Here is a 57,671-nt window from a genome sequence, read left to right as displayed (position 1 = left end):
CTCGATCCGGTGATCACTTCCAGGCCAGTAATTACCCTTTCCAAAATGGGGGATAAAAAAGTCACGAAATTAAACAAACAGGAAAAGAAAGCCTTAAAGAGAAACATCCGACAGGAATTTAAAGAAACCCTCAAAGCACACAAAACACTCAAAAAGGAGGCTAAAAACAAGAAAACCGCTATGAACAGAAAAGTTTACAGCGGGCTCATCGTAGCCGGTGCCGGTCTTATAGTTGCCATTTTAGTGTCCGGAACCCTAGGCGGCCTTGCGATCATCATCGGCGTGGCTCTCATCGCTTGGGGGCTCATTGAAGAAGGAAGTATTTGAGAGTGAGTTTGGATGTGGGTGTGAGTGTGGGGGATTAAGAAAGATGAACGTAGTGTTAAGGCTCTGTTAAAGATTGCGGATTGTTAAAATTTAACATTTAAGCCGGAGCCGGTGACAATAAATTAGTGACCAAAATTCTGATATTTCTAACACTAAAATTTAAGCAGAAATGGTTACCAAAAGATATGTTGCCGGAATCTTATTGATGGGGATTTTTAGCATTTTCCTGTATTATAATACCTATGGCCAGGCTACCAATGCCGCTATAACCGGCAGGATTCTGGACGAAAGCGGGGAAGGGTTACCCGGGGCCTCGGTTATCATCAGAAATACGGCGACAGGATTTACCACGGGTACAATTTCTCATCCCAACGGAGATTTTCAATTCAGGCAATTGCCCTTAGGGGGCCCCTATACGGTGTCGGCCACATTCATAGGCTATGGCGAGAAAAAAAAGACCGGATACATGGTCAATCAGGGAGACAGAATCCGGATTGATCTGCAACTGGCACAAAATACTACGCAGTTGGAAGAAGTGGTGGTTTCAGCCCAGGGACTTTCCGCCAGGGTAGAAAAGATGGGGGGTGTTACTGCTATTTCCTCTCAACAGATTAAAAATCTACCTACAGAAGGCCGTAATTTTACCAGGCTCACCAGCTTATCCCCATTGCAGGGAGGAGGCAGCATTAACCTGGGTGGTCAGCGAAGGACCTCCACCAATGTTACTGTAGATGGTGTTAATGCCCGGAATCAATTAACGGCGGGAGAAATTGGCCGTGGACCGTATACCATTTCTCAGGAGGCTATCAGGGAATTTGAAGTATCCACCAATGATTATGACGTTACCCAGGGGCGCCAGGGGGGAGGTGCTATTAACGCGGTAACAAAATCCGGTTCCAACCATGTTGAAGGCAGCATCTTTTTTTATCACAGGGCAGACGCTTTGCAAAGTGATTTGAATATTCGTGGGGAAAGCAGAACGGCTGACTTTTATAACTCCCAATATGGGTTCAGCGTAGGCGGTCCCATTATAAAGGATAAACTTCACTTTTATGCCGTATATGAAAGGCAAGATGCCGGAGAGCCGGTTGGCATCGCCGATATTATCAATGAAGAAGACGAAAATCGCATAGGCATTACCCAGGAAAACCTGGACCGGTTTCTGCAAATTGCCAGAAGTAAATATGGCGTAAGTGATGATCGACAAGTAGGTGAGTTTGACAGGGAAACAACCGCCAACACTTTTTTTCTCCGGTTGGACTGGCAGATCAATGATAAGCATAGATTGACACTGCGGAATAATTGGAATAAATGGGATAATCCCTTTAGCGTTAGTGACAACTCTAATATCGAACTGGCAGAATCCTGGTCTGATTTTTCTTCAGAGGAGAACAGTACACTTGTTTCCCTGCGTTCCGCATTTACCCCGGCTTTTACCAACGAACTTAAATTACAGTATCAGCATGCGGAACGGGCCTTTGTACCGAGTGGTCAGTTGCCAGGCAGCAATATCCCAAGGGCCATAGTATTTGTCAGATCGGACTTGCCAAATGGCCGTAACCGAAATATTACCGTGCAACTTGGCGGGCAGCGGTTTACGCCGGAAACCAACAGGGAAAACCAGCTTCACTTCACCAATACCTCCTATTTGAGTACAGGTAAATTTAACTTTACTTTTGGAACCGATAATATGATTACCTTCCTGGAAACCCTGTTATCCAATGAGCAAAACGGACGGTTCTTTTTCAACACTTTGGATGATTTTGATATTATGACACCCAACCGTTATGCAAGGGAAGTTCCATTACGGGGATTGCCGGTTGTGAATCAAACGGTGGTAGATCTTTCGCTTTTCGGTCAAGTGGCGTTTAACCCGCATCCTGATTTAACCACAGTGTTTGGCTTGCGGTGGGATGCTACCATTTTCAATGATGCGGCTGATTTTAATCAAACCGTTTTTGATGAATTAGGCATCCGGACCGATGAAAAACCTTCGGACTGGGATAATATCCAACCGCGTTTTCAATTAACCTGGAATGTAAAAGGAAGGGATACCGATATTCTTAAATTAGGTGGTGGCTTCTTTTCCGCACAACCCCACTATTACGCTCAGGTTAACAATATTCAAAACAGTGGGGTACTGCTGGGTGCTATTGACGTTTCCGGCGACGCAGTGCCTTTTCCCGACTTTGTGGCTTACCGGCAGGATCCTTCCTCCGTACCTGGCATTCCCCCGGGCGAGCAACCCTTTTCCACTATCAATGCAGTAAGCCCTGATTTTGAGGTGCCGACTGTTATGAAAGCCAATATCAACTATACCCGTTTTTTTGGCGACAGGTTTACTTTGGGTGTCAATGCATTAATTAGCAGAACCATCAATAATTATGTCTATCAGGAAGCCAACCTCGTAGATGATCCGTACTTTGTAGTTCCGGGGGAAGGGCGGCCGGTATTTGTGCCGGCTGAAACGATCAGTGATAATGGGATTGTGGATTGGACTAATTCAAGGAAATCCGATCAGGTGGGAAGAACACTCGTACTGACTTCAGATGGAAAGCTCAACCAGATGGCCCTGATTCTCGAAGGCACGGCCAGACTGGGAGAGGACGGCTACCTCAGTGCCAGCTATACATTCAACAGGGCCAGGGATAACTCTTCCTACAACTGCTGTGTTGCCAATACTTCGACCTTTTTACCTGTGGAAGGCGATCCCAGGAGTCTTAATGACGGGTTTTCGGACAATCATTTTTCCAACAAGGTGGTACTCAACGGTGCCACTCCAGGCTGGAAAGGATTTGTACTTGGTCTGACTGTTGTGGGAACCGGCGGAACCAGGTTTTCCCTGCATGTGGATGACAACACAAGTGCCAACGGGGATTTCAATCTGAGAAATGACATTGCCTACATCTTTGACCCCAATGATCCTGAAACTCCCACAGAAATTAGCGCAGGTTATAATGAAATATTGTCCGATCCGGATACTCCTGATAACTTCAAAGACTATCTCAGGGAGAGCTTTGGAGGTTTTGCCGAAAGAAACGGAGGAAAAAATCCCTTTGCGGCAACGATTGACTTGAGATTAGTCAAAAGGTTTAATTTCCTGAACTCAAAACACGGGCTGGAGCTATCGGCCGATCTTTTCAATTTTGCGAATCTATTGAACCGGGATTGGGGCAATGACAACAATTTTGGCCGCAGAAGGGATTTCATGAGGATTACAGGCTTTGACCAGGTAACGCAAAGATACAGTTACAATGTACAAACCGGCGCCGGCGCCGAACCCATCGGAGGAATACCATGGAGACTACAATTGGGTGCCCGGTACACGTTCAACTGAAAAAGTAATCTCATAAAAACAAGCTACTTGTTTACAGGTTTAGTATTCATTTTTATTTTCATTATCATGAAATCCTTGCATAAAAGATTTTTGACACTGTAACCTTTTCGAATTTGCTTTATACCGGTAAAAAAAACTTAAAAATAAATTAATCTTCCTGTGCCATCTGCGAAATAAATATGATTTAATTTTAACAGAGCAGATTAACAGGGGAAATGGAAAGACTTGACTTTTATAAATACCTGTCACAAAATTATAAGGAGGAGGTCGATAAATATGTCACCGGAAGGGAGATAGGTGCTGGCAGTTATGTATATCTGCCGGTGGATGATTTTCATTATATCTTCGAAATTTTGGAGGGAGGGATTAAGCTCGGCAGTTATTCATCAGAAGGGGAGGAGGTAGTATATGATGTGCTTGGAAAACCGGATATATTCGGTAACTTTCATTACCTGAATGGTAAGTTCTTTGAATTTGCCAAGACATTGACACCAGTGATTTTGAGGATTTATGAATTAAAGTTTTTCAAAAAAATGATAGTTCATGACCCGGTCATGTCGGAGTGGTTTAACCAATATGTGGTTGATCGTTGGTGCCGTACCGAAACCAGGCTTTTCCATATCAGCTCCCGCAATATAAAATCCAGAATTTCCAAATTAAAGGAGCAGTTGAAGAAGAACCATCACTATGACATTTTCGAGCTGTTAACACAAAAAGACATAGCTGATCTTGTTGGCGCTTCCCGGCAGACAGTGGCCTCCAGTATGAAGCGATAAAACGCAATCGATTTTATACAGCTATTAAAATCTCTACCGAATTATGAACTGGCGCAAGTGGCTCGTGGTTGTTACACAACTTGAGCATTTGGCTGTATTTTCATTTTATTGGGCAAAACCTCTGTGTCTCTTCGTGCAACACCTACGAGACACTTGCGCCAGTTGGGTTATTCATTCATCTTTCAGCGTTTCTCCCGGATTGACTTTTACGGTTCTATAAGTTAGGTAACCCAAAGCCAACCAGGTTACAAACAAGAGACACAGGCCGGTCACCACAAATACCAAAGGGTTAATGGAGATACGATATTCGAAATTTTGCAGCCAGTTTTGCATCACCACCCAACAAATTGGAATTCCAATTAAAACTGCGGCAATCACCAGCCTTGAATAATCTTTTAGCAGAAGCATGATGAGCCCTGATGTTTCGGCACCCATTACTTTTCGAATTCCAATTGGTTTGATTTTTTTCGCAAAACTCAATTTTGCGATACCAAACAATCCAAGACAAGCCAGGATGACAGCCAGCACAGCAAAACTGTTCACTGCCTGACCCAGATTGCTTTCAGCCCGGTATTGCTCATTTAGTGTTTCGTCCAAAAATGTATATTCGAAAGCAAATTGCTGATCAAAACCCTCCCAAACCCTTTGGATTTCACTAATTACCCGATCTGTATGCTTACTGTCGATTTTTAAAATAGCATGATTGTAATCTTTTCGCATGACCACATTTACTCCTTTGATAGCCAGCAATTCGGTTTTTAAGGCTGAAAACCTGGCACGGACCCTTTCAGATTTAATGGGAATTACCAACAGATGCTCTTTTTCAAAACCCAGGTCTTTCTGCTGGAAAAAACGCAACTGGCTAAATATGATGATGCTCCCCGAAATCAGCATCAGGCCCAGCGAATTCCCGATGCTTAGATTCATAAAATTAACACATGCCATGATTAAAATAAAGATCGCTGCCATACTCATGACATAGATATAACCAATGTTCCCGTTGGCCTCGAGTTCCCACCGAATGTTGGATTTGAGATGAATATCCGTCAAAGGCTGCAGTTTAAAACTTTCCTGTGAATTTTTCAATCTCCTTAAACCCACTTCATTCAAGCCCAAAAACCGGGCAGCCCAATCCATCAATTTGCTTTCCAGCACTCGGGCATCGGCCATAGGGTCGAGTCTTATATAGTTGAAATGTCCAAAATCTTTCCAGGTATAATACTCGCTGTTCCCATCTTCAACAGCTTTTAAAGTGACATAGGAAATTAAAAAGTCAAAATGAAAATGTGAGTTTTCCGGTACTTTTTCAAAAACACCTTCCACCTGCGCAAGCCATTGGTTGTTATTGATCGATAACTGCTTACCGACGGGATCTTCATCCCTGAAATATTTCCTGGCCATTTCATCAGCGATTAAAATGCCTCCGACATTTCTTAATACTTTCGTGGGATTGCCCCCGGATCAGGTTAAATGAAAAGACATCGAAAAAAGTGCTGTCCACAGCCAGCATGTTCTGCTCGTCATAGGACAGATTGTTGGCAGGGTTAAGGATGGAAAAAACCCGCCGTCAACCCTGGCCCCCAAATCGGGGAGAGCGAAACGGCACTTTCCACTTCCGGAAAATCCTGAACTAACCCCTGTGCCATCGGATGAGGGGTTCTGGTCTGCGGGTTTTGAGAAAACCAGGCGATTCTGTATATATGATCCTTGTGTTGATGAAATTGATCATAACTTAACGCACTCCTGATAAACAGAATGATTATAAATACAGCAGTAAACCCCAGGATGTTGATGGCTGCGGTGACTGGGTTTTGACCACATATCTCGCAAATAGCAATGCCTCGTCCTTATCTATCGATCAAAAAGAGTTTAAACTGGGCGATCAGGTGTATAAGGTATTGTTATTGCAAAATATTCAAAATGAACTGGATACAAACGAAGTACAGGCATGGCAAAAATTGACCAGCGTATTGACCCATGAAATAATGAATTCAGTTACCCCCATAGCCTCATTAACGGCTGCCTTGAACCAGATGATGCACGATCATTCGGGGGAAAAGAAAGCTGTTCATCATCTTGATGCCGAGGCACTGGAAGATATTTATGGTAGTTTGGAAACTATTGAAAAACGGAGTAAAGGCTTGTTGAAATTTGTGGAGGCGTATAAGGATTTTTCCAGTGACCCGGCGCTGAAAATACAGAAGGTCAATTTAATTGATTTGCTTGACCGCCTGATTGATCTGCTTAAACCGGAGTTTAAAAAAGCACCAATAACCATAGTAAAGCGATATCAGGGAGCCGCTCTTTTTGTCAGGGCTGATCCCGTGCTGCTTGAAGGTGTTTTTATTAACTTGTTTAAAAATGCAGCCGAGGCATTGACCGGTCAAAATCAAGGTGAAATCTCCATAGGCATTGACAAAGACCATTATACCATTCATATCAGCGATAACGGACCCGGTGTTGATAAAGAAGCGCTGGATAAGATTTTTATTCCTTTTTACACCACCAAAAAAGGCGGCTCAGGCATTGGTTTGAGTATTTCAAAAAAAATCATGGCATTACACAAAGGATCAATCCATGTTGAATCGATATCCGGTGGAGGCGCTACTTTTCAACTCCGGTTAAAAGCGTACAATTAAAAGGCGTTAACAACATTCAATCGGGCATTATGAGCTAAGCTTACCCTACCGCAACTGTTGCACAACACTTTCGACAAAAATCTTTGTGTCTTTGTGCCTACGTGGTGAAAAATGATTAACCACAAAATTCCCCAAGATCAGACAATTGACCAAAGTTCGGATTGTACTATTGTTCGTTTTCAGTACCGCCACTATCTCCTTCGCCGGTTCCGCCGCTGTTCTCCTCACCGCCTGATTGACCGGTATCTTCGGTTTCACCTGCCGGCTCAATATTGAGGTCAGTTGGGGGCACTATCGTACGATCCTGGGCTTTTTCAATATTCGGACTAGTAGTTACATCGGCACTGTCTCCGTCGTTGTGTATTAAAAAATCCGTGGATAAAGTAAGTACCAGCAATGCTATGGCCAATCCCCAGGTAAATTTTTCCAGAAAATCCCCTGTTTTTTTTACACCGATCAACTGACTGGTGGAAGATCCTCCGAACTGACTGGATAGCCCACCGCCCTTGGAATTTTGTGCCAAAATCACCAAAATTAACAGAAAACAGATAATTGTTATGATTATTATGAGTGGTACCATGTTATGATCTTTCTAATTCTTCGATCCGTGATGCAAAGTAAGCTTTTTTTTGGGGAAACTTCCAAATTAATTTTTTATAAATGTCCTTGGCTTTTTGAATTTTGCCCTGTTTTTCCATGATGATGGCCAGGTTTTCTGAGATCAGGTCTTCTTTGATTTCAACACTTTTCAAAGATAAATCTTCCTGTGGTACATTGTCTTGCCCTTTTACAGGCTTAGGTTTGGAAATTGTCGGCTCTTTTTTAATAAACTCCTCTATGATTTCGGTTTGTTTATGCATGTTTTCGTTCCGGCCGGAGTTTTTATCCTTTTTTTTTGACGCTTTATCCTGATCCTTCTCTACGGTTTTTTGGAGTTTTTTTTTAGATGTTTCGGTCTTTTTTACCGAAGCTGGCTTTGCTTTTGCGGTGCTGGTCTTGCTTGCCGCTTTTTGGGTGGTAGCTTTTGTTGAAGCTGCCGTCTTTTTTGCAGTACCTGTCTGCGCTTTGGTTGCAGCCTTTTTGGTAGCGCCGGTCTTGGTAGCGGCAGTTTTCCGGGTACTGGCCGACGTAGTTTTGGCAGACGTGCTTGTTGTGGTACTTTTTGAAGTCGTGGTTTTTGTCGATGTACGGCTGCTTCTCCCCGTTGCTGTCTTTGCACTCGTTTTAGCAGGTGCAGACTTGGTGGAGGATGCCTTGGTGGTAGTGGACTTTTTGTCCGCAGTACTTGCTGAGGCGGTTGTGGTCTTTTTCTTGGGAGGTTCGGTTTTTTCAGCCTCGTGAGCGGTTTTGGACTTACTTTGTTGTAATGACCTCAGGTTTTCCTCCAGTTCTTTGTACAGGTTATCCTTGCTGTCATCCTCTTTTTTTGTATCGTCGGTTATACTGAGTTTGGTCTTATCGGTATCGGAGGACTTCTTAATGTCCAAATCGCCTAGTGGCAGTGCTTCTTCCTTATCTTCCGGGGTTTCCGCTTTTTCAAAGGTACCGGCCTCTTTTGTCTCAATCCCTGCCTCTGTTGCCTCCTTATTGATATTTTCATCGGCTGATTCTTGTTCGACCTTTAGCCCTGTCATCTCCCCCATGGTTGGCTCTGTTACCTTATCGGCTATTTCTTCTTTCCATTCGGGCTTTTCCGTCATGGTCTGGTCAGCCGCCACGGTTTCCGCTGCTGATGTATCTTCCAAAATTTCCGGTTCCGGGCTTATAGCCGCTGATTCTGAGGCCGCACTATCTGCGGATACCGAAGTATCAGCCTGATTAAATAGCTGATTTCTTATCAGGGTTTTCAACACATTTCTATCAGCCGTAGTGATCGCTGCCAGATGTATTTTATTCCGGTAGTCGAGGGTTCTGTTGTCTGTTTTGGTTTTAGCGATCAAGGCATGGCCAATTTGGAAGTATGGATACTGGTCAACCAATTGTTCCAGCTCACCCAAATCAAACTGGGATGTTGATTTCGGATTATTAATTAATGTTAGCAGCTTCTCTTTGTTCACGTGACTGAATATTAATTAGTTAACGAATATTAAAGATAATAAAATTTACCAATTGGCGACAGTGGCATTGAATATATCAAGAATAATCTGCTCGAAAATCTCTTCTAGCAGCGCATCTTCTACCGAGTTTAATGTCTGTGTGTTATCAAAGTCAGCGAAAAATGAAAATGATCTGTCAAAATCTTCGTCCTCGTTTGTTGTATTCACAAATGACACCTTCACCGTAATGGTCAATCTTGTCTGGCTGGCAATGTCGACACCATCGGTGTTGCCGGAGGCTTGCGGGGTAGAGGGGGCGGTTCTGTAACCGACAATCTCGCCTTCGAGTTGCAGATCCCCTTCCTGATCGCCGGATAGTACGGTCAGTCGTGTATTTTGCTGATAAATATCCCTTAAGCCTTCGGATAGTGTTTGCGTGATTGTAGGAGGACCTCCCGGGGAAAGATTCTCAAATCTCTTAATAGAAATCGTGCTTACTTTGTTGTAGTCAATGTTGGTGCCTGTGAATGAATACACACCACACCCCTGCATAAAAAGTATGGCCGCCAACAAGCCAACTGATAAAAATATGCCTATGCGATTACTCTTCGATTTCATACTGTTTTATTTTTCTGTATAAAGTTCTTTCCGATATCCCCAAATCCTGTGCCGCATATTTTCTTTTATTATTGTTTTTCTTTAACGCTTTGATAATCAGCTCTTTTTCTTTCTTTTCTATGGACAAGGACTCGTCTTCCTCTTCTGTAATATGGTAAACGTCCTCAATTTTTTCATCTTTATATATATTACCGTTATCGGCTTTGGGTTCGATAACCAGGGTATTGTTGTTGTCTGTTTTTTCAAAATCACTATCCATTCGTTCAAATAACTCGGAATGGTCTTTTAATATTTCATAATTTTCGTTCTTTATCACTTTATGAACCAGTTTTTTCAAATCATTCATATCCTGTTTCATTTCAAATAAAACTTTGTAAAGTATGTCTCTTTCGTTTAACCCTTTATCCCCCCCGGTTCCCTGTAATTTGTACAAAGCCGGCAAATTACTTTTTACCGGTGGAAGGTACTTTTTCAGCGTATCGATATCTATTTCCCGGTTCGTTTCCAGGACAGAAATCTGTTCTGCCAGATTTTTTAGTTGTCTGATGTTGCCGGGAAAAGGAAACCTTAGTAAAACTGATTTGGCCTCTTCCGTGAGATGAATGGGTTTGGCCCGGTATTGTTCGGAATAGTCAGTGGCAAATTTCCTGAACAACAAATAGATGTCTTCGCCCCGTTCCCTGAGTGGTGGAATTTTAATGGGCACAGTGTTTAACCGGTAATACAAATCTTCCCTGAATTTGCCCTGCTCTACTTTTTCATACAGGTCCACATTGGTGGCCGCTACCACCCTGACACTGGTTTTTAAAACTTTTGAAGACCCAACCCGGATAAACTCACCATTTTCCAGCACCCTCAGCAATCTCGCTTGCGTGCCCATGGGCATTTCCCCGATCTCATCCAGAAATATGGTTCCCTTGTTGGTCACTTCAAAATACCCTTTTCTTGAATCCGAAGCACCTGTAAAAGCGCCTTTCTCATGGCCAAACAATTCCGAGTCCATGGTTCCCTCCGGTATGGCACCACAGTTGATAGCAATGAATGGCCCATGTTTCCTGGCGCTCAGGCTATGTATGATTTTTGAAAATGATTCTTTACCACTTCCACTTTCACCGGTAATTAAAACCGTCATTTCCGTTCCGGCGACCTGTATCGCTTTTTTTATCGCAAGGTTGAGCAAAGGAGAATTTCCTATGATGCCAAACCTTTGTTTTACGCTTAATACTTCTGAATCTGTCACTTCTAACTTAGTTTAAAGAAACCCTCTGGTGTGAGTCGGTACCTTATCCTTCCACGACCCTTCCTTTTAAGGTAGCAGCCGTACATTCTTCTACCCATACATTTACATACTGGCCTTTCATATAGCTTTCCCTTGGAAACAACACCACTTTGTTGGCGCTGTTTCTGCCCTGTAAATAATCAGCAGACCTTTTGGATTTACCCTCTATCAATACTTTGTGTAATTTGTTTAAATCCAATTGATTTCTCATCAAAGAATGTTCCCGCTGTCGTGTAATAATCTCATTTAACCTTCTCTTTTTGACCTCCAGGGGAACATCATCTTTGAATTTCTTGGCAGCCAGTGTGCCTGGCCGCTCCGAGTAGAAAAACATGTAGGAAAAATCATACTTTACATATTCCATTAAGCTGAGCGTATCCTGGTGTTCTTCTTCTGTTTCTGAGCAAAACCCTGCTATCATATCGGAAGATATACCACAGGCATCCCCAAGAATGCTTTTTATGCTATCCACTTTTTGGAGGTACCACTCACGGCTGTAGGTTCTGTTCATTAAATTCAAGACCCTGCTATTGCCACTTTGCACCGGCAGGTGGATGTATTTGCAAATATTTTCATATTTCCGCATGGTGTAAAGCACATCATCGGTTATGTCTTTGGGATGTGATGTGGAAAACCGCACGCGAAGGTCGGGATGTACCCTGGCCACTATTTCCAGCAATTGGGAAAAACGGACGACATTCGATTCCCCGGCTTTCTCAATTCGGGCCTTTCCTTTCAAAGTAGTGTTGGGTGACCATTTGTAAGAATCTACATTCTGCCCCAACAACGTGACCTCCCGGTATCCCTGATCGAATAGCGTTTGCGCTTCGTTGACAATCGAATACGGATCCCTGCTTCTTTCCCGGCCTCTCGTAAAGGGTACTACACAGAATGAACACATATTGTCGCAACCCCGCATGATTGAAATAAATGCCGTGACACCATTGGAATTTAACCTGACCGGACTAATATCCGCATAAGTTTCTTCCCGGGATAAAAATGTATTAACGGCTTTCCGGCCGCTATCCACCTCGTCCACCAGATTAGGCAGGTCGCGGTAAGCGTCCGGACCGGCCACCAGGTCTACAATCTTCTCCTGGTCCAGCAATTTTTCCTTCAGGCGCTCGGCCATACATCCCAGCACACCTACCATGAGCGAAGGCTTCCTCCCTTTTAGTGTATTAAACTGGCTCAAACGGTTTCTTACTGTTTGTTCAGCTTTTTCCCTGATGGAGCAAGTGTTGAGAAAAATTACATCTGCCTTGTTAAAATCGGAAGTGGTGTCAAAACCATTTTTTTTCATAATGGAGCTGACTATCTCCGAGTCCGAAAAATTCATCTGGCAACCATAGCTTTCAATGTATAGTTTTCGTCGCTGGCCCGTATTGGTCTCCTGCGAAACTTTTATGGTTTCACATACCATGGATGCTTCCTGATGGCTTTCCTCTATTATATCAATATCCTTGATTATTTCCGTCATTTTTCTAAAAAATTCTTTTTCGCTTTCTATCTTTTCTGCGTCCAGTTATTTATATAAGAATATGGACAAAGATAACAATTAGAAAAAACAAAAATGACATTTTGTCAGTAAAAAACTTAGTGTTTTCCGGCTGTTATCTGCTGGTTCGAATCTTTGGACTGACGCTCAGAATGGTGATTTTTGGTTTTGTCGTATCGGGTACAGAATCTCTCTTATTTTGTGCTTTTGGCTTTGATATCGAAGCCAACATTCACAGTGTTGTAGATCAGCCCATCCTTGGCTTTGTCCACAAACTTACTTTCCTGATTGTAGGAGACACCCCATTTGGTACGGTCGATGTTAAATTTTGCCCTGGCGTGGATTAAATTGTCCGAGAATTCGATTTTTGCAGGGAAGGTAATACTCAGTTCAACATCTTTTATGGTAAGGTTGCCTGTTACAAGGTGACTCGGGGCTTCAATAAAAAATTCTCCTTCTTTTGCTTCTTTCAACCATCGATCATTTTTTTTGATGTCAGTCACATCGGTAATCTCAAACAGGGCCTTCGGATAAGTGGCTACATCGAAAAAATCAATAGATTTCAAATGATTGTTTAACTTGGCATAATCTTCTGATCCGGTGGGTAAATCAAGAATGTCGATTTGGTTGAGGTTTAAGGTGACGGCTCCCCCGATAATTTGCTTTTCTTCTGTTGAGATTTTGCCCTCGCTGATCGGAATAATCCCATTGTGCCTGCCAGTAGGCTTGGTGCCCACCCAGGTTACTTCACTGATTTCGGTTGCTACTGTATAGTTCAGGGCCTTGGAGGTTATCTCCTTAACCTGCTGTGCGTTGGCAACGATAGCCTCGTGACTTTTAGGGTCAGAAACACAATAGGTAAGGCCAATGGCCAGGCCAAAGACGATCCATCGGGTAACTCCGGGGCCTGTGATCATTGTTTCCAGATTCATCTGTCATGTATTGAATTTAATAATTTACTAAAATTAATGTTGAGTTGAAATCTTTAATGAAAAAATAATATTATGTAGAAATTGTTTCATTAGTACATATTTTTTTTATTATTTGTATTGTTCTAAGAAATTTTTGAATTAACCGGGTTATTGTTAAGTGTTTTAAATGGCTATCATCAAATCGGTAAGGGGCACAAGCCCTGTTTTTGGGGAAGGATGTTTTATAGCAGATAATGCGACCATAGTAGGCGAAGTGAAAATCGGTAAACAATGTAGCCTCTGGTTTAATTCCGTGGTGAGGGGAGATGTCAATTCAATTACGATCGGGGATTATACCAACATTCAGGATGGGGCCGTTATTCACTGTACTTATCAAAAGGCAAAAACTGTAATAGGTAGTCAGGTATCCATTGGTCACAATGCCATAGTCCATGGTTGCACCATAGAAGACAATGTCCTTGTTGGCATGGGGGCTATTGTGATGGACCACGCCCATGTCGGGGCTTACGCAGTTATTGCAGCAGGAGCAGTGGTTTTGGAAGGCACAAAAGTGGAACCTGAAACCATTTACGCCGGCATTCCGGCCAGAAAAGTGAAAGATGTGAACGAAGCCATGAAATTGAATATGTATACCACCGCACAAAACTATTTAAAGTATAGTCAGTGGTTTAAGGACTAAAGTTTCGATAGAAGCCCAAGCTTAAATACCATCATTAACTATGATTATAAAACCTTCAGATGCCGAGTATCCGGATTTCTATAAGGGCTATATTGCCCTGGTTCCTGACGGAGACGTGATCAAATTTCTTAAAAAGCAAAAACGTTTGTTTACCGGATTGATTGACTCCATTCCGGAAGATCAATTATTGTATCGTTATGCCGAGGGAAAATGGACGATCAAGCAGATAGTAGGTCATGTGATTGACACAGAAAGGGTTATGGCCTACCGGGCTTTGGTTTTCAGTCGTGGAGAGCGACAGCCCATTCCCGGGTTTAACGAAAATGAGTATGTGGAGAAAGCTTCATTTAACAAAAAGAATATACAGGATCTGATCCTGGAGTTTGCCAAGCTAAGGGAGTCTAATCTGGCGCTTATTCAAGGCTTTACAGATGATATGATCGACAGAAAAGGCAATGCCAATGATTTTTTCTTTTCAGTCCGGGCAATTATTTATATTATTGCCGGACACGTTGAACATCATGTTAACGTTATTAGAGACAGATATTTGAGTAAAGAAACACATACTTGAATTTTTTAATTAAAATACTTCTATCTTCTATCGCAGTACTGGCAACAGGATATCTGTTGCCAGGGGTATCTGTGGCCAGTTTCACTTCTGCCTTGATTCTTGCCCTGGTGTTAAGCCTGTTAAACGTCACCTTAAAGCCACTATTGATTATATTTACCATTCCTGTTACCATTCTTACTCTGGGATTGTTTCTTCTGGTGATCAACGCGGTTGTGATATTAGTGGCAGATTATTTTGTTACGGGTGTTAATGTTTCGGGGTTTATCTGGGCGTTACTTTTCAGCATAGTGCTATCGGTTATCAACGCTATTTTAAATGGTATTTTTACGAACGGATAAAGCCTGTTTCTATCATGTCGAGATTCAATATTTTTTTGTTGCATCAATATTTTTTATTTGCTATTTTAAATACGAATATTCATTATTCAAGGGTGGATCGAGCTCCCTGTCTATCTTGAAAGAGAAGATTATCTTGCCGATAACAAACATAAATAATAAAGATTACCAGTTATGTATTTAACAAACGAGGGGTTCAGTATTGATAAGATCAAGGCATTCAAAGAAGAAATGGCTAAGTCCAATCAGCCATACATTGTTGTGGATTCGGAGGAAAACAATGAAGAATATCTTAACTTTTATTTTGTCGGGTTTTATGAAGGCAGAGAGGTCATCTATGACGCAGTGATTTACACACTCCGGTTACAACATGAAAGCGAATTGTATGAAATTGCTGAGCATGAAGCCGCCAAAAGGTTTTCGGGTTTTAAAAAAATCAAATACGAGGAGGACGAAAACGGTGATATGAGGGTGCTGGATGGGGATGAAGAAGAAATTGGCTTGTTCATGGCAGAGATTATTATGGAGCTGGAAGAAGAAGGTGCGGTAAAAGTGAAGGAACACGCAGAACTTGACCCGAACATTGATTTTGGGGTGGGGCTGGATGCCGGGCTTCATGTAAGTAGCATTACCGGTGATGTGGTTATTAAGTTTATTTCGGATTTTAATGAAGATAACCTCACACTTGACGATACCTTGTATTCTTTTCAAATGGAGCAGGATATATGACGCCCACCAAACAATAGTATAACTATATCGTTCAACTCTTGATATCTCCCGATTATCTATGCTAAAAGTAGCCTGGTCTGAGGTTTACAATCATCCTTTGCCCGAAAATCACAGATTTCCTATGATTAAATACGACCTGATTCCCGAACAATTGGTCTACGAAGGCACCCTTTCCTCCGAAAACCTTTTTACACCGGGCAAAATTGGGGAACATGAGATTTTGACAACCCACCAACCAGATTACTGGCATAAATTAAAACACCGTTTATTGTCGGCAAAGGAGGAAAGAAAAACCGGTTTCCCGCTTTCTGAAAATCTGGTGAACCGCGAAATTATTATCATGAAAGGCACTTTGACAGCGGCATTGCATGGTTTGAAAAGTGGCATTGGCATGAACATAGCAGGTGGTACTCACCATGCATTTTCCAATAAGGGAGAAGGCTTTTGCCTCCTCAACGATATAGCAATTGCAGCTAACCACCTGTTAAACAACCATATTTGCCAACGGATTCTGATCGTGGATCTCGATGTGCATCAGGGTAATGGGACGGCCGAAATATTCAGGGGTAATCCGGATGTGTTTACCTTCAGCATGCATGGGGAAAAAAATTATCCACTCCATAAGGAAGATTCCGATCTGGATGTGGCATTGCCGGACGATACGGATGACCGAACCTATCTTAAGCTTTTGGAATCTAATTTATCGGAATTAATGGATGCTTTTCAACCGCAATTTGTATTTTTTCAATCCGGCGTGGATGTACTCAAAACTGACAAGCTGGGCCGGCTGAGTCTGTCGAGGGAAGGCTGTAAAAAAAGAGATGCGATCGTGTTGAATGCCTGCCAACGCAACAGGATTCCCCTGGCCATCAGTATGGGCGGAGGTTATTCGGAAAAATTATCCGATATTGTTGAAGCACACGCCAACACCTTCAGACTGGCCCAGGAAATATACTTTTAATATTCGTTTAAAATCCATAACCCCACCGTCTATTTATATTAATATACCTTCCAAAGCACCCCGGTTTTATACGCCTTTTCCTTAAAAGTTTAAGCATGGAAAACATAAATTGGTTTTTTTTTGTATATTAATGTACCGGATCTATTTGCTTACGGAAGTTGAACAAAACATGAAATCAGACTTAGTGAAATTCAAAGATAGCGTTTTTTATTCTTTGGCGTTTATTGCGTTACTCTGGATTGTTAAAGCCATAGAATTCAGTATATCAGGAGATTTTGGCGACTACGGCATTTTACCAAGGAAGATTTCGGGCGCTATTGGCATCATTACAGGTCCTTTGATCCATGGTGATATTAATCATCTGTTCTCCAATACCATACCGCTGTTGATCCTTGGCATCGGCGTTATCTATTTTTACAACAAAATTGCCTTTGAAGTCATAGCCCTGATATACCTGATGACCGGCGTGTGGGTATGGATTGCCGCAAGGGAAGCATACCATATCGGCGCCAGCGGAATCGTTTATGGAATGGTTTCATTTCTGTTCTTCAGTGGTGTTTTTCGCAAAGACCCAAAATCCATTGCCGTATCCCTGGTAGTGACTTTCCTGTTGGGAGGAATGATTTACGGCATCTTTCCTACTAATGATAACATTTCCTGGGAGTCACACCTGCTTGGTTCTTTGGCAGGGGTGTTCTGTGCTTTTTATTTTCGAGGTGTTCCTACTTTCGATGCTGCCGGAAAAGGGAAGTTACCCACTGAAAATAACGATGAGAAGGAGCTGGAGCATACACTCAACTCGGATTTGAGTGACAAAGCCATCTCTTTTCAATATGATTTTGTGCCATCCAAAATAGCCACCAATAATCAGGATGAAAAATCGGCTGCCAATACCAAAAACGACCCGGACAAAAAATACATTAACACATACAAACTTTAGCCCCTTCCTTTTCCGCCCAATTGATCCGCCATTTCATTTTTTTTAGCGCGCTCATTTTTATTTTTGATATACGGCAATAAATATTAAATTATTTAATAGTTTAAAAGGAAAATAAGTGAACCGAAATTATTGCGTTATGAAGAGTGCCTTATTACTATTTTTGTTAGTTGGGGTTTTCTGTCCGGAGTTGCCAGCACAGGAGACTTTTCCAAGAAACGATGTTAAAGACCAGCGAAGACGTGCCTTTGCGTTTTTAAACGCTACGATTGTAACAGATGATCAGCAAACAATCGAAAATGGCGTAATGATCATTAAGGACGGAAAGATTATGGATGTAGGAACATCACTGAATGTTCCGGATGGATATTCGGTGGTGGATCTGGAAGGAAAATTTATTTATCCGGGACTAGTGGACATCTATTCCAGCTATGGTTTGCCGGAGGTGAAAACCCCCAAAAGACAGTGGGGAGGCCCGGAGCAAATTCAGTCAAAAACCAAAGGGGCCTACAATGCAAATCAGGCCATTAAGTCTGAATATGCCGCCTCAGAAGAATTTACCGCCCATGACAAAGCTGCCAAAAAACTGAGGAATCTCGGGTTTGGCTCCGTGTTGAGTTTTCGTCCCGATGGCGTCGCCCGGGGTACATCTGTTTTTGTTACCCTGGGGCAGGATTCTGAAAATAAGTTAATGCTCAATCCCGTGGTGGCAGCTCACTATTCCTTTAATAAAGGCAGCTCAACACAGGATTATCCGGTTTCTGCGATGGGGTATATTGCCCTGATGAGGCAGACATATTTGGATGCCGATTGGTATAAAAGTCTTACGGTAAAGCCTTTTATTGACCAATCCCTGATCGCCTGGAACCAAAACCAGCAACTTCCCCAGATATTTGAAACCACCAGTTGGTTGGGGCTTTTGCGTGCTGACAAGGTAGGGGACGAGTTTGGGCACCAATACATAATTAAAGGAAACGGTGATGAGTACAGGCGGATGAAGGAAATAACAGCTACCGGGGCACCATTGATTATTCCGCTAAATTTTCCTGAAGCATTTGATGTGGATGATCCCCTGGATGCCAGGAAGCTTTCGCTGGAACAAATGTTGCATTGGGAACTGGCCCCGACTAACCCCGGGGTATTAGAAAAAAACGGGATAACTTTTGCCATCACTACCTACAAAACCGAAGGAGGCAGGTTTTGGAAAAACCTGAGAAAAGCTATAAAGCATGGATTGTCCGAAGAAAGCGCTTTAAGAGCATTGACAACCACACCTGCGAGATTAGTTAGGATGGAAAACAAAGTTGGAAGCCTGAAAAAGGGCATGGTAGCCAACTTCCTGATTACTTCCGACAATATTTTTTCAGAAGAGGCGATCATTTATGAAAACTGGATACAGGGTAAAAAGTACATAATCAACCCTATAGATCAACCGGAAATTGCCGGTAAATATGCCCTGAGCTTTGCCGGCAATGATTATAACCTTGAAATAAGCGGTAAACCCGGAAAACCTGAAGCAAAGATCGTGTTGAACGATACCACGAGTATTAAAGTGAATGCCAAAGTCCGTGGGGAACTGGTAACACTTAATTTCAATGTCGAAGATGAAGAGGTTTCAGCCGGTGATATCAGGTTTTCAGGATGGATTGCGGACAATAACATAAAGGGAAGTGGTCAATTGGGAGATGGGGAATGGGTGAGCTGGAGTGCCATATATCAGGGCAAACTCCCTCCAAAAGAGAAAAAAGGCGAGGATCGGGAGGAAGATAATTTACAAACTGGCAAAGTCTTATTTCCGTTTTTGGGTTATGGTAATGCGGAGTTACCGCGGCAAAAGTCAGTTTTATTCAAAAATGCCACAGTTTGGACCAATGAAGCGGAAGGCATCATGCAAAATACCGATGTACTGGTAAAAAATGGAAAAATAGCCAAAATTGGGTCCAACCTGACTGACCGGGAGGCCGAAACGATCGATGCCAGCGGCAAGCACCTTACTTCCGGAATTATTGATGAACATAGCCACATAGCGGCCTCCAGCATTAATGACGTGGCCACCAATTCAGGTATGGTAAGAATTGGTGATGTCATCAATCCCGATGATATCAATATATACAGGCAATTGGCAGGAGGGGTCACGGCAGCACAGATTTTACATGGTTCAGCCAACCCCATTGGCGGACAATCGGCCCTGATTAAATTCCGGTGGGGGGCAGGGCCCGAGGGAATGAAAATCGAAGGGGCCGATGGATACATCAAGTTTGCATTGGGAGAAAATGTCAAAAGGTCGAGGAGCAGATCTTCGACCCGTTTCCCGCAAACGCGTATGGGGGTGGAACAGGTTTATATGGATGCCTTTTCCAATGCCCTGGAATACGAAAAAGAATGGCAGGCTTACAACAAGTTGAATGCCAGGCAAAAAGCCACCGCTATAAAACCCAGAAGGGACCTGGTACACGAAGCCATGCTGGAAATCATCCGTAGCGAGCGGTTTATCTCCTGCCATTCTTATGTACAATCGGAAATAAACATGCTGATGCACGTAGCGGAGCACTTCGGGTTTAAAGTCAATACCTTTACCCATATACTGGAAGGTTACAAAGTCGCCGATAAAATGGCGGCCCACGGTGCCGGTGGATCCACCTTCGCTGATTGGTGGGCCTATAAATGGGAGGTAAGATATGCCATTCCATATAACCCTCAATTGATGCAAATGGCCGGGGTAACGGTGGCCGTCAATTCAGATGATCCTGAGATGGCCAGAAGGTTAAATCAGGAGGCCGCTAAATCGGTAAAATATGGCGGTATGAGCGAAGAAGATGCCTGGAAAATGGTGTCACTCAACCCTGCCAAACTGCTGCGTTTAGATGATCGTACGGGTAGTGTCAAAGCAGGCAAAGATGCCGATCTGGTATTGTGGAATGACAACCCGCTTTCTATTTATGCAAAAGCGGAAAAAACAATGGTAGATGGTGTGATTTATTATGACATGGATGAAGACCGGAAAAAAAGGAAAGCAATCCGGGAAGAAAGGGCAAGATTGACTGCCAGGATGAAAGCGGCGAAAAAAGGCGGCGATCCCACCAGAAAACCTTTTGAAACCTCTACCATCGGTTTTCATTGCGATGTTATTGTCGGAGATAACTTTTTGTACCTGGGCGAAAATTGATGAGATAAATGTTGAAAACTATGAAAATACATATTCTATTATTTTGCTTGCTGACCGGCTTCGTCAACCGGGTCAATGCACAAACGATGGTGACTCCAGCCGGACCCCAGGAAACGCCTCTGCTTCTTACAGGCGCAACTGCCCACTTGGGTAACGGACAGATTATTGAGAATGCCGTCATAGGATTTGATAAAGGCAAATTAACCATCGTGGCCAAATCCGGAGAAGCGGTAAACAAATCCGGATATGAGATTGTCGATGTGACCGGAAAACACATTTATCCCGGCTTTATCCTTCCCGCCACGGATTTGGGGTTAGCGGAAGTATCTTCGGTCAGGGCAACCCTTGACAATGATGAAACCGGGTTGGTAAATCCCAACGTGAGATCCATTATAGCTTACAATACAGACTCGGAATTAATACCTACGCTACGATTTAACGGCATTCTAATCGCTCAGATCAGGGCTTTCGGAGGATTGATTTCCGGTACTTCTTCCATTGTGCAATTAGATGCCTGGAATTGGGAAGATGCCATTTTCCAGGCCGACGAGGGTATCTACATGAACTGGCCAAACCGGGAAACAAGACAATTTGATTTTAGCACTTTCACCTTCAAGACTTCACCCAATGAAAGGTATGATCAGTATATCGCCGAATTGACTGAGATATTTGCTGAAAGCCGCAATTATCGTAAAGGTGATTACGGTAATAAGGTGAATTTAAAGTTGGAAGCGATGAAGGGGCTTTTGGAAGGGGGCAAAAAGCTATACATCAATGCTAATGATGCCAAAAGTATCATCGAAAGTATAAAATTTGCCAAAAATATGGGTGTCGAAAAAGTTGTGCTGGTGGGTGCGGGCGAAGCCTATATGATTAAGGAATTTTTGAAAGCAGAGGACATACCTGTTATCCTGGGCAACGTTCACAGTCTGCCCCGGAAACCTGACGATGACGTGGATTTACCTTATCGCATGGCTTACCTGCTGCACCGGGAAGGTATTTTAACCGGATTAGCCTACAGAGGTACCCAAAATTCACGCAACTTGCCATTTTTTGCCGGAACTGCCGCTTCGTATGGCCTCGGAAGGGAAGAGGCATTGAAGCTGATAACTTCCAACACCGCTAAAATTCTGGGTATTGACGACCGTGTAGGATCCCTAGAAGTCGGCAAGGACGCAACATTGTTTGTTTCAGAGGGAGATGCCCTCGATATGCGATCAAATCAACTGATCCATGCATTTATCAATGGCCGGAAAATTCAGCTCGACGCCACCCAGCAGGCACTTTATCAAAAGTATAAAAGCAAGTATCAGGGAGATTAACCCGGCTATTAAAGCATGTGCCCGTATTTTTATCTACAGGCAAAAACCTCCGTGTCTCTTTGTGTCTTGGCGCCTTTGTGGTTAACCATTTTTCACCACAAAGGCGCCAAGACACAAAGAATTTTGGTGTAAACGTTGTGCAACAACCCTATCCCGCTCATATATTCGCGTCGATTGGCAAGGGCCATAAATACGTCTGTAGTCTAAACCCGATGCCCGAACAGTGCTTCAACCGTTTCCCTGAGAAGTGTTATACTCCTATGAATTTCCTCCTCGTTAAGGGAAGCAAAACCCAAACGTACTGCATTATGCTGCGACAAAAAATCCTTTTGGATGTTGATCACAAGTCTCTTTCTTTTTAGTTCCGCCGCCAGTTGTTCCGGATCGATATGCGGGCCGAAACAGGCCCAAACCACCATACCTCCTTCCGGTATTTTGAAGCTCACATGCTTTCCAAGATTATCTTTTAGCAATCTGCAAAACAAATCCCTTCTTTTTTTATAAATTTTAACGGTTTTCTTCAAATGCCTTTGAATTTCCCCGTCTTTGATCATTTCGGCTATGGCCATTTCCATAATGGGGTCTCCCTGCCTGTCTACAATTCGTCTTAATGGCTTTAATGCGGTAATTAATTCCGTTGGTGCCACGAGGTAACCGATCCGGATCGATGGTGCCAGTAATTTGCTGAAGGCCCCCACATAGATTACTAACCCTTGTTGATCTAAACTGGCGAGGGGAAGAATGGGACTGCTGGAATAATGATAATCGTAGTCATAGTCATCTTCCAAAACAGCAAACCTGTATTGCTCAGCCAGTTTTAAAAGTTCGATCCTTCGTTGAGCACTCAAAGTGACAGTGGTAGGAAAATGGTGATGTGGTGTGATATAAACCGCACTTACCCTCGCCTTGTTGCAGATTTTTTCAATTTCCGACACAACAATTCCGTGCTCATCTACCGGCACCGTTAAAAGATGAGCACCCATATTGCGGATCACAGCATTGGCGGCGCCATAGTTGGTCGATCCGACTACCACATGGGCACCGTGCTGAATTAACACATTAAATAATAAATAAATGGCCATTTGACTGCCACGGGTGATAAAAATGTTCTCTGCCGGGTAGTTTAACCCCCGGGTATCGGCCAAATACCTTGAAAGGGCCCTGCGCAGGGATAGTTCACCCTGAACATCATGATACTTTAGAAGTTTTCGACCTGCCTTGCTCTTGGCGATACCTTTACAATACCTGTATAAATATGCTACCGGTGCCAGCCGTTCATCAGGCGAGCCTTCATCGATTTCCAATAAATTATGGTCTGTGTACAGAGGAGTGACCAGTTTTGGGTTGGGCGTAATGGTAAAACCACACTTATCGAGTGCAGGCTTCCCCTTCCAACCGGATTGCGGTGTAATCTCCTGATGCTTCACTTTTGGCAATTCACCGCTGATGAAGCTACCCCTGGAGGCATGAATCTCAATCCAACCCTGTGCCATGAGTTCTTCATATGCCATAATCACCGTTTTTCTGTTTAATTCCAGCAACCTTGCCATTTCTCGGGAGCCCGGTAATCGCTGCCCCGGAACAAGGCGGCCCAGGTTGATTTCCCGGATGAAGCTATTGACTATTTGAAGGTATACAGCGGATTTGTGTGATTTGTCAATAGCAACAATACTTTTGAAAGGAAACATAACCGGACCATCTGAAAGTTTAAAATCGGATTACTATGATAGTCCGCTAAGTTACTACCTTTGACCAAAACTAAAAACCACCACCATGAATACTTACAGAATTACTGAAAGAAATCAAGTGAAAAGGCTGCCTAAAAGAGCCAGCTATGACCGGGAGACTGTTTACAAGATACTGGATGCAGCATTTGTGTGTCATGTGGGTTTTGTTGTTGAAGGTCAGCCATTTGTTATTCCAACCGCTTATGGCCGGGATGGAGATAAGATTTACATTCATGGGGCCACTAAAAGCAGGATGCTGGCCCATATGGAACAAGGCTTACCCGTATGCCTGACTGTAACGCATCTGGATGGCATAGTTGTTGCCAGATCGACTTTTCACTCTTCGGTCAACTACCGGTCTGTGATGGTTTTCGGCCAGGCAAAACCGGTCGGTAATGATCGGAAAAGCTACGCATTGGAGGTAATTACCAACCAAATTATCAATGGCAGGTGGGAAGAGGCGAGACCTCCCCACGAAAAGGAATTAAAGGGAACAACTGTATTGGCCATTGAGATTGAATCAGCCTCTGCCAAGATCAGAACCGGTGGCCCTAACGATGAGAAAGAAGATTACGACCTGGACATCTGGGCCGGTATCATTCCCCTGCGAATGATCGCAGGCACACCGGTGGCCGATGAGTGGCTCCGGGAAGGGCTTCCTATTCCCCCCTCAGCAAAAAACTACCAGTACGTTAAAGGGAAATAAACACCTCTCCAATATCCATAGTACGGCGCAAAGATATGGCACTTTTTCCGGTACTTACTACCTTAATGAACCGGAATATAAGTTTTGCCAGCCATAAGATTATTACAGCTCCATACACGGTAAACACCAGGTACCGGACCTTTAGCCAGTATCGACCACCGGCTGTACAGGTAACAGCCAGACAGAAGCTAACCGCCGTCAACCGGTAGCACCTTGTAACTGACTAAACAGTTTTATCTTTCGAAAATTGGTTTTATGGCATTTCGGAGCCTGTTTTTTGAAATATGTTTTTTATTTTTACCTGCAAAGGCTCTACAATAACGTGCGTGATAAAATAAAAAGATTCGAGGAAATCGCTGTCCGGCCCAATGTGATAGGCCCTGAAAAAAAGATTTATGAGCGCATAAAGGGCCGCTGGGGAAAGGATCACTTCGGGAATGAGCATGAGCTTGTACTGGAATTAGGTTGTGGCAGAGGCGAGTATACCGTAGGTTTAGCCCGATTATTCCCTGGCAAAAACTTTATAGGTGTAGACATAAAAGGTGACAGAATTTGGGTAGGCAGCTCCAAGGCACTGCAATTAAGTTTGGATAACGCGGCTTTTTTAAGGACACAGATACAATTCCTGCCTCGCTTTTTTACTAATGGAGAAGTGAGCGAAATATGGATAACTTTCCCCGACCCAAGACCTAAATTACGGGATGAAAAACACAGGCTGACTAACAACCATTATCTCGATGTATACAAGGACATCCTGATGTCAGGCGGCTATATCCACCTTAAAACAGACAATACTACTTTATTTGATTATACTTTGCAAATTTTGAACGAAAGACAAGACATTGAAAACCTGATCTTCACAAGAGATCTCTACAAATCACCCCATAACAATCGACATTTTGGGATAAAAACCAAATATGAACAGAAATTTCACGAACTCGGTGAGCGTATCAAATATCTGAAATTTCAATTTAAACAAACCTGATTTCGCCTGTTTTTGACAATATTCAAACAAGCCCATCTTAATTTTGAATTTTTCGTATAACAAATAACAGTTATATTTACCCTTCAAACCACAGACTGCTTAATGAGAAAACTAACATTACCATTCCATCATTTATTCTTTTTGCTCTTTCTTTCTCAGTTAATTTTTTATCACGCTTTTGCCCAAAAGCCCAAACAACCCAATGTCGCTGAAATCAAGCTGGCGCTTAAAAAGTTAAACGTGCTCGGCAACGTATTGTATTTCGCCGCGCACCCGGATGACGAAAACACAAGATTGATAGCCTATTTGGCCAATGAAAAACTGGTAAATACCGGTTATCTGTCGCTAACACGGGGAGATGGCGGGCAAAATCTTGTAGGCCCGGAGATCAGGGAGCAGTTGGGGATTATCAGAACACAGGAATTGCTTCAGGCCCGAAGCGTGGATGGCGGACAACAGTTTTTTACCAGAGCCAATGATTTTGGGTATTCAAAGTCCCATGAAGAAACAATAGCCATCTGGGGCAAAGATGAAGTAATGGCTGATGTCGTCTGGGTAATCAGAAATTTTAAACCCGATGTAATCATCACAAGGTTCCCTCCGGATAAAAGAGCGGGTCATGGCCACCATACCTCCTCAGCCGTGATTGCTATCGAGGCTTTTGATCTGGCTGCCGACCCCAAGGCGTTTCCCGAACAATTGCAGTATACTGATACATGGCAACCTGAAAGACTGTTCATCAACACAGGGAGATGGTGGAATAAATATATTTCAAAAGATTCCAAAGGTGTCACAACAGTGGATGTTGGGAAGTACAACCCTTTGTTAGGTAAATCATATACGGAAATAGCGGCATCAAGCAGGAGTATGCATAAAAGTCAGGGATTTGGCGCTACAGGATCGCGCGGGGAAAGTCTGGAATTTCTGGAATTTGTCAAGGGAAGCAAGCCACGCGATGGCATTTTTGACAATATCGATTATTCCTGGAACAGGGTAAAAGACGGACAGGTGTATCAGCAGAAGGTCAATGCGCTAATTGAAAATTTCGACCCGGAAAACCCCTCTTTGTCGGTACTTGACCTGGTTAACCTTTACAATTCCCTGGATAATCTGGAAAATGATTTCTGGAGGGAAAAAAAACAAAAAGAGGTTAAAAAACTGATTAGGGATTGTCTGGGGCTTTACCTGGAAATCAGGGCTGATGACTATTATGCGACGCCCAGATCATCAGTAAAACTTGACATTGAAATGATTACCAGGGCCGGAAATAAGCTGGATGTGCAAAACTTTCAGTTCGAGCATACAGAGGAGCTGGTTATCATCAACAAACCACTGCAGGAAAATATCCGGTTAGCCCATAGCCTCGATATCACCATACCCGGGGATTTTCCCTTTACAATACCCTATTGGCTTAAGGAAGAAGGTTCTTACGGTTTGTTTAAGGTAAATGACCTTCAGCTTATTGGTAAACCTGAAAATGGGCCGGCACTTTTGGCTACCTTCAAGATCAAAATTGAAGGTAACGTTTTTGATTTTCAGGTTCCGGTTATCTATAAATGGAACGATCCGGTGGACGGAGAGTCTTACAGACCTTTTATTATTGTTCCTCCCATCGCGGTAAATGCCTCCGAAAATGTCATGATCTTCGCAGATGATGATCCAAAAGATATATATTTTACGGTCGCGGCCAGTGCAGATAGCATCAGTGGCCGGTTGAAACCCAGGTTACCTGCCGGGTGGACTACTACTCCTGAAAGTTACTCGGTGAAAATGCTTCAAAAGGGAACCGAGCAGGTTTTTCATTTCAAGGTTTTTCCTTCCCGGGAGCAAAGTGTCGGTAACCTTTCAGCCTATTTTGAATATGATGGCCGTAAATATGACCAAAGCGTGAAGTTTATTGATTATGACCATATTCCGGTACAGACCCATTTATTCAAGTCTTCGATAAAGCTGGTCAAATTGAACATAACCAGATACGGCACCAAAATCGGTTATGTGATGGGGGCGGGCGACGATATACCCTCCAGCCTTGAGCAGATTGGCTATCGGGTGGATATACTGAACGATGACGATATCTCAGTGCCTAACCTTCAACGATACGATGCCATCATTTTGGGTGTAAGGGCGCTTAATACCCACAAAAGACTGAAGTATTATCAGAACAAATTATTGTCATATGTGCGTGGTGGTGGAAACCTGATTGTGCAATATAACACCAGTTTCCGGTTGGTGACAGAAAAGTTTTCACCTTACCCTCTGAAGCTCTCCAGGGACAGGGTATCTGAGGAAGATGCCAGGGTGAAGTTTTTAAATCCGGAACATGAAGTCTTGAATATGCCCAACAAGATCACCCATGAAGACTTTGAAGGCTGGGTCCAGGAACGTGGGCTCTATTTTCCCAATGAATGGAGCAGTGAATATGCTCCGATATTATCGTGGCATGACAAAGGTGAGGATCCGAAAAAGGGTAGCCTTCTGATCGCCAAATATGGGGAGGGCTACTATACGTACTGCGCGATCTCTTTTTTCAGGCAGTTGCCGGCCGGCGTTCCGGGAGCCTACCGGCTTTTTACCAATATTATATCTATGGGTAACGGTCCGGTGAAAACAAAACAGATCAAACCATGAGTGAATTTGACAAAAATTCCCCCGACAAAGATGATTTACCCCCTTTTTTTAAGTCCTGGAATGGGGCCTACCTGTTTTTGATGGCGAACCTGACTTTTTTGATTATACTGTTCTATCTGTTTACCAGATTTTTTGAATGAGCAATATAGACTATCTGATACTTTTTGGTACGTTGATTCTCATAGTTTTCTATGGAGTCTATAAAACGAGAGGGGTCCAAAGCATGGATTCTTATTTGAGGGGAGGAGACGATACCAAATGGTGGGCAATAGGCCTGTCAATAATGGCTACACAGGCCAGCGCGATCACCTTTCTTTCCACACCCGGTCAGGCTTATACCGATGGTATGCGCTTTGTCCAGTTTTACTTTGGGCTGCCGCTGGCCATGATATTGATATCCATTTTTTTCCTGCCGCTTTATTACAAATTGAAGGTGTACACAGCCTATGAGTATTTGGAATCGAGGTTTGATCTTAAAACCAGGATGCTGGCCGCTTTGATTTTTTTGATCCAAAGGGGGCTTGCGGCAGGCATCACTATTTATGCACCATCGATTATTTTATCTACTTTGTTGAACTGGGACCTGAGAATAACTAACGTAATTATCGGCCTGGCAGTAATCATCTATACGGTTTCCGGCGGCACCAAAGCCGTTACACAGACGCAGAAACATCAAATGGCAATTATGATGGTGGGGATGGTGGTTGCGGGTATTCTGGTGATCACCTCCCTGCCTGAAGGAATTGGCTTCATAGATGCCCTGCATGTGGCCGGCAAAATGGACCGGTTGAATGTGGTGAATTTTTCCTTTGATTTAGGTGATCGCTACAATTTTTGGTCGGGTATGACGGGTGCGGTGTTTTTGTTTATGTCTTATTTCGGTACGGATCAAAGCCAGGTACAAAGATATCTTACCGGAAGGTCGTTAAAAGAAAGCAGGATGGGGTTAATGATGAACGGACTTTTGAAAGTACCCATGCAATTTGTGATATTGTTTATCGGTGCCATGGTGTTTGTATTTTATCAATTTAGTCCTCCTCCCATTTTTTTTAACAGCGCTGTCAGGGAACAAATCATGCAAACAGACAAAGGCCGTGACTTTCGGAAGCTGGAAGAAAATTATACGCAAAAATTCGAAACAAAGAGGCTGGCTGTCGAGGGATTAGTCAGTGCAGTAAACAGTGGAAACCAAAACGAAATCGATCAGGCCCGGTTGAAATTAAACGGTTTGCAAATGGAATCCGATCAGATCAGGGAAAGGGCAAGGCAGGTAATCCGTGAGGGAATACCAAATGCGGAAACCAATGACAAGGACTACATTTTTATGCATTTTGTGATGAATACACTGCCGGTAGGTATTATTGGGTTGTTGTTTGCCGTAATATTTTCAGCGGCGATGTCTTCCACCTCCTCTGAACTCAATGCACTCGGTTCAACCACTACCATCGATATCTATAAACGAAGGCTTAATTCAGGAAAAACGGATAAACATTATCTGGGTACCTCAAAATTATTTACGCTGATCTGGGGTATTATTGCGATTGTGTTTGCTTCCACGCTTTCACTTTTCGAAAACCTGATTCAGGCAGTTAACCTCATCGGTTCATTGTTTTATCCTATTGTATTGGGAATCTTTGTAGTGGCTTTTTTCTTTAAATCCATTAAAAGCAATGCAGTTTTTCTCGGGGCTATCATCGGCCAGGTGGCGATCGGGATCATTCATTATTTAAACATACAAGGGACAGCGGGAATTTTTACAATGGGCTTTCTTTGGTATAATGCCATGGGCTGCCTGCTGGTGATAATAATAAGTTATCTGATCCAGATAATCAGGGATTTAGGCGTTCGAAACAATCACTTCACCAAGTCATAGCATGACTCAAAGTCATACTATGACTATCCCACTTTAAGAACTACGCTACAGGTTAGCCATCACTGCAGCTTAGACCATTTTTCAATATACTTTTGGTTGGATTTGATATACCCAAAATCACTTTGAGCCGATTTGGCTAATTCCATGGATTGGTTGGCAGTCGCAATGGCGCCCTTGTAGTCTTTCATTTTAGCCTGTATCCTTGCTTTGGTTTGTACATGCCAAAATGCATTGGGATTGTATTCAACGGCTTTGGAGATCCACTCCAGGGCTTTATTCAAATCCATGTCATTGGCAAAATAGTAGTTAGCGGCAGAGGCGTATTGGTTGACAAGGGAAGCATTAGGGTTTTTGGCAAATCGCTTTATGCTGGCCATCACCTTAGTTTTGGTGTCGACAGTCATTTGTATGGGAACGATAATATCGCTCCATTTAAGTCGTATGGTAGCACTTTCATCCTTTAAATCCCCAATATCAAAGGTAAGGTTTTCCACATGATTTGGATTTTTAACCGAGTTAACCGTAAACCTGGTTAATTCCTCAGACTCGTCATAAGCACTGACATTACCGCCGATGCCAAGGTCTTTATAAATCATAATGGTCCACTGTTTTTTGCCGGGAATTGAGTAGATGGCATACTTCCCTGCCGGAACTTCTTTTCCTTCCAATTTAACATCATCGCTAAACGCTATGGTGGTCGCATTGTTGGCGCCGGTTCTCCACATTTTTCCATATTCTTCTACATCCACAAATACCTTCCTTCCTTTCACTCCGGGCCGTGAGTAGTTGATAGTAACATCTGTCAGCCCCACTTTCTGTTCAATTTTGCCAGCCGGACTGGGCGCGGGGGTTTGAATTTGGGCGCTGGAAAAATGAAAAACAAAACTGAATGCCAGGGCCGCGGTAAAAACGATAAGTATTTTTTTCATTATCTTATTAGTTTTGATTAAGGTTGTAAATATAAATTTGTTATTGTATTATACGAAATTTAAAAAAATCGTTGCGCGTCAAAACAAGGTAACCGATATTAAATACTATACTGTGAATCAGATTCTCCAGCCGGATTTTTTTTATCAACAGGATGTTGTCAATGTTGCCAGACAATTATTGGGCAAAGTGCTGGTCACTTATATTGACAACCAGTTAACTGCAGGAATCATTACAGAAACCGAAGCCTACAGTGGTTGCCGCGACAGGGCCTGTCACGCAAGTAATGGCAAGACCAACCGCACCAGTGTCATGTATGATCAGGGTGGAGTGGCCTATGTCTATCTTTGTTACGGAATTCACCATCTATTCAACATTGTGACCAATGTCAGAAATTATGCCGATGCTGTGTTGGTAAGGGCATTGGAACCCTTGGATGGCATAGACGCCATGCTGGCCAGGAGAAATAAAAGCCATCCGGACCACACGCTCACATCGGGTCCGGGTTCACTATCACGGGCAATGGGAATTAATCTGAGCCATTATGGTGCCAAACTATACACAAGAGAGAATATCTGGATTGAGGACAGGGGTTTAACTGTCAGCCTGGAAAACATCAAATCTACGCCAAGAATAGGTGTAGCCTATGCAGGCACCGACGCCCTGCTGCCATGGAGGTTGTATATTGACAATAATAAATATGTAAGTAAAGGGAAATTTATTCAAAAAGCAGATTAATTTTTTCCTGGTTAGATAATAACTCCGGGCTTTGTTTTCGAAAATAGCTCAATTCATCATCGATCGTTCTATTGATTCTTTCCAGTTTTTTCCTGGTCCCCTGATCAAACGGATAGGTAACATAACTGTTATTGATGAGGTCATTAAATTTCTGAATTTGGAATATATAATAGCCTTGCAGTTGAAAGATGATATAAGCGGTATCATCGATTACCTTTTTCAAATAATCCCGGTTTTCCTCATTATTTAACCTATCGAGGCATGAGAGGTTGATTTCACTTAGTTTTTGTATACCAGCCTTCAAAGCAAAAATTTCTGCTTTCATATAATTTCTGAAGAAATCCTCACTGGTCTGATTGTGTGGATAGGAGCCACTTTGTAACATGGAATAATCAATTTCTACGGTGGGCGCTAACGTGTTAAGCTGTCTTTTCATGGAAATGATGGCAATGACCGGAATACTTAATGAAATGATAGCGCCACCATAGCGAAGATTGTCATTGTCGTTGTCACTGCCTGCCAGCAACAAGGCGGAAGACAGTAAGCCAAGCCCCAGTGAAAAATAAGAACGCCTTTTAATGGATCGCTTAAGATTTTCGGCAGTTTCATTAAAAGCCTGCTGACTTTGAATGGCCTCATAAATCTCCTGTAGCCTGATACTTTCTTCCAACTCATTCAACAGACTTTCAATGCTAAGTGTTCGCTTGATTATCTCATTGTTTTTAATAAGAAGCTGTTTGATAATTCGATGAACCGAGTCTTTTTTTTGCTCATCGGCAACCAGAAAATTAACTTTCGGGCGTTTTTGTTGTATACTAAGAAAGGGCGTTCCCAATACTTCGTGAGCGATAAAGTGCAATGGGGCACAAAGAAAACTGCACAATATGTAAAGTCTCAAAAGAACGTTTTGGTTAAAAAACATGATTTGCCTTTATTTTAATTCATGGCAATATTATTGATATAAACTATGAAATCGCATAAATATATAATCAAAATTGAAATAAGTGAAAATTACCCTGGCCCCAATTTGGTTAACAGTACATTGTTTTTATAAATTTGATCAATAAAAGTTGTTTATGAAAAGTTTAGGATTTAGCGTAATTGCGGCATTTTTATGTATTTTCTTGACAGAAAATGTCCCAAGCCATCCTTTGCAATATGATTCCACCTGCCGGGCAGGATCCCTGGGAGGAAATATCAATACTAAGTATGATGAACAGAATCCAATATTAAGTCCGGACAGAAAAACATTGTATTTTACCAGAAAAAACCATCCGGAAAACATTGGTGGTAAAAAAGACGACGGTGACATATGGTTTTCTAAGTTAGGTGAAGATGGAAAGTGGACTACGGTAAAAAGGTTGAATAGCGTTGTTAACAACAAAGATTATAACGCGATCATTGGCTTTTCAAATGACAGTAAATTAATGTACTTGCAGAATCATTATACCAAGGATGGTAGCTCGACCAGGACCCAGGGTATTTCCATATCAAAGCTGGTCAATGGCCGCTGGACTTTTCCTGAAAAACTAACCATTTCCTATTACTACAATCGTTCGAAAGAGACAAGTATGCGAATTTCAGAAGATGGCCGCATCATGCTGCTTTCGATTGAATCTTATGATACAAAAGGAGCTGAAGATATTTACGTAAGTTTCAGAAATAAGGACAACTCCTGGTCGCAGCCCATGAACCTAGGTAATACTATTAACACAACGTTTCAGGAAATGACCCCCTACCTGGCCGAGGACAATATCACACTGTTTTTTGCCAGCAATGGACATGGCGGATACGGAAGCCGTGATATATTTATTTCACGAAGGCTTGACAATAGCTGGAAAAACTGGACGCAACCTACCAATCTCGGCAAATCAGTGAATACAAAAGGCATAGAGCTTTCTTACCACCTGCCGGGTGGGGATTATGCCTATTACGTTTCCACCCAGAATAGCGAAGGGTTCGGTGACATTCAGCGGCATAAGATCACTGAAGATATTGACAAGCCGGATAATCTTGTGGATCTGGAGTTACTTGAAACCGTGGATTCCGTCGGTGTTGCCGCCCAAGAGCCGGACTTACCTCAGATTGACATAGAGAAAACCGATCGATTTATCGAAATACAGGGAAAAGTGGTCAACGCCAATGATTTGAAACAGCCCGTTAAGGCCTTGCTTTCATACAGGCAAATCGATGATAATGGTGGTATTGCCAGTACTTATTCAAATGATTCATCCGGGGCTTACCAGATTAATCTCAAAGAAGGGTATGCTTATCACCTGACAGTTTCAGCCGAAGGTTACATGAGTACTGAAGAAAGGCTGGTGGTTTCTCAGACCAGCGCTCCTTCACTGCAAAAATACTATCTGCTGACCCCGCTGGAGGTTGGGACTACGGTCAATCTTAAGAACGTGCTTTTTGAAAGAGGTACTCCTAACCTTTTAGAGGATTCTTATGAGGAGTTGAACAGCGTCGTTAAAATGATGATGGAAAACCCTGGTGTCAACATTGAACTACAAGGGCACACAGACAATCAGGGTAGTGGCAAACTAAACCTGGAATTGTCTCAGAAGCGTGTAGATGTAGTTAAAGCTTATTTGGTTGAGCAAGGTATTGAAAGCTTAAGAATTTCTGGTAAAGGCTTTGGTGGTACCCGGCCCATTGCCAGCAATGCCAGTGAGGAGACCAGAAAACTGAACAGAAGAGTAGAGTTCACCATAGTAAAAAATTAAAATGGAATTAGAGGTAGTGTTATTTGGTATAGCCAGAGATATTGCAGGCAGCTCAAAGCTCAAGTTAACATTGGCTGATGGGGCTTCTGTAAAAGTTTTAAAAAAACAGTTGATCGCCGAATATCCTGAGATGAGCAAGCTGCGGTCAATTGCCTTTGCCGTAGATGCGGATTATGTGGATGACGATTACCAATTGCGTGACAAAGAAGAAATAGTAATTATTCCGCCTGTAAGTGGAGGTTAATAATATGATAAAGCTTACGAGTGAGCCTATAATAGTCAATGAAGTTATTGATTCGGTTTATGATGCAGGAGCCGGGGCTGTCGATGTATTTATCGGTTCGGTACGGAATAAGACCAGTGAAAAAAAAGTTGTAAGACTTGAATTTGAAGCTTACGAAAAAATGGCACTTTCGGAGATGGAGAAAATTGCAACAGCCGCAAAAAAAAAGTGGCCTGTGTGCCAATTATCCATTGTTCATCGCGTTGGAAAGTTAAACCTGGGCGATCTGCCGGTTGTCATAGCTGTGTCTACACCCCATCGCCCCGACGCTTTTGAAGCCTGTAGATATGTAATAGATACTTTAAAGCAAACTGTTCCGATCTGGAAAAAGGAAATCTTTGAAGATGGCGAAGTATGGGTCGCCGCCCATCCATAAAGGCGCATTTGATCAGGATTTAAAGTCTTTCTTCCCGCCACTTTTCTCTAAGAGCATTATCTCTTTTATGACAATACGGTGAGACATGGCTTTGCACATATCATAAATTGTCAAAGCTGCAACACTGGCTGCTGTTAATGCTTCCATTTCTACGCCGGTTTTAGCCGTAATACTCGCCGTCGCGATAATTTCAACATTATTTTGGTTATGTAACCTGATCGTAAGGTGGCAGTTTTCCAGTGGTAGCGGATGACAAAGCGGAATAAGCTCACCGGTTTTCTTTGCGGCCATAATACCCGCCAGAATAGCGGTTTGAAAAACGGGGCCTTTTTTTGTATGAATATCTTCTTTTTGCATGTGATCCAGAATCTCATCGGTAAGCTGGACCAATGCCCTCGCCTTGGCTGTTCTCCTCGTAACTATTTTGTGACTAACGTCGACCATATTAGGATTGCCCTCTTTGTCGAGATGGGTAAATCGTTTATCCTGTGCCTCCTTCATATTACTAAATTTATAATTTTTATAGGTAATCCCTTGAATAATACTATTTTAACTGTTGCAAGATAGTCATCATATATTACACATGTGCGCTGGTTAATGGAAAATTCAATTTAATGGTAACAAATTGCATGAAAATGAACTAAATCAGGTTATAAATCGTTGTCTGGTTGTTAAAGGCCTATAAATCAATAAATAATATAGTTAAATACAATTTTTTGTTCAAAAAGCACTGTTTTCTCCTCATTTGTTGTATTATTTTAAGATATTGGTACTAACATGCTTTTATTTTAGAAATGGGTAATTTCCAGCGAAAAAATCAATAAAAGCAATCAAATCTTACATCTAATCCAGCGCCCTTTTAAAATTCGCTTTTTAGCAGAATATCGAAATAATCTAATTTTGCTGATTTCTTGTACAATATTTTCGAACAACCGGTTATTCTGTTTTTTGTTTACTTTTCAGGTGAATGGGTGATAAGTTCACTTAATTTACAGTGATTTTGTTGTTTCTGAGGAAGATCCATCACTCAAAACGGACTACATCAATCGGATAGGCGATGATAGATGTGCTGATATTCACCGGCTTTATTATTTCTGCTTATCATGTGCAAGTATATATTGGAGATTTTAAGTTAAATAATTAAAAGCCTGATATGTTTGGGGTCATACCAGGCTTTCAATATTCAAAAACAGACTAAGATAGCTTTTATGGGACTATAAAGTCTTTAAGACAGTTTATCATGTATCTCAGACAGTTAGTTCTACTATTAATACTTTTGAGCATTTAGGGTAGTATAATTTAGTTTTGGCTCACATTTAACTACTATTGCAAATGTTTTTTTACTGTTCTGCTAACCCCTTTTAGGATAGCAGAAGAAAGATGGCAATCGCAGTAGTTCAGGAGTTGTTTTATCTAATCTGTCAGGCCGTCGAAATCCTTAAAATTATCTTCAGCCCTGTAGCCGATAGCTGTCAACTCTTCTTCCACTTCGACGAAGTTAACCGTCTGGTTTTGTGTACTACTTTTTATGGTCTGAAATGACAGGAGTGTGATCAGAAATACTCCGGAAATGATATACAGTCTTTTTTTCATCCCAAATACTTTTTAGTAAAAAATGATTAAGAATGTGTTTTAGTCGGTAGTTTGATCGTAATCAGTATTTAATCTTAAAGACTCTGTATCGTTCACCTGAATCATATCATCCTGAGGCTGTAATAATTCTTCACCCGGATCTTCGCAAGCTGCAGTTATAAATAAGATTGAGGCGCTGAACAAGATAGTTAGTAGCTTTTTCATAATCATACAATGGTTTGGTATAAAGTTTAAACAATATTTTCTGCGTTGAAGCATTTGATATTTCAAAGCTAAGATGATTTCATGTAAGAAAAAGTTGTTTTTTTAACGAATCTTGACAATGTCGTCAAATTGTATTTTAAACTTAAAACAGGGGTAGGCTGACTGAATGAAACCTTGTGAATAAAAGTAGTAATTAATTGATTTTCAAGAAGATATTAATAACTGTTTTTCAAAAACCCCGAAAAGTGGTGTTACAACTAAAAATTGACAGAATCTATAATTATTCTAAGAAAAAATGCTTGTGCCGGTGTTGATGGAAACAGTACCGATAAATGGGTTGAATGTAAGGTTGCCAAAAGCGGTCGTAGGTTTGTCAGATGATATTCACCTTGACTTTTACTTCTTCAGGTTTCCCGTCTGGTTTACCTGTTTTGTCCTGGTAGGGTAATTCAATGTCGAAGGTAGTGAACTCTTCTTTTTTACTCGTCACCTTAATAGTTCCGTTGAGCTTTTCCACTGCTTTTTTAACCAGATATAGTCCCAGACCGTAACCTTGGGCGCGGTCATTGCCAACAGTAAACATATTAAAAATATGGGAGATGACTTTTTCAGAAATGCCAATTCCGTTGTCGTGGACTCTGATGTGAATCCCGGGATCTTTTTCAATTACACTCACACCGATCTCTGCCTGCCGTCCAAGACCGTCATTGTGATATAGCATGGCATTTTCTATAAGGTTTTGAAAAACTACAGAAACCAGTCTTTTATCAGCAGCGTATTGAAGGGATGGTGAGACTTCATAGTTAAATGACAACTTATCGATTTTTAACTTTTCGACAAGCTGGCTTTTAATTTTATTAATCATCTCCTTAAAGTCAATGTTTTCCCGTTCAACATCGATGAAGTTGATTTCACTGGCCATAACCAGTTTTTTGAGCATAAGGTCCATCCTTACCAAAGTATCCTCGATTTTATCATACAAATGCACGACGCCTGTTTTGGTACGTTCCATTCTGGCCAATTGCGTTAATCCCATAACACTCACTACGGGTCTTCTCAGGGCGTGGGAGGATTGATAGAGGAAAGTGTCCAGTTCCTGATTAATTGTTTCCAGGGCCGCCGTACGATCTTTGACCGTACTTTCCAATCCGGTATTAAGCCTTTGCAGTTCCTCATTGGCTTTGTGTAGCTGTTTTTGAGATTTTGTCAAACTTTCATTGATGCTAATGATCTGCGCCTGTTTTTTGTTGATTTCTTCGTTCCGGGAATACAGCAGTTCGTTGGTTTTCTTTTTTTGTTGGTAGACCCTGTAATAATATACAGTGAACAGAAAAAATAAGATGATCGCAACAATTAAAACCTTCATTTGAAAATCCTTCTTTTCGATCATGGCTCTATGGGCCTTTTGATTTTCTCTTAACACGGCATTTTCCTTTTGTTGCTTTTCTATATTAAATTGTCTTTCCAACGAGGCAATCTGCTTGGTTTTTTCAATGTTGAAGATTTCATCTTTCAATTCTGAATACCTGACAAAGTATTCATGACTGTTTTTCAAATCATCTGAAACCTTGTAATATTTGTACAGGCCTTCATAACACCTCAACATGATCTGTTTGTCACCTATGTCAGCGGCAATGTTCAAACTTTTCTGCAGGTTTTGCCGTGCGTCAGCGAGGTTATTGCGTTCAATGTTGATCAACCCCAGATAACATAAGGCCAGGGCTTCCCCGTCCCGGTTGTTGATCTCCTGATAATAAACCAGGGCATTTTTTTGACTCGTATAGGCCGTATTCATTTCACCCGACTCAAAATACAACTTTCCTATGTTGTTTAAACCATTGGCGATTTCCAGCTTGTTGTCCACAGCTTTAAAATACTTCAGGGCTTGCTGATAACTGTCCAGGGCCTCTTCTTTTCTGTCCAGCGCCTGATATATGCTACCCAAACCATTATATATCTTGGCCAGCTCAAATGGCGCAGGAATACTTTCAAAAATGGTTTTTGCCTTGAGGAAGTATTCCAGGGACTTTTGATTGTCGTTTTGATCCCTGAAAAGATTACCTAAATTCCCATTGGCCAAACCGATTCCTTTCAGGTCACCGATTTCCTCTTTACTTTTTATGGCGCTGATGTAGTATTCAATGGCCTTTTCAAAGTTACTTGTCCGGTAATAAATGATGCCAATATTCATTTGTATCACACTCTCACCATACTTGTTTTCGGATTTGACATAATAATCCAACGATTGTTTATAATATTTTAGGGCCTCTTTAAAGTTTCCATTGATTTTGTGCATCAGTCCCAGATTATTATATAAACTTCCCAACCTGTCAAAAGTATCGGTTTGCAGAAACAATTCCTCAGCAGATTTGAAATAGAGGATGGCGGTTTGGGTTTTGTTTTTGGCGTGGAAGTAACGCGCTAGTAAAAAGTTACTTTCTGCGATGCCTGTTTTGTAATCCAATCCTTTGGATAAATGGAGTGATTTTTCCCCGAAAGCTGCTGCCGAATCCAGGTGGTGGTTGAAGACCTTCTTACCCAGTTTGATCAATAAATCGACCTTTTCCTTGCCCTTCAGTTTATTGTCTTGCAAAAGGGATTTTAAACTGTCGATTTCCTGGTTTTGTGCGATAGTTGTCACGCTTAATAACAGGAAGATAATGAAGATCCAAAAGATTCGATGTTTCTGATTTTTTTTCATTAAATGTAAATCCCCAGTGACGTAAATCAACAATGTAATCTTTTGTTCATTTTATGATTTAATACAATCTCTAAACTCAAGCCGACAACACAATTCATAAATTTATTGCGGAGAACTAAACCCCATAGAAAAACTTAATCCCATTGAAAACTCAAAACTACCTTAATCTAATATAAAAAATTAAAGGGTATTAAGTTAAACTACTCCTAAATATTACGTCTTTCTTACAAACCGACCGTCAAGACAGCATGATCCTGCATCCTATTAGCCCATCACTATTTATCAGATTGATAAGAGAAATGTCTAAAATTTTGGATCATGCGGTGATTGTTTCCACTTTTTCAACGCTACCTCCCGCTAATTTGCTAGAAATCATAATTTAATAAAAAAAAAATCAAAAAAAGTATTATAACAAGCATTAATTGTATAATGTAATGCTGGCGGGTTTTCGCCATGAATTGAGTCAGGTTGAAATACCCCGTTTTTCAGGTATTTTGCCAGGAAAAACGTAAGAAATATTGCCTTTTGAGACCATAAAAGTAATACCGGATGATACCACTTTCTCTAGTGCAAGATACTAAATATCTCAGATGGAAAGGTTCGAATATTTTGAATAGTTTATGCTAACCACCAATGACAGACATGGACTCATGAATGGCTGATATCTGTCTTTTTTTCTCTGCTTCAAAGCCGTCTTTTGCTCTCTGCCCAAAGGCTTTTTTGAACATGTTTTTTATCTCATCATCACCCACTCCGCTTCTTATATAATTCTTGATATTAAACACACCGCCATCATAAAGGCAGGTTTGCAATACCCCTTGTGAGGTGATCCTTATCCGGTTGCAAGTCCCGCAAAATGTCCTTGAATAAGCAGCGATAATGCCGATGTTTCCGCGGAAACCAGGTATCTCGTATTCAGTGGCAGTGGCATTGGGTTTGTCGGTGAGCTTTTTGATTTCAGGGTAGCGGACTTTCAGCGTGTCCAATATTTTACGATGGTTCCAGGTCAGGGATTGGTACTTGGCCCCATTGCCATTGAATGGCATTTCCTCAATAAATCTGACCGAAACCGGATGAACCCTGGCCAACTCTGCCATGGGAATGATATCCTGGTCATTTTTACCCTCGATCACAACCGCATTAACTTTAGTGGGGATGTTGTATTCGAGCAATGAATAAAAGGTCTCCATCACCCGGTCGAACTCATCCCTTCTGGTAAGCTCCTTGAATCGTTGCCGGTCTAATGTATCGAGACTTAGATTGACAGACGAAACACCCAGCTGATGCAAATTTTTTACATGAGAATTAGTAAGTACACCGTTAGTTGTGATGTGTAACTCTTTAGTTACCAGTATTTTCCGTAGATTTGTGAGGAATTTGATCAGATCTTTTCTGACAAATGGTTCCCCACCCGTAATTCTGACTTTGGTGATACCTAACTGTACAAGGATGTTTACCAACCTTTCCATCTCCTCGTAGGTAAGCAATTCCTTTTTATGCAAAAATTTCATGCCTTTTTCAGGCATACAGTAAAAACACCGCAAATTACAGCGATCCGTTACCGATAGCCGGACGTAAGTAATAGGCCGACCGTGATTGTCATATATTGTATTCGAAGTCTGGTCTTTCCTCATAATGTCTTATAAAAATAAAGTATCCTGCGATGAATTAATAGTTATTTAGCTATTAAATCAAGGTTCAGGGCAACTTTTCCGGATTTAGGTGGTCTTATCACAGACCTTACCCCACACGACCGGTGAAATCCACCTTTCTATGACGGCATGCTTCATCTGCATAGCCCCCTATCGCATCGGTATCTCCAAATACCGGCTTCATGACTCTTTGTGTCTTGGTGCCTTTGTGGTTGACCATTTTTCACCACAAAGGCACCAAGACACAAAGAAGGTCTCCATTTTAATCCAATCTTTCAACCTTTATGTTCACCCAGGGGCGGCTTATCAGTCCAAAAACCCCGGACCTGGAAAACTTAAAATACTGACTTTCGTTTTTATTGATATAAAACGACCTGTTTTATTAAAATAACTTAATTATACAGGGTTACTAAAGCTAACTTTTCTCATTAACATTAGTAGTTTGAAAAACTTTCACCAGGTGCAGGCATAGAATTTATTGGAGTTTGGGTGAATCTTTTTGTTTGTAACACTTTGAACCGTATCTAACTTACAATTTTTGATGGTCGAGATTCGTCATAGGAATTCAGGGCGTTTGGGAAAAATTATCTATCCCTTCAGAGTTATAGGTTACTATTTTGGACTGGCTATTTTGATTACCCATTATGGAGGCTTCCTCAACCTGACCCCACTGTTAATTGGATTTATATCGGTCGCATCGATTTATCCTCATTTGGGTTTCCTGCTATTTAAGGTTTCAGGTAATCAGCGGAATGTAGAATACTTTAATCTGACATTTGATGCCATGCTACTCGGTGGCTTTATCAATCTCATACAATTTGCTTTTATTCCCAGTCTGGTTTTCGGGGCTATGATCATTTCAAGTCATGCGGCCTTAGAGGGCTTTAAGCGGGTTTTGTTTAGTGTCATCTTTATCATCATCGGTGTACTCATAATTGGCATTTTCAACGGTTTTGCTGTTGAAATCGTTGCTTCCTCATCCATAGATATTATCAGTACGCTGGTCATAAGTCTGTTTTGCATTGTTTATTCTTATCTGGGTTATTTAAGATCGGCTTCTCTGAAGAAGGCCAAAATTGATATTAAAAAGCAAAGTGAAGAGCTGGCGCTGAAAAAGGGCCAACTCAATGAAATGAATAAAGAAAAAGATTATCTCATCGGTATCGCTGCTCACGATCTGAAAAGCCCCTTGAATCAGATCATTGCGCTTGTTCAGATTATTGAATTATCCAGTGAGAATTTGAATAAAAAGCAGTTACAAAATTTCTCGTACATCGCCAGGTCAGCTAAAAGAATGAGAGAGATGATTTCAAAAATTCTTGATATCAATGCCATAGAATCCGGAGAGTTTAACTTTAATTATCAGGTATTTGATTTATGGGATGCCGCCCTTGAAGTGATAGAAAACTTTAAAAATGATGCCGAATTTAAAAACATCGATCTTGTTACCAAAATTGTGGAACAACCCTGCCCGGTAAAGCTGGACCGGAGTTATCTTATCCAGATTATCGAAAACCTGCTTTCTAATGCCATAAAATTCACGGAGCCAGGTAAAAAGGTAACAGTTATTATAAAAATAATTGATGATAAAGTGTGTCTGGGAATCAAAGATGAGGGACCTGGAATCAGCAGGGAAGATCAAAAAATGCTTTTCAATAAATTCCAAAAACTAAGTGCCCGGCCAACAGGCAATGAACAATCTTCCGGACTAGGGTTGTCTATCGTTAAAAAATACACAGAAGCCATGAATGGCGCTGTGTGGTGTGAAAGTGAACTGGGGCAAGGGTCTTTATTTTGCCTGGAGTTTAAAATTTTTACAGAAAAAGAGGTTGTCTCTAGAAAAAAGTGAGGCTAAAACAATAATGGTTTACGTTGTGACTAAATTTTGGCACCAATTCCCCCCGGCTTCTTTATAGTGATTCGCTTGAATTACAATTTCTGAATCAGCACCTTTGTGTCGACTTTCCCTTATGGATCACTCCGAATAAATGTATATACGGTTTCATTTTAGCATGTATGGTGGAAATGGTCAGCGATAACAGCCAACTTTCCGATTCATGAAAGTGGTATCTGAAAAATTTGTTAAATTGACGCCAAAAACAATGTAACCATGAAAAAAATAACCGGTGTTTCCTTGTTCATTTTCTTAGTTGCTCTTTTTTCATGCCATGTTAATCAGGACCGCAGTCAAAAGGAAGAGGAGAGACTCACACCTGAGGAGACCCTTATGCAAAAGAATCTGGATAAATATGTCACTGTAAAACTCACCGCCGAGCTGAGTCACCTTTCGGAAGACCAAAAAAAAATGATCGGTCTGCTTATCAAAGTAGGAGAAATAATGGATGAAATATTCTGGAAGCAGGCTTACGGTGACAAGACTGATCTGATTATCAGGATCAACGACCCACGTACCAAAAAGTTTGCAAAAATCAATTACGGTCCCTGGGACCGGTTAGATAATAACCGGCCCTTTGTGGAAGGAATAGGCCCAAAACCTGCCGGAGCCGGTTTTTACCCGGTCGATATGACCAAAGAAGAGTTTGAGCAAAGTGACCTTCCCGGAAAAAAGTCTTTGTATACCCTGATTCGCAGAGACAATCAGGATAATCTGGTGGTTGTTCCATATCATCAGGCATTTTCTGAGGAAGTGAAAAAGGCGGCCAGGTTATTGCGTGAAGCGGCAGCTCTGGCAGAACATGAAGGTTTTCGAAAATATCTGAATTTAAGAGCTGAAGCTTTATTGACAGATGAATACTTTGAAAGTGACCTGGCGTGGATGGACATGAAATCCAATAAGATCGATGTAATTACCGGCCCCATTGAAACCTATGAAGATCGGCTTTTTGGCTATAAAGCTGCTTATGAGACCTATGTGTTGATCAAGGATATGGAATGGAGTGAACGTTTATCAAAGTATACGGAGTTTTTACCCGAACTTCAGGCAGGGCTTCCGGTAGCCGATCGATACAAACTCGAGGTACCTGGCAGTGAGTCGCAACTGGCTGCCTTCGATGTGATTTATTACGGTGGGGACTGCAATGCAGGAAGCAAAACCATCGCCGTTAACCTGCCCAATGATGAAAAAGTCCAATTGGAAAAAGGTACCAGAAGGTCGCAGTTAAAAAATGCCATGAGGGCAAAATTCGATAAAATACTGTTGCCAATTGCGGAGGAATTGATTGATAAAGATCAACGTAAGTATATAACCTTCAATGCCTTTTTCTCTAATACCATGTTTCATGAAGTAGCGCATGGGTTAGGCATAAAAAACACGATTACAGGAAAAGGTACTGTACGTGAGGCTTTAAAGGAGCACGCCGCTGCCCTAGAGGAAGGCAAGGCCGATGTGCTGGGATTGTACATGATTACTGAATTGCATCGAAAAGGGGAAATCCGGGAGGAACTGATGAGTTTTTACACGACATTCATGGCCAGTATTTTCAGATCGGTAAGATTTGGGGCTTCCAGCGCTCATGGAAAAGCGAATATGATCAGGTTTAACTATTTTCAGGAAATGGGAGCTTTTGCCAAAGACAGCCATACCGGAACCTACAAAGTTAACTTTGAAAAGATGCAGCAGGCCATGAATTCCTTATCTGACAATATACTGACCCTGCAGGGGGATGGGGACTATGAGGGGGTAGATGCCCTGGTAAAGGAGTCAGGTCATATCAAACCGGGATTACAGGCTGATCTGGACAAATTGGCCAGGAAGGGTATTCCGGTAGATATCGTTTTTGAACAGGGGGCAGAGGTACTTGGACTTAATTGAAATTTGGTCGTGCAAATAATCATTCTTTGCTTATATTTGCCGACTATTGATACATTTAAATTCGATGATTGTGAAAAATCTTTCCCTGATATTAAATATTGTTTTACTCATTGCGGTGGCTATATTATATTTTCTGTATTTTTCATCAGACAATAAAATAGAAGAAACCGGAGAGGAATCAGGTATTTCCATGCCGGACAAGAGCAAACTTAAAATTGCTTATGTAAATTCCGATAGCCTGATTTCAAACTTTGATTTTTTTATTGAAAAATCCAAGGAGCTGGAAGAGGAGAGGATCAAGTCTGAATCAGATCTGGAAACCCGTGCCCGGGGTATTGAGAAACAGGTGAGCGACTTTCAAAGAACCCGGGGCAATATGACCATTAATCAGGCCAGGGCGATTGAAGAGGATCTTTACAAAAAGCAGCAGAATTTGTTACAGTACCGTGAAAATCTCGCCCAAAACCTGTTAAAAAAGGAGTCTGAGATTAATAACGAATTGTACGATAAGGTTTCATCTTACCTAAAAGCATATGGAACGCAGCACCAAATGGAGATAGTGTTGTCCTATACCCGCAATAGCGGTGTGCTATATGCAAATGACAGCCTTGATATTACACAGGTAGTAATTGCGGGCCTCAATGAGTCCTACAGGAATAGCAACGCTGTGGAGGCAGATTCCGTTCAAACCAATTAATCAAAAGCAACTCCGAAAAAAGTATATACAAGCCGGCAGTAGCCGGTTTTTTTTTAAGTGTGTGCCCGGCACGGCCCTGTACAAGGTTCTTGCCATCGCAAAGCCGGGCTTTTTGCGTGAACAGGTGATCCGGATAAGTAATTAATAGATCAGATCTTAATACAAGATTGCGCAAAAATTCAAAAATTCAGGTTTCCTTACCATGTACCTGCTATTCTTTGAAATTTGGATACTTTTAAAAGATTTTTTGGAGAAAAGGATTTCACACTTTTGGTACAGGATGTTTAAAAAACTACTGAAAATTATCGGAACCCAGCCCGGTGAGGAAAAAATGGTTACGCTGCTTTTGAGCCATGGCTTCTTCATGGGTATTTTCATAGCTACTTACCAGCTTTCAGCAGAAACTTTATTTACCGGTGTGCCGGAATTTAAAGAAAGACTGGACGAAGCTTTTTTGACACAGGGTTTTCTTGGGGTAATTACCACTTTTCTATTTGCTTATTTTCAGAACAGAATTAAATTCTCCACCCTCATACTGTTCATATATGTCAGCATCTTCCTTTATCTGGTTGGAATAATTCTCTATTTCAAAATATACTCCACCCTCTACATGATTTATTTGCTTTTTGTGATGATGGGACCTTTGACAGCGCTTGTATTGCTAAGTTTTTGGGGTATTTTCGGCAGGCTGTTTGACTTGAGGCAATCCAAACGAATCATTGGAGGCATAGACACCGGTCAGCTTACCGGCACAATCATGGCCTTTATCGTTGTTTCGTTACTTTCAAAACTCAACGTGATCAACGATTCCTCCAATTTGATCTTTGTAAGCGCGGTCAGCGTACTTGGCGCCATCATTTTTTTGCTGGAAATCAGTAAGCTGTATGACCTGAATATTGTCAAGAAGAAGAGCAAGGAGGAGGTCGCAGAAACCAAATTCAGAAAGATTCTGAAAGACCGCTATGTGATACTTCTGGCTGTTTTTGTAACCGTTTCTGTCATCGTCTACAAGTTTGTGGATTATTCCTTCCTCCAGGTAACACCTATGCAATTTCCGGATGAACAACTCAGACTCACATTTTTAAGTGTGTTCAACGGTGGCATCATGATTTTAAGTTTTCTTATCCAGACTTTTGTCAACGACAGAATTATCATGAATTACGGCTTGAAGGTATCTTTGTTGGTCTTACCGACAATTTTAATGGTGTTTACATTTGCTGCTATTATTACCGGCAGCATTTTTGGTTATACCCTGGACGCCGAAAGCAAGTTTATTTATTTTTTTCTCTGCATATCCTTAAGCAAGCTGTTTGCAACATCTGTTCGTGATGCATTGGAGAGTCCTGCTTTTAAACTGTTTTTTCTTTCACTCGATCTGAAGGTGCGATTTGATATTCAGGCAAAGGTCGAGGGTGTGATCAACCAATTTGGTAACATAGTGGCCGGAGCTATTCTGGTGATTTTGGGGGTAGGGTATTTTACCTACATTCAGTTGATCCATTACTCGTTTTTACTGGTGTTCATTTTGATAGGAATGATATATGTGGTATATAAACTGTATAATCAATACCGTTCCAGCCTGAAGCAAAAACTAGAAAATCAAAAAGAGTCGATTGATTCGATGATAGAAGGCAATGAGAATATCGCAAAATTGCTCGAGCTGCAGACAGATCATGGGGATCCCTTCAACGCAATTTTTTCCCTCAAGGTTTTGGAGATCATTGAGCCGGTATCCTTTGAGTCCAGGCTGGTAAGCTCACTGGGACATCGATCTGATATGGTAAGGGAGTATGTGTTGAGAAAAATTGAGAAAAACAAATCCATTCAGGCCGTTGATAAGATTTCGGATCTGATTCGCAATGAAAGCTCTGAGGAAATTAAGCAACTGGCCTCTAAAGTGTCACGGCAGATGCAGAAGTCTGATAAATTAAAACTCACCCAGTTTCAGTTCTTTATTTTGATAAAATCAGAAAATCCTGTAGACAGAGAGTTCGCTGCCAGGTTCCTGACGAAGTACAACTCGGAAGACTACCGCCATTTTATGGCAGAATTGTTAAGTGACGTCGATCCCAATGTGAGGGGCACGGCTTTGATCAGTGCCAGCCGGTTGGGGAACCGTGTTTTTTGGCCTAATTTGATCGATAATCTTTCTTTGTCCCCTTATAGTGGTGCCGCATTCGCAGCCCTGGTGAATATCGGTACACCGGTTTTGGATGTTCTTGAAAATGCCTTTTACAAGACAGATCAGGAAATCAGCACCCTGGTTCAAATTGTCAAAATATATGGCAGAATAGGGGGCGAAAAAGCCATAAAATACCTTTGGAAAAAAATCGATTACCCCAACAAGGACGTAGGATCACAAGTATTGCGGTCCCTGAGTACCGGTAATTTTCTGGCACAAGGCCCGGAGGTAATTAAGCTGAAGAGTTACATCAATAAATATATAAGTTTTATCGCATGGAATATGGCGGCGATAAGGGAGCTTCCCGGTGGTACCAACTGGAATCTTCTCAAGGATTCCCTTAAAGAAGAAAATGAATTTAATTATGACCACTTATATCTGCTGTTGTCTTTAATCTATGAAAAACAGTCCATTCAACTGGTAAGGGAAAATATCAACAGTGGTACGGTGGATGGTGTAACATTTGCTATCGAATTGCTAGATGTTTTCGTGTCAGAGGATATAAAAAATGTATTGGTTCCGGTTTTAGATGATATTTCCACCGAAGAGGCGATAAGGCGGCTACAGGAGCATTTTCCGCGGGAAAGCTATTCACCCCAGCGTCTGTTGATTCAAATTATAAACAGGGACTACAACTTTATCAATCTATGGACAAAAACCTGTGCTATTTATAACCTGGGACTCATGGACGAGGCAAAGGTAAGTGATGATCTGATTGCCAATCTGTTTAACCGGGACAGCCTGATAAGAGAGATGGCCGCATGGGCCATTTATCAGATTGATCCGGCTGCTTATGAACAACATACCCAAAGGATACCTGAAAAAATTAAAAAAGAACTGGATGAAGTCATTATTCCCCATAATACCGGGACAATTTTTATCAGGTCTACAAAATTCCACAGGGTGCAGTTTTTAAGAAAAGTTAAAATCTTTTCACATTTACCAGCCATGATACTATACAACATAGCCATGCAAATGATGGAGGTTAAAATATTGAAAGGCGGATTAATATATGACTATGGCAACGTTAAGGACAGCACTTTGTACATTTTGGTTAGGGGCAAAGCAGAAAGCCATGCTGACGGGGAGGTGACAACCCGATTTAGCGAATCAGCGCTTATCGGTGACCTGTTGAAATATGAAAATAATGTCAGTATGTCTAAAATCATAGCGGTCTCGGACTGCATACTTTACACGATTAACAGAGAAACCTTGTATGATTTAATCCCCACTAAACATCGGACTTTCAGGCATGTATTGCCCGAAATTAAAAATAGTTTGCGAAAAAAGATGAAAGCCGGCAGTGCTGCTCTGACTGACATAATCTGACAAACAATTTAAAAATTGACATTTGTAATGATCTGTTAATATTCTGACAAATTTATCGATCATCTTTATCTAACTTGTCTATTAGCAAAAGCGCCGGAAATTTAGCCGGTTTTCTGTACAGAATAAATAAAAGGAATGCAATTTGCGCATGATATAACATTTGTTTATAATCAGGGTGACGGAGAAAACAATGTGAATAACAGTGTTTGGAGGGAGAATTTTGTCCAATGCCTTTTGTTTACGCTGGAAGAAGTAACCGGGGCCCCGGTTACCATTCCCCTCATAGAGCTTTCAGCAGAAAATGTTCAACAGGAACTGAATATTGCCAAACTGGTCATTATTCTTATAGATGATCCTTTTTTGGAAAGTAATATTTCAGATCAAATTTTACGTGTTTATGCGGAAAATCAGGTTAATTTTAAAAATATACTGCCATTGCCTGATAGATTGCTCCCCATAATAGCCTCAGGCTTACCCAGAGCGCTGTTTCCCGAATTAATAAAAAATCATCAGGGTTATGACTTCTCCAGTGTAAAGCTGCGTGAAAAAATGATTCAGGAGAAAAAAGAAACTTACGGGCACTCAAAGTCAGTCAGGACGTTGTGGCTCAAAGTTTTTGATCTGGCAAAAGATATTGAGACGAAATTAGCGCAGTTTGAGAGCCATTCGACAATAGAGGCAACCCCTGTAAAAACCATCTATTTAGCAGAAACAACGCCCGATTTAATTGATATACGGGATGAAATCAAAAGAGATCTGAAAAGGCATGGCTATCAGGTTATCCCTGACCACCTTTTACCAACCAACACCTCAAAAGTTCAGACGATTATTAACAATTACCTGTCTAAAGCCAGAACATCCATCCACTTGATAGGTGAAGCTTACGGTGAAATTACGAATGATAACAGATCCATCGTTGATTTGCAAAACAAGCTGGCTGAAGAGCATAGTGCCAGGATCAACAGTGCCCGGAATAAGGAAAAATTTTCCAGGATCATCTGGATTAATCCCGAAATTGAGACATTGAGTGAACGACAAAAAAAATTCACAGATAACATAAAAAGGGATATTGAGTCCAAGCAGGAATCTGAATTATTACAATCGCCTATCGAAGAACTCAAGGCTTTTATCAGAACATCCGTCAATAAAAGAAACCAGCCTGAAAAGCCTTTTGCAGAACCCCGGAAATCTGTGTCAAAAGTGAAAACCAGTATCTATTTGATTTTTGACCGTAAAGATTATGACACCTCTGAAACTGTAAAGCGGTTTTTGGTGAATCATGGCTTTGATGTGTTGGTACCGACATTCTATGGTGATTTTTTTGAGCTTGAAAATTTACACAAAACCAATCTCATTTCCTGTGATGCCTGCATGGTCATCGCAAAAAAAGCGAATAAAAACTGGTTAACAACTAAACTAAAAGATATTGATAAAATTCATGGATTTGGAAGGCTCCGGCCGATAAAGGCCAAAGCGGTTTACCTTGCCAACGGATCCGGACATGAAGACAGCCTCCCGACAGAAAACGGCACCATTATAATCAATCACGAAGGACAAATAACGGACCAGGTTATGGAACCTTTTTTGAACAAGTTTATAAAAGAAAATGAATAATAACGGTTCAGGACTTGCTAACGATCTTAAGAGGCCGGTTAAAACCGTTTCCAATCCATTCCCGGGACTGCGGCCATTTGAGGTTGACGAGAGCCATCTTTTTTTTGGCAGAGAAGGGCAAAGTGATGAGGTGGTTTACAAATTGATAGAAAACCGTTTTGTTGCAGTCATGGGTTCATCGGGAAGTGGCAAATCCTCCCTTATGAATTGCGGTGTGATACCTAAACTTTACAGTGGACTGTATCCTGCAAATTATAAGGATTGGGAAGTAATAACCACCATGCCGGGAACCAGCCCGGTTGAAAATCTGGCAAAATCCATTCTGTCAACCGACAGGCAGTTTAAGCAGACAGAAGAGAAAGACAGAACATTTCAGAAGATTTTCGCTTCCACTGTATTGAGAAGCAGTTCGCTGGGTTTGGTTGATCTGATCGGACAATCATCCCATTTGACAGGTAAAAACATTTTTTTACTGGTAGATCAGTTCGAAGAATTATTCAGATTCCAGATTGGGGACAACATTTACGATGATATCAATGAGACCACTGCCTATATCAACCTGCTCATAGAGGCCATAGCGCAAAATGAATTGCCTGTATTCGTGGCTATTACCATACGTTCCGATTATTCAGGCAATTTCGCACAATACCCTGGCTTGACGAAAAAGATTAACAAAAGCCATTATTTGATTCCTCAAATGTCGCGGGATCAGCGAAGGCAGGCCATTGAAGCACCGGTGGCCGTAGGAAGGGGCAGAATTTCTCCCAGATTGGTGCAAGAGTTGCTAAATGATGTGGAAGATGATCCCGATCAATTACCAATCATTCAGCATGCCTTGATGCGTACATGGGGTTATTGGACCGAAAACAGATCCCTGGATGAACCCGTAGATATCAAGCATTATGAGGCGATCGGCACGATCAGGCTGGCCCTGTCGCAACATGCCAATGAGATTTATGACAAACTATCTGATTCGGAAAAGGAGATATGCAAGGCACTTTTTAAAACCATCACTGAAAAGGGAAAAGACGACCGGGGTGTCAGAAAACCCAGCAGATTGGACCTGATCGCTGCTATTGCAGGCGTGTTGGAGGCTGATCTCATTGAGGTAATAGAGAAGTTCAGGAAATCCGGGAATTCTCTTTTGATGCCTCCGCAGGATATTCCTTTAACATCAGATGCTATCATCGATGTTTCACATGAAAGTCTGATTCGTATCTGGGGAAGGCTGCATCAGTGGGTAGCGGAAGAAGATGAAGCCATTGAAATGTACCTGCGCCTGTCAGATGCCGCCGGTAAATATCAGCAAGGGTTAACCACACTGTGGCGGCCACCGGATTTGCAACTGGCACTTAACTGGCAGCAAAAATATAACCCAACCCTGGTGTGGGCTCAAAGGTTCGACCCGGCTTTTGAACGGGCCATGGTATTTCTCAGATCCAGTCATGAAGCTTATGAAATTGAAGTAAAAAACAAGGAAGCCCAGCAAAAAAGAAGACTTAGAACCACCAGAATTCTATCCCTGATCTTTGGTATAATTGCCATTTTTTCTATCCTGTTGATGGTGTACGGCTTTAGTCAGCAGTTGGAGGCGGAAAAACAAAGAAAGCTGGCTGAAAAAGAAAAGGTAGAAGCGGAAACGCAAAGAAATGTAGCCCTGAACCTGCGTCAACAGGAGGAGCAGTTGAAAAAGGATGCTATTTTGGCGCGTAAAATGGCCGAAGACCAGAGAAATGTAGCCAAAAAGGCCGAAAAGAATGCACTTTATAACGCCCAACTGGCCCAAGACCAGGCGTTGCTGGCAGAAGAAAGAAGGCTTGAAGCGGTGAAAGCCAGAATCTACGCAGAGGGTAAAGAGGTCGAAGCCAAATTGCAAAGGGATGCGGCGAATCGCCAAAGAAACATTGCCAATAATAAACAAAAAGAGGCCTACCGGCTTAGACTTTTATCTATTGCCAGAACCATGGCTGTAAAATCACTGCAAGAGGATGAAACACAGTTAAAAGGGTTGTTGGCGCTGCAGGCTTACCATTTTAACGAGACATACCAGGGAAATCACCATGACCATGATATTTATGATGGTCTCTATTACGCTTATAAAACTTTAAAAGGTGACTCAATCAATCGTCTGATCGGCCATACGGGCTCTATCAGATCCATGGTATTTACTAAAGATGGCAAAAGGTTATTTACCACCGGTGGAGATGGAAAAATCTTATTGTGGAACCTTGAAAATGAGAGAAAAACAGTTTCTGAAGTAGCAAATAATGGTAGAAATGATCTTTCTAACAGGGTCTTGGCCATTAGCCCGGATGAAAAATGGTTAGTAAGTGGGCATAACGCATCTTTCATTGAAGTGTTCGATTTGAGAAACCTTCGGAAAAAGCCATTAAAAATAAATATTCATAATAAACTAATCTGGGATGTTGCTTACATGCCCGATAATAGTGGATTTGTTTCGGTAGGTGCCGATAGCACGGTATATTTTTGTGATTTAAAAGAAAAAACTGAGATTAAAAAAGTCAATTGCAGGATCAACAATCTGGCAGTGAGCTCTGACAGTAAAACAATCGCCTTTGCGCAGGAAGATGGAAAGCTGGTGTTATTGGATAAAACACAAGGATACAAAGAAAGCATTTATACGATTACAGAAGGTAATATCCCTATTCAATCCATTGCATTTAATCAGGGGGGAAATCTTTTGGCAGTGGGTGAAAAAAATGGCCTTGTGAAGATCTGGGATCTGGAGGAGAGCAGGATCAAAGCCAATTTACCTGGATTTAAAGCCAGGGTAAATGATCTGGCTTTTGGCCCTAATGACCGTATGCTTGCTGCGGTAAGCTTTGATGGGGAGGCCAGGATTTGGTTCATGGATCAATTGAATACGCAGCCGGTGGTCTTAAGCGATCATGATGATTGGATATGGAGCCTGACCTTTTCACCGCAAGGTGAACATCTGGTTACAGGTTCGGTGAATAGTTTGATCAGAATTTTCCCTACCGATCCGGAGATGTTAGCAGATCAGTTTTGCGGAGATCTGAAAAGAAACCTGAGCGTGAAGGAGTGGCACGATTACGTGGACCCGGATGAGGATATTGAATATATTTTTACCTGCCCCGGCTTACCAATGGGCGAAACGGAATTGAGGGATTTTTGACATGACAAGTTATTTTCAAATACATCATGGTATACTTAGGACCGTAGTACTGGGCCTGGTGCTGTTGGGGTCGGCAAACGTAGGAATTCAGGGGCAGGAATGTGAAAGAGTACTTAGAAAAGCCGAGAGTAATTACGATAACGGCCAGCTTAGGGAGATTCCCGGGATTCTCTCCAAATGCCTGACAGGTGGATTCAACAAAACGCAGAGAGAAAAAAGTTATAAACTGTTGGTATTGACCTATATATTTCTTGATGACATAGATAAAGCCGAGGAATATTTATTAAAATTACTCAAATCCAACCCGCAATTTGAAGTGTCACAGCTTGATCCGCCGGAGTTCATTTATTTATACAACGGCTTCAGAACCAAATCCTATTTTTCCATCGCTATAAAAGGAGGTATGAATAATACATTCGTTAATGCATTGAATATCAATGGTGTAGGAAATATTCCGCTTGGTTACCAACGGAACTCGAGTAAAATGGGATATCAGGTTGGTTTGGGGATTAATTTCAGGATTTGGGAAAACTTTGAGGTCAGTGCTGAATTCAATATTGTCAATCGCAGGTTTAATCAGATTGATTCCTTGAAAACCACATTTTTTACTGATGTGGAACGGCCGCTCGGATATAACTTTTCAATAATCAACGCCTCCGAAAGTCAGATTTGGGTAGGTGTTCCCTTGATGATGAAATATAGCATCACCCAATACAAAATGCAGCCTTTTATTTATGGAGGTGTTTCAATGTACTACCTGTTAGGTGCCAACCTTAATGTCACGAGGTTTAATATTGATCCTTCAGATGTAGAAACCCCGCAAAGGGCGGTTACAGGCCCATCTGTCAAATTGTTAAGGGCAGGAATCAGGGAAAAATACCACTATTCACTATTGGCAGGTGCGGGTTTTAAGTACAAAATAGGTACTGATTATCTGATGCTGGATTTCAGATACTATCTGGGAATCAATAACTTAAGAAATGAAGAGGCTGCCCTTGATGCGAGCAATGAGCTTGTATACAGATATGGGTACATTGATAACGATTTTACCATTAACGGAGCCCTTATATCTATCGGTTATGTAAAGCCTTTTTACAGACCTAAAAAATTAAGGAAAAAGCTGTAGAACATGAAAGGGTTAAGCATGATGTTTAGAGATAGTAAAATTTGCTTGTTGGTTACGCTGTTCAGCCTGTGTTTGTTCTGTTTTTCTTGTAATGATGATGCCATCATCAAAATGGAACAATCCAAATCTTTTGTAAAGTTTTATGGTGGAATTCGGGATCAGGAAGGTGTTGATATGAAGCAGACGCCGGACGAAGGTTTTATCCTGTTGGGTTCAACCACTTCATTTGGGCATGGAGGTTCCGATATTTATCTGGTAAAAGTGGACAAATTTGGAAATGAAATCTGGTCCAACACCTATGGTGGCCCTGATAACGACAAAGGAAAATCAATTCAGGTTACCGACGATGGTAGTTATGTAATATTGGGCGACTACCAAAACAGTGATAACTCCACAGATATGTACTTTTTAAAGGTGGATTCCGATGGTGGGATAGTATTTGAACACACATTTGGAAATAACTCATTGAATAGTAATGAACATGGTAATGAAGTGCAAAAGACGCTGGACGGGGGATTTATTCTTGTGGGTTCGACAACAAATCCGGACAGGATAGAAACCGGTCCGACAGATTTTTACCTGGTCAAAACCAATCTTAATGGCATCATGGAATGGCAAAGGACAAGAGGGTTTGAAAATTCCGCAGAAGAAGGGAACTCTGTGGCTCAGGTTGATAATGATAATTACATTGTCATTGGCACTACTGAAAATGCCAGGGAAAACGATCAACAAAACGGCAAAAATATATTTGCCTACAAGATCAATGCTGATGGGGATAATATAGGTAACAGGTTCTTTGGTGGGCTAAACGACGATCTTGGAAGTAAAATATGCAAAACTGATGTGGGGTATGCGATTCTGGGAACTTCCAGTTCCCGGCTGGGTAATGGACAGGGTGGAGAAGATATTATTTTGATACAAATTAATCAGGATCTTGAAGCGTTTTCAATCAAAACTATTGGCGGTGTGGAAAACGAGCGTGGGGTATCATTCGTCCAATCGGATGATGACGGGTTTATTATTGTTGGGTCGACAACTTCCTATACAAATGCTTCTGTTAATCCCGATATTTACCTGGTAAAAGCAGACTTATCGGGCAATGTATTGCCAGATTGGGAAGCTAATCCCAGGGTTTTTGGAGGAGAAGGTGCAGACGAAGGTAATGCCGTTGTTCAGACCGCAGATGGATTTGCACTTATTGCTACGGCTACTTTTTTTGAGGCCACCGACAATCGCGTTTTAAACCTGATTAAAACCAATAGGCAAGGTATACTTTTAAGATAAATATTGGCTGTAATATGGCTGAAAATGTTACACTTCTTATGTTTTTTACCATCTTCATAAAGCTTTCTTTTCATATTCCCATTATCTTATTGCTCGTATCTAAAAGCAAAATGGAGACAGTTTTTTTAGACATAACTGCCTGATTCGGGAGTGGTGAATAGCTAAAATATGTCAAAGAACTTGAAAACAGAATATATATTTTATACGTTCAGCGTACTTTCTTGTGTTGGAAAACGGGGATTGATAGCTGTATTGTGGGCTGTATTTGGTTTTATACCCTCTTTTTTACATGGTCAGGTCGTTGTGACACCACCCTCTGCGGTAAGTCTTTGTGTAGGGGGCGATTATGTGAATGTGGGCAACATCGTGATTACAGAAACCAATCCCAATGATATTGTCGACAATGGAACTGGTTTTACCTATATCCTTTCATTGCCATCTGCTGATTATGAGTTTGAAGACAACATTGGTACAATAGCAATAACCGGAGGCAACCGTCTGAGCGCTATATCTATGGATGTAGATCCGGGTTCGATAACAGTAACTTTCGACCATTCCCCGGGCGGCACCAGTGATGAATTTACCATTTCTAATTTACGGATCAGGGCTGTCAGTTTTGGGCTTGTAGGGGAGTTAAGAAGAACAGGCGGAACTTCCACACAGAGCGGAAATCAACCTTCCGACAATCAGAATCACCTTTCCCTTTCTACTTTCATTACTTCTTTAACTATAGATGCCGGCGGCCCTCAAGCCATGTGTGATGGGGCATCTGTTAATATTGGAGGAAGTCCTACCGCTTCAGGAGGGACAGGACCCTACACATATGTGTGGAGCCCCACGACAGATTTAGATGATTTTACAGACCCCAATCCCGATGCCATTCCAACTACCACCACTATTTATACGGCTATCGTTAGCGATGCTACAGGGTGTACCTTGAGCGATAATATGACCCTTACGGTAAATCCGATACCGGCAATTACTAATCCCTCGGTAGATTTATTCACAACCATATGCAGCGGCGAAGCATTAAATTTCATACCCCATTCATCAGTCGGAGGTACGACCTATAGCTGGACTTCCAGCACGATTGGTACGATTTCGGGCGCCTCGGTAACAGGCTCTGGTACAGGTACAATTACGGATATACCCATCAACACGGGGAATTCACCCGGTACGGTGACTTACACGATCACTCCTACGGCAAGTGGATGTTCCGGTACACCGGTTGATTATGTGGTGACTG

The 57,671-nt window shown here is 41.7% G+C and carries 47 protein-coding genes (1 of these 47 running past the window's edge); 31 read left to right on the top strand and 16 right to left on the bottom strand.

Features of this window, described 5'->3' with window-relative positions:
• The 3 genes from AC04NP_RS04675 to AC04NP_RS04665 form a co-directional block, all read left to right on the top strand.
• Positions 1–327, top strand: the 3' portion of a protein-coding gene (locus AC04NP_RS04675) for a hypothetical protein (RefSeq protein WP_482858346.1). Its footprint begins 189 nt before the window's first position; the window shows 327 of its 516 coding nt (coding positions 190–516); the start codon falls outside the window, past its left edge; it ends in the stop codon at positions 325–327.
• A 169-nt stretch (positions 328–496) separates the two neighbouring features.
• Positions 497–3,664 (top strand): TonB-dependent receptor, encoded by a 3,168-nt coding sequence (locus AC04NP_RS04670; protein ID WP_482858345.1) that lies wholly within the window; start codon positions 497–499, stop codon positions 3,662–3,664.
• A gap of 215 nt (positions 3,665–3,879) precedes the next feature.
• Positions 3,880–4,440, top strand: a complete 561-nt coding sequence (locus AC04NP_RS04665; RefSeq protein ID WP_482858344.1) for a Crp/Fnr family transcriptional regulator — start codon at positions 3,880–3,882, stop codon at positions 4,438–4,440.
• A gap of 171 nt (positions 4,441–4,611) precedes the next feature.
• Here the strand turns inward: AC04NP_RS04665 and AC04NP_RS04660 are convergent, their stop codons facing one another.
• Entirely contained in the window at positions 4,612–5,841 is a 1,230-nt protein-coding gene (locus AC04NP_RS04660; RefSeq protein WP_482858343.1) for an FtsX-like permease family protein, read from the bottom strand.
• Between the two features lie 410 nt (positions 5,842–6,251).
• On the opposite strand from AC04NP_RS04660, the gene AC04NP_RS04655 reads away from it, so the two are divergent.
• Complete coding sequence (locus tag AC04NP_RS04655; RefSeq protein WP_482858342.1) at positions 6,252–7,079, top strand: sensor histidine kinase; 828 nt, start codon at positions 6,252–6,254, stop codon at positions 7,077–7,079.
• 166 nt (positions 7,080–7,245) lie between these two features.
• Here AC04NP_RS04655 and secG read toward each other — a convergent pair whose 3' ends face one another.
• The 6 genes from secG to AC04NP_RS04625 all read right to left on the bottom strand — a co-directional run bounded on the left by secG (position 7,246) and on the right by AC04NP_RS04625 (position 13,442).
• On the bottom strand, positions 7,246–7,608 hold the full coding sequence (secG, locus tag AC04NP_RS04650; protein WP_482858604.1) for a preprotein translocase subunit SecG: 363 nt from the start codon (positions 7,606–7,608) through the stop codon (positions 7,246–7,248).
• 52 nt (positions 7,609–7,660) lie between these two features.
• Positions 7,661–9,136: a hypothetical protein gene (locus AC04NP_RS04645; protein WP_482858341.1), complete on the bottom strand. Its 1,476-nt coding sequence runs from the start codon at positions 9,134–9,136 to the stop codon at positions 7,661–7,663.
• A gap of 45 nt (positions 9,137–9,181) precedes the next feature.
• Entirely contained in the window at positions 9,182–9,733 is a 552-nt protein-coding gene (gene lptE / locus AC04NP_RS04640; protein ID WP_482858340.1) for an LPS assembly lipoprotein LptE, read from the bottom strand.
• Entirely contained in the window at positions 9,717–10,973 is a 1,257-nt protein-coding gene (locus tag AC04NP_RS04635) for a sigma-54 interaction domain-containing protein (protein ID WP_482858339.1), read from the bottom strand. The genes lptE and AC04NP_RS04635 overlap by 17 nt, the downstream gene beginning before the upstream one ends.
• Positions 10,974–11,016: 43 nt before the next feature.
• A complete protein-coding gene (gene miaB, locus AC04NP_RS04630) occupies positions 11,017–12,492 on the bottom strand; it encodes a tRNA (N6-isopentenyl adenosine(37)-C2)-methylthiotransferase MiaB (protein WP_482858338.1) in 1,476 nt (491 codons plus the stop codon).
• Between the two features lie 212 nt (positions 12,493–12,704).
• The gene (locus tag AC04NP_RS04625) at positions 12,705–13,442 is read right to left on the bottom strand and encodes a YceI family protein (RefSeq protein ID WP_482858337.1); all 738 of its coding nucleotides are present in this window, start codon (positions 13,440–13,442) and stop codon (positions 12,705–12,707) included.
• A gap of 166 nt (positions 13,443–13,608) precedes the next feature.
• Between AC04NP_RS04625 and AC04NP_RS04620 the strand changes: the two genes are divergently transcribed.
• From AC04NP_RS04620 to AC04NP_RS04585, 8 genes are all read left to right on the top strand, one after another.
• A complete protein-coding gene (locus AC04NP_RS04620) occupies positions 13,609–14,121 on the top strand; it encodes a gamma carbonic anhydrase family protein (RefSeq protein WP_482858336.1) in 513 nt (170 codons plus the stop codon).
• A gap of 40 nt (positions 14,122–14,161) precedes the next feature.
• Positions 14,162–14,692: a DinB family protein gene (locus AC04NP_RS04615; RefSeq protein WP_482858335.1), complete on the top strand. Its 531-nt coding sequence runs from the start codon at positions 14,162–14,164 to the stop codon at positions 14,690–14,692.
• The gene (locus AC04NP_RS04610) at positions 14,689–15,030 is read left to right on the top strand and encodes a phage holin family protein (protein WP_482858334.1); all 342 of its coding nucleotides are present in this window, start codon (positions 14,689–14,691) and stop codon (positions 15,028–15,030) included. Before AC04NP_RS04615 ends, AC04NP_RS04610 begins: the two co-directional genes overlap by 4 nt.
• 171 nt (positions 15,031–15,201) lie before the next feature.
• A complete protein-coding gene (locus tag AC04NP_RS04605; RefSeq protein ID WP_482858333.1) occupies positions 15,202–15,756 on the top strand; it encodes a hypothetical protein in 555 nt (184 codons plus the stop codon).
• A 58-nt stretch (positions 15,757–15,814) separates the two neighbouring features.
• Positions 15,815–16,717, top strand: coding sequence for a histone deacetylase family protein (locus AC04NP_RS04600; protein ID WP_482858332.1), 903 nt, complete (start codon positions 15,815–15,817; stop codon positions 16,715–16,717).
• A 169-nt stretch (positions 16,718–16,886) separates the two neighbouring features.
• Entirely contained in the window at positions 16,887–17,657 is a 771-nt protein-coding gene (locus AC04NP_RS04595) for a rhomboid family intramembrane serine protease (RefSeq protein ID WP_482858331.1), read from the top strand.
• 136 nt (positions 17,658–17,793) lie between these two features.
• A complete protein-coding gene (locus tag AC04NP_RS04590; protein ID WP_482858330.1) occupies positions 17,794–20,820 on the top strand; it encodes an amidohydrolase family protein in 3,027 nt (1,008 codons plus the stop codon).
• A gap of 20 nt (positions 20,821–20,840) precedes the next feature.
• Positions 20,841–22,142: an amidohydrolase family protein gene (locus tag AC04NP_RS04585; RefSeq protein ID WP_482858329.1), complete on the top strand. Its 1,302-nt coding sequence runs from the start codon at positions 20,841–20,843 to the stop codon at positions 22,140–22,142.
• Positions 22,143–22,345: 203 nt separating this feature from the next.
• Here AC04NP_RS04585 and pdxR read toward each other — a convergent pair whose 3' ends face one another.
• Complete coding sequence (pdxR, locus tag AC04NP_RS04580) at positions 22,346–23,830, bottom strand: MocR-like pyridoxine biosynthesis transcription factor PdxR (protein WP_482858328.1); 1,485 nt, start codon at positions 23,828–23,830, stop codon at positions 22,346–22,348.
• 85 nt (positions 23,831–23,915) lie between these two features.
• Here pdxR and AC04NP_RS04575 point away from each other — a divergent pair, with 85 nt between their 5' ends.
• From AC04NP_RS04575 to AC04NP_RS04550, 6 genes are all read left to right on the top strand, one after another.
• A complete protein-coding gene (locus AC04NP_RS04575) occupies positions 23,916–24,575 on the top strand; it encodes a pyridoxamine 5'-phosphate oxidase family protein (protein ID WP_482858327.1) in 660 nt (219 codons plus the stop codon).
• Between the two features lie 35 nt (positions 24,576–24,610).
• Positions 24,611–24,784 (top strand): hypothetical protein, encoded by a 174-nt coding sequence (locus AC04NP_RS04570; protein WP_482858326.1) that lies wholly within the window; start codon positions 24,611–24,613, stop codon positions 24,782–24,784.
• A gap of 113 nt (positions 24,785–24,897) precedes the next feature.
• Entirely contained in the window at positions 24,898–25,560 is a 663-nt protein-coding gene (gene trmB, locus AC04NP_RS04565; protein WP_482858325.1) for a tRNA (guanosine(46)-N7)-methyltransferase TrmB, read from the top strand.
• 102 nt (positions 25,561–25,662) lie between these two features.
• On the top strand, positions 25,663–28,188 hold the full coding sequence (locus AC04NP_RS04560) for a PIG-L family deacetylase (protein ID WP_482858324.1): 2,526 nt from the start codon (positions 25,663–25,665) through the stop codon (positions 28,186–28,188).
• Positions 28,185–28,328: a hypothetical protein gene (locus tag AC04NP_RS04555; RefSeq protein ID WP_482858323.1), complete on the top strand. Its 144-nt coding sequence runs from the start codon at positions 28,185–28,187 to the stop codon at positions 28,326–28,328. The genes AC04NP_RS04560 and AC04NP_RS04555 overlap by 4 nt, the downstream gene beginning before the upstream one ends.
• Entirely contained in the window at positions 28,325–30,061 is a 1,737-nt protein-coding gene (locus tag AC04NP_RS04550; protein WP_482858322.1) for a sodium:solute symporter family protein, read from the top strand. Before AC04NP_RS04555 ends, AC04NP_RS04550 begins: the two co-directional genes overlap by 4 nt.
• 59 nt (positions 30,062–30,120) lie before the next feature.
• Here the strand turns inward: AC04NP_RS04550 and AC04NP_RS04545 are convergent, their stop codons facing one another.
• On the bottom strand, positions 30,121–30,990 hold the full coding sequence (locus tag AC04NP_RS04545) for a DUF2911 domain-containing protein (RefSeq protein WP_482858321.1): 870 nt from the start codon (positions 30,988–30,990) through the stop codon (positions 30,121–30,123).
• Positions 30,991–31,102: 112 nt separating this feature from the next.
• On the opposite strand from AC04NP_RS04545, the gene AC04NP_RS04540 reads away from it, so the two are divergent.
• A complete protein-coding gene (locus tag AC04NP_RS04540) occupies positions 31,103–31,726 on the top strand; it encodes a DNA-3-methyladenine glycosylase (protein WP_482858320.1) in 624 nt (207 codons plus the stop codon).
• Here the strand turns inward: AC04NP_RS04540 and AC04NP_RS04535 are convergent.
• Positions 31,707–32,624, bottom strand: a complete 918-nt coding sequence (locus tag AC04NP_RS04535) for a hypothetical protein (protein WP_482858319.1) — start codon at positions 32,622–32,624, stop codon at positions 31,707–31,709. The genes AC04NP_RS04540 and AC04NP_RS04535 overlap by 20 nt on opposite strands.
• 178 nt (positions 32,625–32,802) lie before the next feature.
• Between AC04NP_RS04535 and AC04NP_RS04530 the strand changes: the two genes are divergently transcribed.
• The 3 genes from AC04NP_RS04530 to AC04NP_RS04520 are packed head-to-tail and all read left to right on the top strand — an operon-like array spanning position 32,803 to position 35,114.
• Entirely contained in the window at positions 32,803–34,455 is a 1,653-nt protein-coding gene (locus AC04NP_RS04530) for an OmpA family protein (RefSeq protein WP_482858318.1), read from the top strand.
• Between the two features lies 1 nt (position 34,456).
• Positions 34,457–34,699: a MoaD/ThiS family protein gene (locus AC04NP_RS04525; RefSeq protein WP_482858317.1), complete on the top strand. Its 243-nt coding sequence runs from the start codon at positions 34,457–34,459 to the stop codon at positions 34,697–34,699.
• Positions 34,700–34,703: 4 nt separating this feature from the next.
• On the top strand, positions 34,704–35,114 hold the full coding sequence (locus AC04NP_RS04520; RefSeq protein ID WP_482858316.1) for a molybdenum cofactor biosynthesis protein MoaE: 411 nt from the start codon (positions 34,704–34,706) through the stop codon (positions 35,112–35,114).
• Between the two features lie 12 nt (positions 35,115–35,126).
• On the opposite strand, the gene moaC is transcribed toward AC04NP_RS04520, so the two are convergent.
• From moaC to AC04NP_RS04490, 6 genes are all read right to left on the bottom strand, one after another.
• On the bottom strand, positions 35,127–35,615 hold the full coding sequence (gene moaC / locus AC04NP_RS04515) for a cyclic pyranopterin monophosphate synthase MoaC (protein WP_482858315.1): 489 nt from the start codon (positions 35,613–35,615) through the stop codon (positions 35,127–35,129).
• Between the two features lie 912 nt (positions 35,616–36,527).
• Complete coding sequence (locus AC04NP_RS04510; protein ID WP_482858314.1) at positions 36,528–36,707, bottom strand: hypothetical protein; 180 nt, start codon at positions 36,705–36,707, stop codon at positions 36,528–36,530.
• Between the two features lie 39 nt (positions 36,708–36,746).
• The gene (locus AC04NP_RS04505) at positions 36,747–36,911 is read right to left on the bottom strand and encodes a hypothetical protein (protein WP_482858313.1); all 165 of its coding nucleotides are present in this window, start codon (positions 36,909–36,911) and stop codon (positions 36,747–36,749) included.
• 373 nt (positions 36,912–37,284) lie between these two features.
• The gene (locus tag AC04NP_RS04500) at positions 37,285–39,552 is read right to left on the bottom strand and encodes a tetratricopeptide repeat protein (RefSeq protein WP_482858312.1); all 2,268 of its coding nucleotides are present in this window, start codon (positions 39,550–39,552) and stop codon (positions 37,285–37,287) included.
• A gap of 683 nt (positions 39,553–40,235) precedes the next feature.
• The gene (gene moaA, locus AC04NP_RS04495; RefSeq protein ID WP_482858311.1) at positions 40,236–41,246 is read right to left on the bottom strand and encodes a GTP 3',8-cyclase MoaA; all 1,011 of its coding nucleotides are present in this window, start codon (positions 41,244–41,246) and stop codon (positions 40,236–40,238) included.
• Between the two features lie 106 nt (positions 41,247–41,352).
• Positions 41,353–41,484 carry a hypothetical protein gene (locus AC04NP_RS04490; protein ID WP_482858310.1) on the bottom strand — a complete coding sequence of 44 codons (132 nt, stop codon included), beginning with the start codon at positions 41,482–41,484 and terminating at the stop codon, positions 41,353–41,355.
• A gap of 321 nt (positions 41,485–41,805) precedes the next feature.
• On the opposite strand from AC04NP_RS04490, the gene AC04NP_RS04485 reads away from it, so the two are divergent.
• From AC04NP_RS04485 to AC04NP_RS04445, 9 genes are all read left to right on the top strand, one after another.
• A complete protein-coding gene (locus AC04NP_RS04485) occupies positions 41,806–43,113 on the top strand; it encodes an ATP-binding protein (protein ID WP_482858309.1) in 1,308 nt (435 codons plus the stop codon).
• Positions 43,114–43,374: 261 nt separating this feature from the next.
• A complete protein-coding gene (locus tag AC04NP_RS04480) occupies positions 43,375–45,036 on the top strand; it encodes a dipeptidyl-peptidase 3 family protein (protein ID WP_482858308.1) in 1,662 nt (553 codons plus the stop codon).
• 64 nt (positions 45,037–45,100) lie between these two features.
• Positions 45,101–45,733 (top strand): OmpH/Skp family outer membrane protein, encoded by a 633-nt coding sequence (locus AC04NP_RS04475; protein ID WP_482858307.1) that lies wholly within the window; start codon positions 45,101–45,103, stop codon positions 45,731–45,733.
• A 280-nt stretch (positions 45,734–46,013) separates the two neighbouring features.
• The gene (locus AC04NP_RS04470) at positions 46,014–49,244 is read left to right on the top strand and encodes a hypothetical protein (protein ID WP_482858306.1); all 3,231 of its coding nucleotides are present in this window, start codon (positions 46,014–46,016) and stop codon (positions 49,242–49,244) included.
• Positions 49,245–49,379: 135 nt separating this feature from the next.
• Positions 49,380–50,858: a DUF4062 domain-containing protein gene (locus AC04NP_RS04465; RefSeq protein ID WP_482858305.1), complete on the top strand. Its 1,479-nt coding sequence runs from the start codon at positions 49,380–49,382 to the stop codon at positions 50,856–50,858.
• Positions 50,851–54,015: an nSTAND1 domain-containing NTPase gene (locus tag AC04NP_RS04460; RefSeq protein ID WP_482858304.1), complete on the top strand. Its 3,165-nt coding sequence runs from the start codon at positions 50,851–50,853 to the stop codon at positions 54,013–54,015. Before AC04NP_RS04465 ends, AC04NP_RS04460 begins: the two co-directional genes overlap by 8 nt.
• A gap of 1 nt (position 54,016) precedes the next feature.
• Positions 54,017–55,141: a porin family protein gene (locus AC04NP_RS04455; protein ID WP_482858303.1), complete on the top strand. Its 1,125-nt coding sequence runs from the start codon at positions 54,017–54,019 to the stop codon at positions 55,139–55,141.
• A 3-nt stretch (positions 55,142–55,144) separates the two neighbouring features.
• Positions 55,145–56,425: a hypothetical protein gene (locus AC04NP_RS04450; RefSeq protein ID WP_482858302.1), complete on the top strand. Its 1,281-nt coding sequence runs from the start codon at positions 55,145–55,147 to the stop codon at positions 56,423–56,425.
• Positions 56,426–56,593: 168 nt separating this feature from the next.
• On the top strand, positions 56,594–57,671 hold a 1,078-nt coding region (locus AC04NP_RS04445), incomplete at its 3' end, for a PKD-like domain-containing protein (RefSeq protein WP_482858301.1).

It is taken from the genome of Agaribacillus sp. DX54, from assembly GCF_056858335.1.
This window is presented reverse-complemented; position numbering and strand designations above follow the sequence as displayed.

Bases quoted from the DNA above. Each gene is read 5' to 3' on its own strand.
- AC04NP_RS04670 (WP_482858345.1), top strand. From the start codon at position 497: ATGGTTACCAAAAGATATGTTGCCGGAATCTTATTGATGGGGATTTTT.
- AC04NP_RS04665 (WP_482858344.1), top strand. From the start codon at position 3,880: ATGGAAAGACTTGACTTTTATAAATACCTGTCACAAAATTATAAGGAG.
- AC04NP_RS04660 (WP_482858343.1), bottom strand. From the start codon at position 5,841: ATGGCCAGGAAATATTTCAGGGATGAAGATCCCGTCGGTAAGCAGTTA.
- lptE (WP_482858340.1), bottom strand. From the start codon at position 9,733: ATGAAATCGAAGAGTAATCGCATAGGCATATTTTTATCAGTTGGCTTG.
- miaB (WP_482858338.1), bottom strand. From the start codon at position 12,492: ATGACGGAAATAATCAAGGATATTGATATAATAGAGGAAAGCCATCAG.
- AC04NP_RS04625 (WP_482858337.1), bottom strand. From the start codon at position 13,442: ATGAATCTGGAAACAATGATCACAGGCCCCGGAGTTACCCGATGGATC.
- AC04NP_RS04620 (WP_482858336.1), top strand. From the start codon at position 13,609: ATGGCTATCATCAAATCGGTAAGGGGCACAAGCCCTGTTTTTGGGGAA.
- AC04NP_RS04615 (WP_482858335.1), top strand. From the start codon at position 14,162: ATGATTATAAAACCTTCAGATGCCGAGTATCCGGATTTCTATAAGGGC.
- AC04NP_RS04605 (WP_482858333.1), top strand. From the start codon at position 15,202: ATGTATTTAACAAACGAGGGGTTCAGTATTGATAAGATCAAGGCATTC.
- AC04NP_RS04600 (WP_482858332.1), top strand. From the start codon at position 15,815: ATGCTAAAAGTAGCCTGGTCTGAGGTTTACAATCATCCTTTGCCCGAA.
- AC04NP_RS04595 (WP_482858331.1), top strand. From the start codon at position 16,887: ATGAAATCAGACTTAGTGAAATTCAAAGATAGCGTTTTTTATTCTTTG.
- AC04NP_RS04590 (WP_482858330.1), top strand. From the start codon at position 17,794: ATGAAGAGTGCCTTATTACTATTTTTGTTAGTTGGGGTTTTCTGTCCG.
- AC04NP_RS04585 (WP_482858329.1), top strand. From the start codon at position 20,841: ATGAAAATACATATTCTATTATTTTGCTTGCTGACCGGCTTCGTCAAC.
- pdxR (WP_482858328.1), bottom strand. From the start codon at position 23,830: ATGTTTCCTTTCAAAAGTATTGTTGCTATTGACAAATCACACAAATCC.
- AC04NP_RS04575 (WP_482858327.1), top strand. From the start codon at position 23,916: ATGAATACTTACAGAATTACTGAAAGAAATCAAGTGAAAAGGCTGCCT.
- AC04NP_RS04570 (WP_482858326.1), top strand. From the start codon at position 24,611: ATGGCACTTTTTCCGGTACTTACTACCTTAATGAACCGGAATATAAGT.
- AC04NP_RS04560 (WP_482858324.1), top strand. From the start codon at position 25,663: ATGAGAAAACTAACATTACCATTCCATCATTTATTCTTTTTGCTCTTT.
- AC04NP_RS04555 (WP_482858323.1), top strand. From the start codon at position 28,185: ATGAGTGAATTTGACAAAAATTCCCCCGACAAAGATGATTTACCCCCT.
- AC04NP_RS04550 (WP_482858322.1), top strand. From the start codon at position 28,325: ATGAGCAATATAGACTATCTGATACTTTTTGGTACGTTGATTCTCATA.
- AC04NP_RS04545 (WP_482858321.1), bottom strand. From the start codon at position 30,990: ATGAAAAAAATACTTATCGTTTTTACCGCGGCCCTGGCATTCAGTTTT.
- AC04NP_RS04530 (WP_482858318.1), top strand. From the start codon at position 32,803: ATGAAAAGTTTAGGATTTAGCGTAATTGCGGCATTTTTATGTATTTTC.
- AC04NP_RS04525 (WP_482858317.1), top strand. From the start codon at position 34,457: ATGGAATTAGAGGTAGTGTTATTTGGTATAGCCAGAGATATTGCAGGC.
- AC04NP_RS04520 (WP_482858316.1), top strand. From the start codon at position 34,704: ATGATAAAGCTTACGAGTGAGCCTATAATAGTCAATGAAGTTATTGAT.
- moaC (WP_482858315.1), bottom strand. From the start codon at position 35,615: ATGAAGGAGGCACAGGATAAACGATTTACCCATCTCGACAAAGAGGGC.
- AC04NP_RS04510 (WP_482858314.1), bottom strand. From the start codon at position 36,707: ATGAAAAAAAGACTGTATATCATTTCCGGAGTATTTCTGATCACACTC.
- AC04NP_RS04505 (WP_482858313.1), bottom strand. From the start codon at position 36,911: ATGAAAAAGCTACTAACTATCTTGTTCAGCGCCTCAATCTTATTTATA.
- moaA (WP_482858311.1), bottom strand. From the start codon at position 41,246: ATGAGGAAAGACCAGACTTCGAATACAATATATGACAATCACGGTCGG.
- AC04NP_RS04490 (WP_482858310.1), bottom strand. From the start codon at position 41,484: ATGGTCAACCACAAAGGCACCAAGACACAAAGAGTCATGAAGCCGGTA.
- AC04NP_RS04485 (WP_482858309.1), top strand. From the start codon at position 41,806: ATGGTCGAGATTCGTCATAGGAATTCAGGGCGTTTGGGAAAAATTATC.
- AC04NP_RS04480 (WP_482858308.1), top strand. From the start codon at position 43,375: ATGAAAAAAATAACCGGTGTTTCCTTGTTCATTTTCTTAGTTGCTCTT.
- AC04NP_RS04475 (WP_482858307.1), top strand. From the start codon at position 45,101: ATGATTGTGAAAAATCTTTCCCTGATATTAAATATTGTTTTACTCATT.
- AC04NP_RS04470 (WP_482858306.1), top strand. From the start codon at position 46,014: ATGTTTAAAAAACTACTGAAAATTATCGGAACCCAGCCCGGTGAGGAA.
- AC04NP_RS04465 (WP_482858305.1), top strand. From the start codon at position 49,380: ATGCAATTTGCGCATGATATAACATTTGTTTATAATCAGGGTGACGGA.
- AC04NP_RS04460 (WP_482858304.1), top strand. From the start codon at position 50,851: ATGAATAATAACGGTTCAGGACTTGCTAACGATCTTAAGAGGCCGGTT.
- AC04NP_RS04455 (WP_482858303.1), top strand. From the start codon at position 54,017: ATGACAAGTTATTTTCAAATACATCATGGTATACTTAGGACCGTAGTA.
- AC04NP_RS04450 (WP_482858302.1), top strand. From the start codon at position 55,145: ATGAAAGGGTTAAGCATGATGTTTAGAGATAGTAAAATTTGCTTGTTG.